The following is a 57,671-nucleotide window of genomic DNA, read 5'->3' as shown; positions in this document are numbered from 1 at the left end:
GCGCGCTGAAACGCCATCCTCCAAGATGTACAATCCTGGAAAACCTGCCCAACTGTATCACGCCCGCATTACAGACATCTTTCACCATGCAAATCAGCCATGAACGCCCCGGTCGGCGTTTTGCATTCGAGACACCGTCGCAGCAGATGATGCAAGTGGCGGTCAAGCAGGGTCAAGTCGCCTTGTGATATGTGAGCCAGGTCACTTTAAGCCTTGGGCCGCATCATCAGGCGAAACTCCCGCGGTGTTTTGCCGGAACGATCCTTGAATATCTGATAAAATCGGGCACTTGAGCCAAAACCGCAATCAAGCGCGATGTCGAGAACGCCATCTTCGGTTTCGGCAAGACGCTGCATGGCGCGCGCTAAGCGGTAGCGGGTCAGATATTCCATCACGGAAATGCCAAGCACGTCACGAAAGGCACGATTGGCCGTGGTTGGATGCACACCGGCAAATCCGGCAAGCGTTGCCAGTGTCAGTGTCTCGGTAAAATGTTGATTGATGGCCTCGGTCAGAAGCTGCGTGTGCCTGATGCTCTGGTTATGCGGTAACCCTGATGTATTGCTGGTCACTCGCTTGTCGGTCTGGGCAAGGATCAGGCGCCGCACGGCCAGTTTGACCTCATCGCAGACCAGTTGCCGACGCACCTCGCCGCCAGTTGTCCACTCGTCTTTCCATCTTGCCGCCACCAGTGCCGTTTCAGGGCGCAGCTCCGGTTCCGTGACAAATGCCCCTTGCATGATTTCCTGTCGCATACCCTGGTCGATGGCCAGAGAAAGGAAGTCCGAAAGCGGCAGGTAGATGCAGATCAGTGGCGCAGGCGGCGAAACCGCAATCGCCTGATGGGGAATGGCGGCCCAGAACAGCACCAGCCGTCCCGCTTCAACCTCAACCTGACGCCCGTTGAACAGGTATGTCATGCTGCCATCCAGCAGCAGATTAAGTTCGACATGGTCGTGCCAGTGCGCAGCCGCCATGGTGTTGGCGATATGGCTCTCCACAAAGAAGTTGTGTGAGGGCGCTGACCATTCGAGGATGTCAGAAAATTCTTCTTTCATGGGCCGCTATGCTTCGATCCGGGAATAAATAGATAAATAGCAGGAAGAATTCTGGAATTGAAAGATGCAATCTCGCTCCAATCAAATGAAGCGGGAGCTTGTCATGCCAAAAATATGTCTCGTCGGTGCAGGCAGCACCGTGTTTGCACAGAACATTCTCGGTGATGTTCTGTCCACACCCTCCGGGCAGGACTATGTCATCAGCCTGTTCGATATCGATGCAGAGCGCCTGAAAACCTCGGAGATTGTCGCCCGTCGTATCTGCGATGCGCTGAACCTCACCTCCATTCGGATTGAAGCGACACTCAACCGGCGTGACGCGCTGAAAGGGTCGGACTTCGTTATTCTGATGATGCAGGTCGGTGGCTACAAACCTGCGACGGTGACGGATTTCGAAGTGCCGAAAAAATATGGTTTGCGTCAGACCATTGCCGATACGTTGGGTATCGGCGGCATTTTCCGTGGCTTGCGCACCATCCCGGTGCTTGAGGCAATTTGCCGGGACATGGAAGAGGTCTGCCCCAACGCGCTTTTGATGCAATATGTGAACCCGATGGCCATCAATTGCTGGGCCATCAAGGAACTGGCACCCTCAATCCAGACGGTCGGTCTTTGCCACAGTGTGCAGCACACAGCGGGTCATCTGGCCACCTGCCTTGGCGAAGATATTGCCAACATCAATTACGTTTCGGCCGGCATCAACCATGTCGCCTTTTTTCTCAAATATGAAAAGCTGCACGCCGATGGCAGCCGGGAGGACCTTTATCCGCGCCTCAAGGCGCTGGCTGAACAGGGGCGCGTGCCTGAAGATGACCGAGTGCGTTTCGATGTGTTGAAGCGGCTTGGCCATTTTGTCACCGAATCCAGTGAGCACTTCTCGGAATACACCTCCTGGTACATCAAGGAGCGGCAGCCTGATCTGATAGGGCAACTGAACATTCCCCTCGATGAATATATTCGTCGCTGTGAGGTGCAGATTGCCGAATGGCATGCCCTGCGAAGCGAACTGGAGGGGGGCCGGCCGATCGACGTGTGCCGCAGCAATGAATATGCCGCCGGTATCATCCATGCGGCGACAACGGGACAATCGGCCCTCATCTACGGCAATGTTCCCAATAATGGCCTGATTGAAAACCTGCCACCGGACTGCATCGTCGAGGTGCCGTGCCATGTGGACAGGAACGGCATCCAGCCGACCCGCATTGGTCGCATTCCCTCACAGCTTGCCGCCGTGATGAAACTCAGCATCTCGGTTCAGGAACTGACCGTCGAGGCCGCTTTGACCGGCAAGCGTGATCGCATTTATCAGGCGGCACTGCTTGATCCGCACACATCGGCAGAATTATCCCCCGATCAGATCTGGAACCTGGTGGACGACCTCATCGAGGCCCATGGCAACCTGCTGCCGCATTATCACTGACACGGCCAGAGACATTTAAAATCAGGCGGTTGCCCCAATTGAGCACCGCCTTTTTTCTTACCTTGATCGAAAAACGTCAAAAACGATCAGAATCTTGATTGACATTGATCTATTTTTCGGGAAATTTTGAAACATAGAGATCGGCAGGGAGAATTGCAGTGAGCCAAAACGGTGGGGTCAAGACTGATCGACTGGATGAAATCCGTAGCCATCTCTACGCGAATGGTTTTTCAACCATTCAGGATCTGGCCGACGCAGTTGGCGCTTCGCTGGCCACTGTCCGGCGTGATCTTCAGGTGCTGGAACAGAACGGCGTCATCGATCGCGTACACGGCGGTGCACGGATCGCTGAAGGTTCATCGGTCGAAATGGCCTTTCAGGAGCGTGAAAAACGCCAGCTCGCTGCCAAGCGCGCCATTGCCAATGCGGCTTATGAACTACTGTCGCCACGCACTGCAATTTTCCTTGATGCTGGCACCACGGTTCTGCAGCTGGCCAAGCTCATCCGGCTCAATCCAATGCCGCTTCGCATTTTTACCAATGGCCTGATTGTCGCGCAGGAATTCCTCAACATCCCGCATCTTGAGGTCACGTTGCTTGGTGGCCAGTTGCGCAGTGAAAATGCCTCCATGGTCGGCCCGCAGGCCGAGGCAATGCTTGAAACCCTGTGGTTTGATCAGCTGTTTCTCGGTGCAAGCGCCATCAGCCCGGATGGCGCCATCTACAGCGTCGATAGTGCCGAAGCGAGCCTCAACCGCCGCATGCTGACCCGCTCTGCCGATCGTTACGTTCTGGCCGACTCGTCGAAATTCGGCACAACCGCAACCTACAAGGTCGCGCCGTTGACCGATGCCAAACTCATTACCGACGCTGCAATACATGCGGAGTGGCGGAGCAAACTTGCCGAAACAAATGTGCTGACCAGCTTTGCGCCGATCGGAGCCTGATCATGTCTGGCGATCTGATCCTTGGCATTGATGGTGGCGGCAGCAAGGTTCTTGTCGCGCTTGCCGATAGAAGCGGCAAGATTCTGCGCAGCGCTCTCGGTGGCGGCGTCAATCCGATGGACAATCCGGATTGGCGCACAGAACTCGAAAAGACCATTGCGCCGTTTCGAGACCAGGCAAATCTGGTTGCGGTCACCGCCGCCCTGCCCGCTTATGGTGAGGTTGCCGAGCTCTCCCGGCATCAGGAAGAGGCGATCCGCCAGCAATTCCCAACCATTGAAACCACCGTCCTGAATGATGTTGACGCTGCCCATCTCGGCGCCTTTGCCGGAAAACCCGGCATTCTGATCCTGTCTGGCACGGGGTCGATGGCCTGGGCACGGGACGCAGACGGAAACCCGAGCCGTTCGGGCGGTTGGGGTGATGTCATCGGCGACGAAGGCAGCAGTTACTGGATCGGCCGTCTGGCGCTCAACCTTGTCAGTCAGAGTATTGACGGGCGCTGCCCGCCGACCGGTCTGACGGATATCCTGTTTGATCATTTGCAGATCGAACGGGCCGACGCGATGAATGGTCTGGCCGGTTGGGTCAGCACCCTTAAAAGACCGCGTGCCGGCATTGCTGCTCTCTCGCGTCTGGTTGATCTCGCCGCTCAAAACAATGATCGCGCCTCGTTAGACCTGCTCGAGCAGGCGGCTGAAGAGCTGGCAAAACTTCACCGCTCCATTGCCCCACTCTGCGGCAATCAGGCGGAGTGGACTTATGCTGGCGGCACATTTGCCAGCGCCTTCCTGCTGGCTGCTGTCGAGCGCCGTATCGGCAAGGCGGCAACCGCACCAAAACTTCCACCAATCGGCGGACCGCTTCTGGCGGCCGCCCAATCTCTCGGCTGGGCGCTGGATGACGCCTGGCTCGGGCACACCGCCGCATCGGCAAGAGCGGCGATCACGCAGACAATAAATTCAATGCCTCAATAACAACGAAGGATGGGAACATGCGTAGAATTATCTTGTCACTGCTCGCCTCCGGCGCTCTGACAACTGCAGCACCAGCATTTGCACAGGATTCCAAACCACTCGCCGGTCAATCAATCACCGTCTTGATGCCCTCACCACAGGGGCCAAACATTGCCGCAGATTTCGAGGCCGAAACCGGCATTCACGTCGATCTGCAAACTTTGTCCTGGGATGACATCAGACCCAAGCTGGTAACGGCACTGGTGGCCGGCACCTCGCCTGCCGATGTTACCGAATTTGACTGGTCCTGGACCGGACAGTTTGCAGCGGCAGACTGGTACCTGCCGCTGAACGACGTCATTGATGCCGAAACGATCGAAGATATCGGCGTTGCCAAGATTTTCACCGTCGATGGAAAACTGCTCGGCATTCCTTATACCAATGACTTCCGCGTCATGCTGGTCAACAAAAAGCATTTTGCGGATGCAGGCATCACCGAGATGCCCAAAACCCTTGATGCACTGGTAGCGGCAGCAAAACAGCTCAAGGAAAAAGGCATTTCCAACTATCCGGTCGGACTGCCACTTTCGGCCACCGAAGGCGCTTCGACCAGCTGGTATCTGCTGACCAAGGCATTTGGCGGCGAACTGTTCGACAAGGATTTCAATCCGCTTTTCACCAAACCTGACTCGGCCGGTTACAAGGCACTGGCCTTTGAACTGATGTTGCTGAAGGAAGGTCTTGTTGATCCCGCCTCGACGGGCCTCAAAGACAGCCAGATCAATGAAAGCATGTTCTCCCAAGGTCTCACCAGCATCATGATCTCGGGCGAGCCGGGCCGTCTGGGACAGATGAACGACCCGAAACAGTCGAAGGTGGCTGGACAGGTTGAAGCAATTCTGGTGCCGACCGAAAGCGGTGAAACCCGCAGCTTCGGCCTGCCGGAAGCGCTGGCCATTCCCAAGGTCTCCGCCAATCAGGAAGCGGCCATTGCTTTCGTGAAGTGGTTCACCAGCCGTGAATTCCAGAAAGAGAATGTCGAAAACGGCTTTTTGCCCACCCGCACATCCGCCCTTGCCGAGCTGAACAGCGAAGGCAAGCTGAACAGCGGTGATGCGCTGGTGGCACAGTCGAAAACAGTCGAAGCCTTGTTCCCGCAGGGTACACCGCCTTGGTATCCGCAGTTTTCGAGCGGCGTGAACACGGCCATCAACAGTGCGGCCAAGGGTCAGATGACCGTCGACCAGGCCGTTGAAGCCATTGCTGAAGCCGCAAAGCAGGCGATGGCACAATGACAACGATGGTCTCGAGCCAGACTGTCGGGAAAAAGGGTGTCGGCTTTAGCGCCGACACCACCCTCGGCATCCTTCTCGTCTCTCCCATTCTGATTACCATGACGGCGCTCGTGTTTTATCCGATGGGACGAACGCTGTGGGACAGCCTGCACAGGGTCAATCCCATGCAGGCGGGGACGCCCTTTGTGGGACTGGACAATTACGCCAGGATGTTTTCAGACGGGCAGCTTGCGTCCACCTGGGGCAACACGCTGATTTACGTGGTGCTTGCGGTTGTTGCCGAAACGGTGCTCGGCGTGCTTGCCGCCGCCTTGATCAATCAGGTCAAGGTTGGCCGACAATGGATCCTTGCCGCCGTCATTCTTCCCTGGGCACTGCCTGGTGTCGTCAATTCGGTGATCTGGTTATGGATTTACCAACCGGGTGCTGGCCTGCTGAACGGCATTTTGACAGCCATGGGTTTGCCGTTTGAAAACCACGTGTGGTTCAACGACAAAACCAGCGCCATCATTGCAGTAACGGTTGTGCATGTCTGGCGCATGATGCCGCTGACGATTGTCATCGTTCTCGCTGCCATGCAGAGCATACCAAGCCATCTCTACGAGGCTGCCCGCATCGATGGTGCGTCACGCCCGCAGATGTTTACCCTGGTAACGCTACCGCTGGTGCGCAGTGCCATTGCCGTGTCGATGACCAATGCGACGGTCAACGCCTTCAACCTTTTTGACGAAGCCTGGGTGCTTGCCGGCGCCAGTCTCGAAACCCGGCCGATCCTCGTGCAGATCTATCTCGAGACATTCCAGAACCTTCGCTTCTCCTATGGCATGGCGTTGTCGGTAACGATCACCTTCGTTTCACTGCTCGTCTCGCTCATCTACGTCCTTCGCGTCTATCGAAACACAAGGTTCGACTGATGAAACCCTCAATCCTTTATCGCCTGTTGACCTGGTCTGGTGTCGCGGTGCTGCTGGTCTGGTCGCTTGGTCCAATTTACTGGACAATCGCCAGTTCGGTCACCCCGACGGAAGATTTCTCCGCAAGGCCAATCAACTTCTTCCCGCAGAACTTCACACTGGATCACTATGCGCGGCTTCTCGGCATCAATATTTCCCGCATTGGCGGGGTGGAGGTCTGGAAACAGTTCCGTGCCGCCCTGTTCAACAGCGTCATCACGTCGGTGGCTGCCACACTGCTTTGTGTCGCGATTTCCGCTCTTGGTGCCTATGCCTTCACACGCATGAAGTTTCCCGGCCGGCAGGTGCTGTTTGGTGCCGTGGTCGCAACCCTTGCCATCCCGGCTTATGCCGTGCTGATCCCGCTTTATCAGATCATGATCACGATGCGGCTGGTCGATACCTATGTCGGCGTGGCGCTGATCTATGTCTCGGCCTACCTGCCCTTATCTCTCTGGCTGTTGCGCAGCGTGTTTGATGCCCTGCCAATCGCGCTTGAAGAAGCAGCCCAGCTTGATGGTGCCGGTCGTCTGTTCATCTTCTTCAATATCGTTTTGCCACTGGCAGGACCGGGGCTGACGGCTGCGGCCATCCTCACCTTCCTTGGCGCCTGGGGCCAGTATCTGGTGCCGCTGATCTTCTCGCCACAGGCCACCAAACCCCTGACGGTTCTGATCCCTGAATTCGTCACCAAGAACTTCATCGACTACGGGCTGATTACCGCCAGCGGTTCCATCGCAATCATTATCCCTGCCCTCGTCGTCATCTTCCTCAATCGATACCTCGTCAGCGGTTTGCTGGCTGGTTCGGTCAAATAACTGGAGCCATCATGAATACGACAGAAACCGTGATTTTCGAGCAATTCCCCTATTGGGAAAAGGCCATCGGCTCGAATGGCGCGACCGAGAAGCAGGAGCTGCTCGTCTTTGTCGGCTGCGGAACGTCCTATTATCTCGCTCAGACATTGGCGTCTTATGCCAATGGTGCCGGCCGCAAGGCCATTGCCGTGCCTGGTGCCGAATGGCTGAACCGCCCGGCATTTTTCTGGCCAGACTGGACCAAGACCCATGTGGTCGCCATTTCGCGCAGTGGTGAAACGACGGAAACGGTTGCCGCAGCCAAGAACAGCCGCGCCAATGGCGCTTTCGTCACCGGCCTGACGGTTGAGACGGAAAGCTCGCTTGCGAAAAACTGCGACCAGATCGTTGCATCGAAAACCCACCCGTCCGAGGGCATCGTGATGACCGCGTCGGCAAGCCTGATGCTGTTGCTTGGCCTGCAGATGATCGGTCAGACCATACCGGCATCCGTGCCGGCAGTGGCACAACAATTGGCGCAGGCGCTTGACGCATCGCTGTCCACGCATCTGCACAAGCGGTCCCATGTGGTGTTTCTGGGCGGCGGCCCGCTTTACGGCATCGCCTCGGAAGGCGCACTCAAGCTGATGGAAATGAGCCAGGTCATGACCCAGGCGTTCCATCCGCTGGAATATCGCCATGGCCCGATCAGCCTTGTTGATGAAAAAACCGCAGTGGTGATGCTCTACAGCGCCGATCAGAAGGACGCCGAAAGCAAGCTGGTCAAGGAACTGCAGGACAAGGGTGCATTTGTTATCGGTCTGGGTGGACCGGGCGATCTGGCACTTGGCATCGATGTTGGTCTTGAGCTTACCGGTCTGGTGGTCCTGCCTGCCCTGCAGATTCTGGGTGAGCGTGTCGCGCAGTCTCATCAGCTTGACACGGTATCGCCACGCCACCTGACAAAAGTCGTGATGCTGGCATGAGCACCCTACTCGATCAAAACCGGCAGGTTGCGCTTGGAAAACTGTTTGCACCGCGAACGGTTTCCCTGCCGCGCGGCATCACCTCCGTCTGCTCTGCCCATCCGCTGGTCATTGAAGCTGCACTGCTGCGCGCTGCAAGAGAAGATCAGGCCGTCCTGCTTGAGGCAACCTGCAACCAGGTCAATCAGGAGGGTGGATACACCGGCATGACGCCCAAGGATTTCCGCCAGTTCGTGGAAAAGATTGCGGCTTCTGTCGGCTTCCCCGTCGATCGCATCATCCTTGGTGGTGACCATCTTGGCCCCAATCCCTGGCGCAAGCTGCCGGCGGACGAGGCGATGGCACGTGCCGAAGCCATGATCACGGCCTATGTCGATGCCGGTTTTGAAAAACTGCATCTCGACACATCAATGGGCTGCGCAGGTGAACCTGTCGCCTTGGCCGATGATCTGACGGCTGCACGTGCCGCCCGTCTGGCAAAGGCGGCGGAAGAAACCGCAAGCCGGATTGGTGGCAAATCGCCGGTCTATATCATCGGCACGGAAGTGCCGCCGCCAGGCGGTGCCACCCATGCGCTGGATGACATTGAACTGACCCGGCCGGAGGCGGCACTAAGAACGCTTGCGGTCCATCAAGCCGCCTTTGCCGCGGTCGGTGTCGAGGCGGCGCTGGAGCGGGTCATCGGCATCGTTGTTCAGCCCGGTGTCGAATTCGGCAATGAAAATGTGGTGCTCTATCGCCCTGACCGGGCGCAGGGTCTGATTGCTGCACTCGGCAAAATGCCCGGATTGCTGTTTGAGGCCCATTCCACCGATTATCAGCAGACGGCGCAGCTGTCGGAATTGGTGGATGGCGGTTTCGGCATCTTGAAGGTCGGTCCGGGCCTGACCTTTGCCTTGCGCGAAGCGCTTTATGGTCTTGATGCCATTCGCCGGGTGCTGGCACCATCGGTGCAAGGGTCAAGCCTGCCTGAGGTGATGGAAACCGTCATGCTGGACACGCCAGAACACTGGACCGGCCACTATGGGGGGCCCGCCGCAGACCAGAAATTGCAGCGTCACTACAGCTACAGTGATCGCATCCGCTATTACTGGCCTGACACTCGGGTGTCTGCCGCCGTCGAAGAGCTGTTTGCGCAATTGCCGGCGACCATTCCCGAAACGCTGATCAGTCAGCATCTTGGCCGCATCTATCCGGATGTCGTTGCAGGGCGGGTCAAACCGTCAGCGCGTGCGCTATGTCTTGCAGCGATCGATGCAGCTCTATCCCCCTATTCACACGCAACGGCTCATCGATAGGCCGGCCTGACGCCGCCACGATAACGTTCAGATCAAATCCCATTTGCCGGAGGCCAGGATGGCGTCAGTAACTGTCAAGAATGTTCGCAAGAACTATGGGCACTTCGAAGTGCTGCATGGCGTTGATATCGATATTGAGGATGGCGAGTTCGTCATTCTCGTCGGCCCCTCCGGCTGCGGCAAGTCAACCTTGTTGCGCATGATTGCCGGTCTGGAGGAAATCTCCAGCGGCGATATCGCCATCGACAACAAGGTGGTCAACAATGTCGAGCCGAAGGAGCGCGACATTGCCATGGTCTTCCAGTCCTACGCGCTTTATCCGCATTTGACGGTTGAGGCGAATATGGGTTTTTCGCTGCGTCTCGCAAAGGCACCCAAGCAGGAAATCCGCGAACGTGTGCGCCAGGCTGCACAAATTCTGGGCCTTGAACATTTGCTGGACCGTTATCCACGCAACCTGTCGGGTGGCCAGCGCCAGCGTGTTGCCATGGGCAGAGCCATCGTGCGCCAACCGCAGGTCTTTCTGTTTGACGAACCTTTGTCCAATCTCGATGCAAAGCTGCGCGTGCAGATGCGGTCTGAAATCAAACAGCTGCATCAACGCCTGAAAACCACGACCATCTATGTCACGCATGACCAGATCGAAGCGATGACGATGGCGGACCGGATTGTTGTGATGCGTGACGGTTATGTCGAACAGATCGGCTCACCGCTTGAGCTTTACGACCGGCCTGCCAATCTCTTTGTTGCGGGTTTCATTGGTTCTCCGGGCATGAACTTCATTCCCGGCAGCATCTCTGCGAATGATGCATCGGTGTTCGTGACAAAAAACGGCGTCAAGCTGCCCCTGCCCGCCGGCTATTCTCCCGCCTCCGGCCAGAACCTTGTCTACGGCATTCGCCCGGAAGATCTGGTGATCCGCGATGGTGGCGTGAACGCTGAAGTCTCGTTGATTGAGCCAACCGGTGCAGAAACCCAGATCACCGCCTTGCTCGGCGAAACCCCGGTCATTGCCTCGATCCGTGACCGTTTCGATATCGATCCTGGTGACACGATCTCACTTGGTATCAACCTCGCCAAGGTCCATCTGTTTGATGCGGCAACCGGTCAACGGATCATGCAATAACCTGAAAAGGGCTGGCAGCTGATAACAAGGGCGGAATGTCAAACCGCCTTTGTCCAAAATCTCCACCCAATTGAAACCGTGGCACGGTCTGACATCGTTGATGCAAGAATATCACGCCTCAATAAGAAGAGTAAAATTGTCAGATTAATACAACCTGAGACACTGGATCACATATCAGCGCTGTTCTACGACGTATCCATTACGGCATTCGATCCACTGAAACGCAGGCCACATGACAATCGATTTCGTCAGATTGCTGGATTCCTTTGTGCGATTACGGCCCCAGCTGATCTCATTTTCGCGCAAGCGGCGCATGGACCACAGCCTGGCAGAGGATCTTGTCCAGGACACATGGATAAAAATCCAGACCGCCCCATCTCAAGGTGCGATCAACAATCCAGCGGCTTTTATCCGGACAACCGCCAATAACACCACGACCGATTACGTTCGAAAGGTGCGGCGCAGAAAGGACATTGACGCCGAGATCGAGGACATTCTTGGCGACAGCAGTGACGATATTACGCCTGAGCGGACGGTCATGGGGCGCCAGACCTTGCGCGCAGTGACTGACACGCTGAACCAGATGCCCGAACGGACGCGCCGGATCTTTCTCATGAGCCGGGTCGAAGGCTACACACACAAAAGCATTGCCGAAATGGAAGCGATCACCGAAGAAGCCGTCTATTATCATATCAGGCGCGCACTGGAGCGGTTGGCGGTGTTGCGGGATACTCTTGACTATTAAGCTTTTGACTTGTGATCAAACGGTAGCGCACTCTGATCGGTTGTGTGATATGGGCCTGTTCATGCATGCTTCGTTTGTCGCGACAATGGTGGTTTCTATTTGAATGGTCGATTACGACAGGGACACATCTGAACGTCATCGCGCTGAACTCGACGCACGAGACTGGCTCGTGCGACTGACGTCCGGTACGCTGAGCGAGCCGGAACTGGAACGGTTCAAGGCGTGGCGAGACTGTCGCCCCGAGAACAAGGCTGCGTTCGAACGCGAGCGGCGGTTCTGGAACCAGATGCAGAACCTCGAGGGCGCACCGGCGCGACACTCCGCTCGACAAGCGGCTCGCCCATCCACATCAATGACACGCCGCGCCATCCTGGGTGGCGGCGCTGCGACCCTTGCTGCCTCTCTTGCGCTCGTCACCGCTCCAAGGGCTAAACTCTGGTGGAGTTCAGACTACATTGTGCCAACCGGTGGCCTGACAGAAATACCGCTGCCAGACGGAACGATGGCGGCCTTGAATTCCGGCAGTGCGTTGAAAATCGATTTCCGCGATGATCTCAGGCTCGTTCATCTCCTGCAAGGCGACGCGGAGTTCAGCATTGCGTCCTCATCCAACGCCATCCCGTTTCGCGTAGCATCGAACGGCGGCATCATTGACAGCCTTGATGCGCGGCTGTTGATCAGCAGTCTGGATGACACAACGACCGTATCTGTTGTGACAGGGGAAGCCAGCGTTGCCAGCCCCGCTGTTCCCGAAGTCAGGGATGTGGCAGGGCTGACACTGGTGGACCTCGCTGACGCGCAACAGACCAGCTACCTCTCAGGCATGTTTCCAGGCACCGTGTCGAGCGCCGATATCGAGATGGTTCTGGCCTGGCGGCAGGGAAAAATCATCTTTGAGGGGAAACCCTTTGCGGCTGCCATCAACGAGCTTGCTCGATATGTTTCAGAGCCTGTCCTGCTGCGGCCGGGGATCAACCATTCGATACAGGTCAGCGGCGTATTTTTGACACGCGAACCCCTTGCCGCGCTGCAGGCGGTTGCACGGACACAAGCTCTCACAGTGCGCCGTATTCCCGGCGTGGCTATCGTGATTGCCTGATCACAGAAAAAATTCTGAAAACCTGTTTAGGTAAAACCTTCGCTCAGCCGTCAACAATCCGAGAATGCCAGAAATCTGGCGCTCTGATGCGAATGATAAGCAGGGGCAGAACATGAGCGGGACTGACAGCGCAAGACACAAAAACAGCCGGAGTAAACTTCTCCGCGTTCTGATGACGGGAGCGGCACTCGGATTGTCGGGCACCGGCCTGATTTGGCCCACGGCATCGGCATTTGCACAATCAACGCAAGTCGTTGAGTTCAATATCCCCTCAACGGCCATGAATATTGCGCTTCGTCGTTTTTCCGAACAATCGGGCGTGCAGCTTGCGTATCAGACATCGGTCGCATCCAATGCCATCGCGCCGGCAATCAAGGGTCGCTTGACGGCAGAAGAGGCGCTGTCGGCACTGCTTGCGCGTTCAGGACTGCGATACACATTCACCGGCAGTCGGGCCGTTACGATCATCGGTGCTGGCTCCAACGCCGCCACGGTGGACGCGGCCGGATCGACTGTCCTGTCTCAGATTGTCGTAGATGGCGTGGGTGACGCCTTTGGTCCTGTAGACGGTTACCGCGCCGACACGTCTTCTTCGGCGACCAAAAGCGATACGCCTGTCATCGAGACACCTCAATCGATCAGCGTGGTCACGGCAGACCAGATTGCCAACCAGCGGGCGACGTCGCTGGCGGATACGTTGAGCTATACCCCTGGCATAACGACGCAATCCGGCGGCTTCAGCCGCATGGTCGATGACTTCATGATCCGTGGTTTCAACACGGCCAGCGGCAATACCGGCAATCTTCGCGACGGGCTCAAATTCCAGTCCAACGTTTATGATGGCGGCCAGGAACCTTACGGGCTTGAACGTGTCGAGGTCATGCGCGGCGCATCCTCTGTTCTTTACGGGCAGGTCGCACCCGGTGGCATTGTCAACGCAATTTCGAAGCGACCGACAAAAGACGCCCTTCGCGAGGTCAATATCGAATATGGCAGTTACAACAAGAAACAGATTTCGGCAGACTTCGGCGGCCCGGTCGATGATGAAGGAATTTGGAGCTACCGCCTGACCGGGCTTTTGCGCAAGGCGGACAACTGGGTCGACAAAACGCCTGACGACAAGGTCTACATCGCCCCTGCCCTGACCGTGCAGCCGGATGATGCCACGGCATTGACGCTCCTTGCGAGCTATCAGCAGGTCAAGACCCGCTTTGCACCACCGTATTTGCTCTCGGACATCACATCGGGTTGGCTCGACCGCGATACGTTCACGGGCATTGACAACTTCGACACCTACAAATCGGACATCTACACGATTGGCGGCCAGTTTGAACACGAGTTCGACAACGGTCTGCAGCTGCGCAGCTCTGCACGCTATTTCCAGGCAGATGTTCAGTGGGACTACATGATGCCAAACGTCAAGGCAATCAGCGCAGGCGGTGTCATGGAGCGTCTGGCCTCGGCGCGCGTCGAAACGTCTTATGGTATCACCTCGGACAACTCTCTCGAATATGAGTTTGATGCCTTGGGTGCCCAGCACACCGTGCTGGCAGGATTTGACTATTATCGCAGATCCTACGACAGCCATCGTTACCGTGGCGCGAGCTACAGCACACTTGATTTGGCAACGGGTGTCAGCACCGGGCTGCCCAATGTCAGTTACGCAGTCGACCGAGGCTCCGATAGTGTCGGCGATCAATATGGCATCTATCTGCAAGACCAGATCAAATTTGACGATCACTGGGTGCTCTTGCTGGGTGGACGCCATGACTGGGCAGACTCATCGACCCGCAGCTACCAGAACGGTTCGATCGTGGAACAACGCGATACTGCCTTTACTGGAAGAGCTGGCCTCGTTTATCTTTTCGACAACGGCCTGGCCCCCTATGTCAGCATCAGCCAGTCGTTTCTTCCTCAGGTTGGGTCCGACTACATCACCGGCAATGCTCTGAAGCCCAACGAAGGTCTCCAGTATGAGGCCGGCGTTCGATATCAACCGCTCGGCACCAACCTCCAGTTCAGCGCAGCGGTCTATGATCTGACGCAGGAGAATGTTGTCTCCTACACCTCCACCGGTCTGGCCTATCAGCAAGGCGAGATACATTCGCGCGGACTTGAACTGGAAGCACGCGGAGACATCGGGCACTGGGGTGTTGTCGCCGCTTATACATTCACCGATGCCGAGATCACGCAAAGTGCCAAGCCGGCAGAGATCGGACAGCAGGTTGCGCTGGTTCCCAGACACACTGTCTCCCTTTGGGCAGACTATGGACTGGACGATTTCGGTCTTGAGGGAATTCGCGTGGGCGGTGGCATGCGCTATGTCGGTGAAACCAATCTGACCGACAATACCGCAAATGTGCCGGGTTACGTGATGTTTGATGCGATGGCGAGTTTTGACCTCGGCAAGTTCAATGAGGAGCTCGATGGACTTGATCTGAAACTCAACGCGCGCAACCTCTTCGACAAGAAATATTACACCTGCGTTGCAAGTGACGGGTGCCGGTTCGGGGAACCGCTGACGGTATCAGCGACGTTATCCTACAAGTGGTAGACCCCATTTTAGTCAAAAGACGAACCCTCCTGCGGGCAGCACTGTCTGCCCCGGGAGCCGTTGTTTTTCCCGGATTTTCCCTGGCGCAGCCCTCATTGGAGCGGCTGGTCAGCATGGACTTGCTGATAACCGAATTGCTGCTGACAATAGGCGCTGTCCCAGTCGCAACGTCAAACATTCCTCTTTACCGCCGCCTCGTTGCCAGCCCCGAGATGCCGGACAGCGTCTCTGACCTTGGCCCGCTCAACGAACCCAATCTCGAATTCCTGCAGCGCTTATCCCCAAGCCGCATTCTGGTGGCGGACTGGCAGGCACCCAATCTCGAGACGGCCTCGCGCATCGCTCCACTGACAGCGATCCCCGTTTTCGCAGGTAAGACGCCAGCGATCACGCATTGCGAAACGCTGATCAGAAATCTCGGTGATTTGACCGGGCGCAGGGTTGAAGCAAACAAGGCCGTTGAGGCGATGCGAGACAGGATTGAAGAAACGCGCAACACATTGACGTCGTTTGATCGACCGGTCTACGTGTGCCGCTTCAACCGTGACGGACGCAATCTTGCGATCTTCGGTGGCAACGGCCTCCTGGGAGACATGCTGAACCGCGTGGGGCTTCGAAATGCATTCACGGGTCGGGTGAATGCTGCAGGGGTAACAAATGCGCCGCTCGCGCGTCTGGCGGAGGAGCCGGATGCCGTCATCATACATTTCGACCGTGGCCAGGAAACGGATGTTGCCCTGCAACGGCTGGAAAATGGCGCGCTGTGGCATGTGCTTCCCGCCGTCAAAAATAACCGCGTTATCCGAATGCCCGTGATTTATCCCAATGGTGGCATACGTTCAGCCGAACGTTTTGCCACCCAACTGGGGCTGCAACTGATGTCAGTCACCAATGGCTGAAATCATGGCTCGACAAGCGGAAAGGCCACGCTTCCTGCTGCTACCTGTGCTCATGGCGGTTGGCATTGCACTGTTTGTCTTTAATCTTCACCGTGCTGGCTGGCAATTTGGCGTGCCATCATCGCGCATTCCGCCAAACGAGTTCGAGGCGGTACAAATTCTTTACGGCATCCTGCCACGGTTCGTGGTTGCACTGATCGCAGGCGGTCTTCTTGGCCTTTCAACCGCGCTGATGCAGCAAGGGCTTCGCAATCCACTTGCCGAACCGGGCACGATTGGCCTGCTGTCGGCGGCTCGGTTTGCCCTGGCCATTTGCCTCATTTGGTTTCCTGCCCTTGCGACAAACTTCATGTCACCCGTCCTGATCGGCTCCGGGCTGGCTTTGACAATTGTGCTCGGTCTCTCGTTGCGCCGCGGTTTCTCGCCATTGTTTCTGATCATGAACGGTCTGGTTCTCGGGCTGCTGTTTGAGGCTTGTACATCAATCCTCATTCTCACCCATTATGATGATCTGGGTGACCTTCTTCTCTGGCAGGCCGGATCTCTGGTGCAGGACAACTGGAATGTTGCAATCATTCTGGCGCTGTCTCTTGGCGCCATTGCCGCAATCGTCATGGTCCTGCAGAGGCCAATATCGTTGCTCGACCTTGATGATGCGTCTGCAGCCAGTCTTGGCCTGTCGCCGATGACAGCCCGGCTGGCAGCTGTGTTTCTGTCAGCAATTGCCGCTGCAATCGTGACCTCTCAACTTGGCATTCTCGCTTTTGTTGGCCTGGCGGGCACGACGATAGCAAGTGTCTCCGGCGCTCGCCGTTTCCCGCAACGAGTGCTTTACGCGGCGTTGATGTCCGCCGCGATATTGCTGCTGACAGATCAGACAATGCAATTGCTCGAGGCCCTGATCGCCATTCCATCCGGAACGGTAACTGCCCTGTTTGCCGCCCCGCTCCTCTTGCTGTTGCTCTATAGAAGTCGTGCGCCCATTGCGGTTCGTGAGACATTCGGCGTGAACACCCCGACCTGGTCCGCATCACCGCAACAGTTGGCGTTATTGACCATCATTGCTCTCGCCCTGGCTGTGCTTGTTGCATTGGCGCTTGGCCGCACACCTCAAGGGTTTGTCGTGGCAATGGGTGACGAGTGGTTGCAACTTTTGCCCTGGCGATGGCCACGGGTCATGGGCGCACTGACCGCCGGTGGAATGATTGCGGTGGCCGGATGTTTGATGCAACGCATGACGGGGAATGGCCTGGCCAGCCCGGAGCTTTTAGGCGTGTCATCCGGCGCTGCCCTGATCATGTTGCCGGTGATATTCCTGCTGCCGCCGCTGACACGGTTGGAGACCATGGCGACCGCTGGCCTCGGTTCGCTGGTCTTCCTGATCCTGGCTTTACGGCTGGCAAAACGTTCGCAATATGCGCCGGAAAAGCTTTTGTTGTCGGGTCTCGCGGTCACGGCACTCAGTGGCTCGGTCTTGTCGACGGTCGCTTATTTCGGAGATATCAGGCTGACGAGACTGGTCGGTTGGCTTTCAGGGTCTACCTATGCCGTGACACCGTCCGATGCCGTGGCTGCCCTGGTGGTGTTGCTGATCGCCCTCTTGATCATGCCATTTCTGCGGCGTTGGCTAACGCTTCTGCCACTCGGCGAGGTCACCGCGACGTCACTCGGTGTCCCGGTTGGCATCGCACGCCTCGTGCTTGTTGTGCTGACGGCTTTGCTCACGGGCGCAGCCACCGTCATCATCGGCCCCATCAGCTTTGTTGGTCTTGTCGTACCACATCTCGTCAGGCTCATCGGGATCCGTACGCCGCTGTCCCATGTCTACGGCTGCGCAATCATCGGCGCTCTCCTGATGGTGATCGCCGATTGGATCGGCCGTGTCGCTGCTTTCCCCTGGGACATACCGGCAGGACTGGTGGCAAGCGTGGCGGGCGCGCTCGCCTATGCGCTGACCATCCGGGGTCGCGGATGATCAATGAGGTTTCGCACCTGTTTGTCGGACCTCTGGCGGAGCTTCGCGACGCGCTTCACATCAATTCCTGCCCCACAACTCCGCTTCTGGAATTTTTGGCTTCAGATCAATTTGAGATGTTGCTGGCGCGTTTTTCCAGACGTTGGCCAGACAGTGATCCGAAGGCGACGGCGACCCAGTGGTCAAAGACATATTTCTCAACCTTGATCCCGGCCACGCTGGTCCCCACGATCCTGATGGGTTGGCGTTTCCCCCTCGATCCCGGCTTGATCGGCTTACGTCTCAGCGAAGACGGGGCGGTGACGGGGTTTGAACTGCCTCACGCCGGACATCAGGTGCCAGACGGCATCAATCCCTCGCCCAGATATGATCTTCTGGTGGATGGCCACCTTCGACCGGTTATCGACGCGATTTCATCTGCGACACAGCTCCCTAAAAAAGTGCTTTGGAGCAATGCAGGAAATGTGCTGGAAAACACCGTCCAGAGAGCAATCGCTTTTGCGGGACCTGCACACCCCGCCATAGACGAAGCGATGTCACTCATGCGCGAGCGACGCAACCCCGACGGCCGCACAAATCCGCTGTTTGAACCCGTGCGTTATGAAGGGGTTGGCCAGGAGATGAAACGCATGCGCAGGGTCTGTTGCTTGCGGTATTTCACGCCAAGCCTTGGATACTGCAAATCATGCCCGCTTGCGGATTGACTTCAAGATCCTGAGCCACAATGAGCCGCCAAAATCCGGTGGCGCACCTTTACCTTAACAGCGGCCCTTCTCCCAATTGACGTTCCATGAGAAAGTGCGACATCACCGCCACCATCGCCCTGCCCCTCACCTAAATCTGCTGTCGGTGCAAATGGATTGGATGGAAATTCCTTATGTGGCTCATTGAAATATCTTTTGTTGGTTGTTACCTGATCGCAAAAATAAAGGATGTCAGATGGCAGCGCGCGACAGATATTCCCGAAAGCTTGAATGTTCAAACTGTGGTCACCACGGCTTTGCAGAAGTCTCGGAAGCCGATGACAAGCGTTCTGCAAATGTAGATTTTCGCATTGACGAAATGCCGCGCGGATTTCGCGCCGAGCGTCCATCTGCCATTCCTTCGGAATTCATGATTCGCTGCTCGCATTGCGGCAACCAGTTCCGATTTGTGGAAAAGACCGTCTATGCTCAAGGCGGTGAGCCGCGCAAGCTCGGGCGTTAGATTTACAGTTTCATTCGCCCAGACTGGAGGTTGGCTCCGGTTCCGCTTGGCTCATTGCGACATCGTGGAAAAGGGAAACGAGCGCTGTCGGTCAAAAACCGTTCCCACAGGCAATGCCGAAAATCCACATCGCCCTGAATGACATACCCCCTGCAGACGCTCTCCCCCGGCCAGCCTTACGTTGGCCGGGGGGATTGTCTGCAGGGGGTCAGTATTTCTCGCTGATTGCCATTAAAGGCACACAGCGCTGCTTGAACCCGATCTAAGTGTAAATCTTAGAAGTGGTAGTTCACGCCAGCCTTAAGGGTGTGATCGCTTACGGTCGTTTCGCTCAGCGGGCCACCGGTGCTGCTGCGCACGTCGCCTGTGCGCGCGTAGTTGTATTCTACCTTGCCGGAGATCTGCTGGTTGAACTTGTGTTCAACGCCAGCGCCGACCAGCCAGCCGGGCTTCCAGCCGTCCGGGCCCTGGGCCGTGCCGTCGCGCATGCTGGTCATCGTGGCACCTGCCGTGCCGTAGACCAGTGTATCGCCCAGTGGCATACCGGCCTTGGCCTTGGCAGAGACGCGGTAACGCTCGTTCAGATTGCCGCCCGGTACGAGCACCTTGGTGTCGCCCAAATGGGACAGTTCCGCTTCGCCACCAACAACGAAACCGTTGGTTTCCATGTTGTAGCCGCCCTGAACGCCACCCATGAATTCATGGTCGCCAGAGAAAGGGTTGCCGTGGCGCGAAGCCGTGCCGGCATGAAGACCGACATAACCACCGGTCCAGCCGGATGACTGTGATACCGGCTCGTTATATGACGGTGCTTCATAGGAATTGGTGAGGTCGGCTGCGAAAGCCGGGCCGGAAATGACAGCGGCTGCAAGCACTGATGCGAAGTACTTCTTGATCATGACTTTACTCCATACACAGCCCGCAGATGGTGAATGCGCAGGCGAAACATCGGCTTTCGCCACGGGTGAGTTCAAATCGAAACAGCTCTGTCGCTGAACGTAGGCACACCCGCACCGGTATGCCTTTCATTTTCATTAAAACATTAACAGCCTGTTAACCGAGAGAGCTGAAGCGCCGAGATGAAATGTCCAATTGCCCTGCTTACACGGTGGTTTGCACCGCAAGAACGAAGGCGACAAAACGCGAGAGACAACGGAATCAAATGCTTGCAGTTAATCCTGCGATCGCCACGTTTCGTTTTTCAAGCAGAGAACATTTTTTCGTGAACGGCGCGCTACATTGACGCGATCTCGACGTCGCGAAAAGCGATCCGGAAACTTTCGTTTTCGACATTATGACAATTGCCTTTCCTGCAGCGTAGTCGGCGGCTTTTCCATCACCATCCTCCATTGCTGATACTGCTACGCTCTGACCAGTTTCATCGCACGGTGATCGAACGACCTGGCATGACCAAGGCCGAGATCGCCTGCCGATACCATCCCTTGAAAAACCCTGGCTGAAACTTATCCTTCGATCGGATTGCTTTCCCGACTGTCTTTCATCGGCAACTTGATTGGGTATGACGCTGCGGCAGTCACTTAAAACGTCACACACGTGGGTGGGCTGCTCACGTCGAAGAACATCTCTATCCTCTTTCGTCCCTGCAACAGATAGACGAAAGGCATGCTTTAGGGTTACCTGCAGCCATGATCGATCTCCGTAACATCGAAACATTCTTCTGGGCTGCCGCGCTGGGCAGCCTTCGTGCCGCTGCAGAAAAGCTCGGGACAACCCAACCTGCAGTCTCACAACGTATTGCCGCACTCGAGCTTGCGCTCGGCGTTAAATTATTTGATCGGGCTGCTCGGGGAGTAAGACTGACCGCGAAGGGGCAGGAGCTTCTCGCCCATGCCGAGCAACTGATACAGGCCCGCAACGGGATGATCGAAGCTGCGCGCGACAGCACTGCCATGACCGGACGCCTCAATCTGGGCGTGGCGGAAACGATCGTGCAGACATGGTTGCCGCAGCTTATTGCTGAAATTCATAATGCCTATCCCGACCTGACACTCGAGATCGAGGTCGACACCAGTGAAATGCTGCAATCGCACCTGATGAGCCGCCGTATCGATCTTGCCTTTCTGATGGGGCCGGTTCTGGAACCGCGTGTCGCCAACCGGCCACTCTGCACCTATCCGCTGGCATGGATAGCCAGGCCCGGTCTTTATTCCACGCAAGAGAGTGTTTCAGTGGAAACGATCTCTGCCCTGCCGGTCATCACCTACGGTTCCAACAGCACACCCTACCGGCAGGTGCGCGACATACTGCAACGCTATCGTTTTCCTACGCCGCGCATGTATGGCAGTGCGTCACTATCGATGATTGTCAAAATGGCTCTGGACGGCATAGGCACAGCCGTCATCACCCCCGTTTTTCTCGGCGCCGAAATTGAGCGCGGTGAGCTGGAAATCCTGAACGTGGATGTGGAGCCGCTCAACGATCTGCATTTTACCGCAAGCTGGATCGACGGACCAGATAGCCATGCCGCGCGCGTCATTACCCACATGGCGCAGCAGATCGCCAGAAACAGTGCCGGAAATGTTCTTCCGACGGCACCTGCGATCGACGAGATATAAAAAATTCTTATGTCTTGCTTCCAAACATACGATTGGACAAGCGGGCATTATCGACATTTAATCACAAAAAACAAAAGCGATATAAATCGCACGCATGGGAACAGGCAGTCATAGTATCAGCCACGAGGCATAAGGGACGTCACTTCGTCCCGGACTCTCGCTCGCCTTTTCTCGTGCTCTTCAAGATCGAACCAGAGAAAAGGGAACCACATGAAATTACTCTCCTTTGCCACCGCACTCCTCGTTTCCGGCGCCGCCGTTGCCCAGGAACTGCCCAAAACCCAATTGCAGATCATCGGCGGTCTCAGCAATCTTACTGCTTACCAGCAGTTCGAGCAGCCGTTCTGGTCCAAGACCATTCCGGAAAAATCCGGTGGCCAGGTCACCGCGACCATCAAGGGTTTCAACGAAATGGGTCTCAAAGGCCCTGAACTGATGCGTCTCATGTCGCAGGGTGTGGTGCCTTTCGGCACAGCAACACTTTCCTATTTCGCCAGCGACAACCCGATCAATGAAGCCATCGACCTTCCGGGCCTGGCGCCTGATGTCGAGACTGCTCGCAAGGTTACACAGGCTTTCCAGCCGGTCTATGAGAAGTTTTATGGCGAAGGCGCCAAGGTCAAGCTTCTCGGCATCTCGACCTATCCAGCCCAGGTGGTTTTCTGCAATGCCGAGATCAAGGGCCTTGCCGACCTCAAAGGCAAGAAGGTTCGTACCTCCGGACGTACGCAGGCCGAATTCGTCGAAGCCTTCGGTGGCACCAGCGTGACCATGGCCTTTGGTGAAGTGGTGCCTGCATTGCAGAACAATGTCGTCGATTGCGCCATCACCGGCTCGCTCTCCGGCTACTCCGCCAAATGGTATGAAGTCTCGACCCATCTTCTGGCTCTACCGATCAACTGGAATCAGCAGATCCATGCCGTCAACCAGGAAGTATGGGACAAGCTCGACCCGAAGGTTCAGGCGTTCCTTGAGGAAAATATCGCAACCCTGATGGACGACATCTGGAAGGCTGCCGGCACGCAGACGCAGAAAGGCTATGATTGCAACACCGGCGCTGACGCTTGCACTCAGGCCGTCAAGGGCAAGATGACACTGGTCGTGCCGACCGATGAGGACAAGGCGCTTCTGAACACCACGCTGAAGGACAAGATCCTTCCGACCTGGGCGGCGCGTTGCTCTGCCGATTGTGTAAAGGACTTCAACGACACGATCGGTGCAACCTTTGGACTGACGGCTTCCAAATAATCCAGCCTCGGACACGGCTGCATCAATCTGCAGCCGTGTCGTCTCCCCTCCAGCCGGATCGAAGACCATGACAGGATCAATCCCTTTATTTACCGCGCTGTTCGGCTTTGCCGAAAAGGCAGCCCGTTGGGCCGTACTTGCCAGCGGCACACTGACCATCGCCAGCGTTCTGCTGATTACAGTTGACGTGCTGCTGCGCAAACTGTTCGGCTGGACGGTGGGCGGCTCGGATGAATTGTCGAGTTATGCCTTTGCGATCAGCACCACATGGTCACTTGCCTTTGCAACACTGCAGCGCGCCAATGTGCGTGTTGACGTTATCTACCAATATTTGCCCGTGCGTGTTTCGGCAGTGCTCGATTGGCTATCGCTGGTCTGCCTTGGCATCTTCATCGCCTTTGTAACCTATTACGGTTACGGCGTTGTCGCTGAATCGATCAGCAACAATTCACAGGCCAACACACCACTGGGCACGCCACTCGCTATTCCGCAAGGTCTGTGGTTCGCCGGACTTGTCTTCATGTGCCTGATCCTCGCCCTCATGCTGATCCGCGCCTCAGTCGCGCTGGTCACTGGCGATCTTGAGACCGTCAAGGCCATCGCAGGCGTTCGTTCCGTGCAGGAAGAGGCAGAAGAGGAAGCGCTGGCCGGCGAGCGTTTGATCGAAGGAGAACGCAAATGATCGCCACCACACTTATTCTCCTTCTGGTTCTGATTGGCCTGTCCATTCCTGTTGCAGCCGCGCTTGGTGTGCTTGGTCTGGTCCTTGATCCCACATTCTCCATGCTGCCGCTTACACGCGCCATCGGAGAGCTTGCCTGGAGCACCAATAACGAGTTCCTGCTCGTTGCCATTCCACTTTTCATTCTGCTTGGAGAAATCCTGCTGCGCGCCGGGTTTGCCGAACGCATGTATAGTGCCATGAGCCTTTGGCTTTCCTGGCTTCCCGGTGGTCTTATGCATGCCAATATCGGCGCGTCAGCCCTGTTTGCCGCAACATCCGGTTCCAGCGTTGCAACCGCCGCGACAGTTGGTACAGTGGCTATCCCGCAAATCAAGAAGCACGGCTATAACGAGCCTCTCTTCCTGGGCAGTCTTGCCGCCGGTGGCACACTCGGCATCCTGATCCCGCCATCAATCAACATGGTTCTCTACGGCGTGTTGACCAACACCTCGGTCCCGAAACTCTATCTTGCCGGTATCATTCCCGGCCTGTTGCTGACAGCGCTGTTCATGCTGACCATCATTGCCGGCTGCATGATGGTGCCTGCCTGGGGTGGTGCACGCGTCAATGGCACATGGAGCAAACGTTTCGCCAGCCTTGTCCATCTCGCGCCACCGCTTGGCATCTTCCTTCTCGTGGTCGGTTCGATCTATGCCGGTATCGCCACGCCAACCGAAGCTGCGGCACTTGGTGTCAGCGGCGCAATGATCCTCGCTGCCTGCTTTGGCCGCCTCACTTTCGCAATGTTGGCGGAAGCGATTGAAGGCACCATGAAATCGTCGGCCATGATCCTTCTGATCATCATCGCCTCCGGTTTTCTCAATTTCGTCATGTCGGCCACCGGCATCACCGATGTCATCACCAGTTCGATTTCCGGCCTTGGCCTGCACCCTGTGGCAATGATCCTCGTGGTGGTGATCTTCTACCTTATGCTTGGCTGCTTCATGGAATCCCTGTCCATGATGATCACCACGATCCCGATTGTCGCGCCAATCATGCTGGCGCTTGGCTTCGATCCGATCTGGACAGGTATTCTCATCATCGTGCTGGTGGAAGCCGCTCTCATCACGCCGCCCGTAGGCCTGAACCTTTTCGTTGTTCACAGCCTTCGCAAAAGCGGCTCGATGACACCCGTCATCATCGGTTCGCTTCCTTTTGTGAGCGCCATGGCCGTGCTGATCGTGCTGCTTTCGATTTTCCCATCAATCGCGCTCTATCTTCCGAGCCTCGCTGACTAAACTCATCGACTGAACACTGGAATATATCTCATGAAACTGCATTTCACGATCGAAACCACATCGTCCCGCAATGACCTCGACATCGAGATCGATCAACTCGTCGTCGCAGGCTGGGCCGGTCGTGACCGGGCTGCCATTGATCACCATATCGAGGAACTGGCGGCTATCGGCGTGCCGCGCCCAAGCACCGTGCCGCTCTATTACCGCGTTTCCGAAAACAGCGCGGTCCAGACCGACGCGATACAATCGGTCGGCACCGAAAGCTCCGGCGAGGTTGAAACCTTCATCTTCCGCTCAGGCAGTGATCTCTATGTTTCGATTGCCTCCGACCACACCGACCGCAAACTCGAAGCCCATAGCGTTGCTCTGTCAAAGCAGATCTGCCCCAAGCCGATTGCCAGCACTGCATGGCCTTTTGCCGAAGTTGCTGATCATTGGGATCAGTTGATCATCCGGTCCTGGATTGACGAGAACGACGGCCAAACGCTGTATCAGGAGGGACCGCTTTCCAGCCTGCGCACGCCGCAAGACCTGATCCTCGGGCTGACTGGCGGTGCACAACAACTGCCGGAAAAAACCGGCATGATCTGTGGTACGGTCGGCGCCATCGGCGGGATTCGCCCGTCGTCCCGCTTCACAATGGAACTGTTTGACCCGATCCTGAACCGCAGCATCCGCCACGGCTATACGATCGAAACACTGCCAGAGGTTCAATAAAATGACCCGTTATCCGACGATTGCAGACGTATCCGCATCACTTGCGTCAAAGCAAACCACCAGCCGGAAGCTTGTCGATGCCGCAATCGCCGCAATCGACGATCCGGCAGGTCAGGGTTCAAAAGCCTTCATCCGTCGCAATGATGCCCGTGCGCGCGCCATGGCGGATGCGTCCGATGTCTTGCGCGGCGCCGGACAGGTTCGCTCCCCGCTGGAAGGCATCGCCATCTCCGTGAAGGATCTGTTCGATTTTGCCGGTGAAGTGACGACGGCTGGCAGTGTTGCGAACAACCAGTCAGCGCCCGCGACGGCCGATGCTCCCGTGGTGCAGGCACTGGTTCGCGCAGGTGCGGTCATTACCGGCACGACCAATATGAGCGAATTCGCCTTTTCCGGTCTCGGCCTCAATCCCCATTACGGCACGCCGCTCAATGTTTACGACCGTTCCACCGGGCGCATTCCAGGTGGTTCATCCTCCGGTGCTGCAGTTTCCGTTACGGACGGCATGGCAGTTGCCGCCATCGGCACGGATACCGGTGGGTCGATCCGTATTCCGGCCGCGTTCTGCGGCCTTGCCGGTTTCAAGCCGACCGCCAGCCGTGTCAGCCGCGAGCACGTTCTGCCGCTCTCGACCTCGCTCGATTCCATTGGCCCAATTTCGGCAAGCGTTGCCTGCTGCGCCGTGATCGACGCCATCATTTCCGGCGAAACGGACCGTTCGATCCGGCCGATACCACTGGCCGGACTGAGATTGGCCGTGCCACAGACCGTGGTTCTCAATGATATGGACGATCATGTTGCCGCATCCTTTGCCGCAACCTTGAGCCTTCTGTCGGCAGCGGGCGCACACATTGTCGAGATCGACGTGCCGGAATTTGCCCAGCTTGCCACCATCAATGCCAAGGGCGGGCTGATTGCCGCCGAAGCCTGGCACTGGCATCGCAACCTGCTTGAAAGCCGCGGCGACACCTATGACCACCGCGTCCGCAGCCGCATCCTGCGTGGTCGGGACATGAGCGCCGCAGATTATATCGATGTGCTTGAGGCCCGCACCGCATGGCAACTGGGTGTCAATGACAAGCTTGCATCCTTTGACGCCATCCTGCTGCCGACCGTGCCGACCATCGCCCCGACAGTCGCATCGCTCGAAGCCGATGACGCAACCTTCTTTGCCGCCAACGGCTTGACGTTGCGCAACCCGTCGATCATCAACTTCCTTGACGGATGCGCACTTTCGGTGCCCTGCCACACGGCGGGTTCTGCACCTGTCGGCCTGATGATCGCTGGCGGTCCGATGACCGATGCAAAAGTCCTGTCAGTCGGCCTCGCCATCGAACATGCACTGAACGCAAAGGCTGCGTGATATGACCTTCGCACCGGGCTCCGCTGCCCATCACGCCCGATTGAAGGCGCGCTCCGGCGCGCTTTCCGGACCGACGGCCAATCTGGCGCCCGGTTTCGTCCAGGCCAATCTGGCAATCCTGCCGCGCGACCTCGCCTATGATTTTCTGCTGTTTTGCCAGAGGAACCCAAAACCCTGCCCGCTGGTCGGCGTGTCGGACGTTGGTGTGCCGTTGATCGAGGCGCTGGGCCACGATCTGGACATCCGCACCGACGTGCCGCGTTACCGGGTCTGGGAAAACGGCCAACTCATATCCGAACCGCAGGACATAAGCGACATCTGGCGCGACGATCTCGTTACCTTCGCGATCGGTTGTTCCTTTTCCTTTGAGGAGGCGCTTCTCGCCTCCAACGTGCCGGTCCGACATATCCAGGACGACACGAATGTGCCCATGTATCGCACGTCGATGCAAACCGTACCGGCCGGCGTCTTCTCGGGCCCACTGGTCGTTTCAATGCGCCCGATGAAACCGCAGGAGGCCATCAAGGCGGTGCAGATCACCGGCAGATTCCCGTCCGTTCACGGTGCCCCTGTGCATATTGGCGATCCTGCCGAAATCGGCATCGCGGATATTGCCCGACCGGACTATGGCGATGCGGTGAGGATAGAGCCGGACGAAATTCCGGTGTTCTGGGCCTGTGGCGTGACCCCGCAGGCAGCAATCGCCAAAGCCTCGCCAGCATTTTCGATCACTCATGCGCCGGGGCACATGCTGGTCACGGACCTCGTGAATGCCGATCTTTCGATCTGAAACGGTTCGACATCAAGGCAATGGGACAAGGCAGAGATATGTCGGATAATCTTGAAGTAAAGCCAACCGTTGAACCCCTGTCGGAGGACGCATTTTCCTGCTTTGGCGTCATGCTCGGAAAACCCTATCCGGCTGAGGGTGGTCCGGCGGCGTTCTCCAACACTGCTACCGATTTCTGGCAGGAGCATCTGTTCGATGCTGGACAGGATGGTGAGGTTGAAATCCTTTGGGTGAATTACCGCAACAACGAGCCATCGATTGCCGTTTTTGAAAAACATATGCTGACCGAACAGGCCGTCGTGCCGCTAACAGGCTCGATCGTTCAGGTCGTTGCCATGTCCGGGCGGGACGGTACTCCTGATCTTTCCACCATGCGTGCCTTTCACATTGAACCAGGCCAAGGCGTATGCATGAATTCTGGCATCTGGCATGCGACGCGCAGCAGCGGTTCGACTTGCCTGATGCTGACGCGTCGTTCGACCACCTTGGCTCTTGTGGCGCAACTCAACGCGTTGCCACATGCGGATGAAACCATCCTGCATGAGTTTGGAAAACGCCCGGTCTGCATCAATATATAACGTTCGAGAGCCAATACTGGACAGCCTGTCCGGAGACACTGTCACCCATGACGTGCTTTGTCTCTCCAGGCCTGTCTCAGGCTGAGCACTTCTCAGCAAGACAGCCTGTGCGAGCAAACAGGCTGACTCAAATATTTTTTGAGATAACATATTGGTTAACCATTATAAAATATAACAGTCTCAGATTTCGTATAGCTGAGATGAACACAGGAAAATCTGCCCGTGTCAGCTGTCGGATTGTGGACCTTGTCTAAGGCAGATTTTTGTAAATTGCCCCCGGCCAACCACTACGGCCGGAAGCCCGGCGAATGACTTGCTCGTGGCTCCTTTCAATGAACGCCCGGTTCTTGCAGGAGTGCAACGTGAAAAACGTATCGATTATCGGAAAATTTCTCATCATCATGGCCTGCTTTGGCCTTTTCTCTCTGAGTATGGCCTTTTATTCCGGGCATAAGATCTCGGACATAGATGATGCCTACAGTGGTCTTTTGAAGGAAGAAGATACCGCCGCTCTTTATATTGCCCGCTCTAGCAGTGCCCTTCAGGCGCTGCGCGCATCCATGGGCGAACTTTTGATGTCACGCTCAGCTGAACTCAATGCGCGCAGCGAGAACGACATCAAGGCCGCAGAAGCCAGCTTCGTTGAATATATGGACAAGGTGACCGCAGCCATCCCTCATCGCACGGACATCGCTCAACTCAAGGCAGAAGGCCTTCAGGTGATGAAGGGAACATGCGGCCCGACAGTCGCGGCTGCACGAAGCGCAACCTCCGAGGAAGATGTGGCAGCGTCCCAACAGCTGTTCCTGAGCCAATGTCAGCCGGCTTTTGCCGCCATGGCTCCGAAGTTCATAGCGATAACGACCGAAATGGTTGATGCTGCCGCCAAGGAAAATGCAGAATTGACGGTACAGACGAATACGACCGTGACCACGACGCTGGCCGCAGTCATCCTCGGCCTGATCACCGTGCTGATCGCCGGTTTTGTCGCGATCCGTTCATGGCTGGTTCGCCCGATCCAGCAGATGTCTGGGACCATGGCTGTACTTGCCAATGGCGACCTCAGCGCACATGTCGACGGCACCGAGCGACGTGACGAATTGGGAGCGATGGCCAAGGCCGTGCAGGTGTTCAAGGACAATGGCCTGCGAACACGCGCGCTTGAAGAGGAAGCGGCGGCAGCACGGTCTGCCAGCGAGACCGAGCGCCTGCAGGTCGCCGAACTGGAACGGCAGCGCGCCAAGGAGATGGCCCAAGCGACGTCCGGACTGGCAACAGGCCTGAAGCATCTCTCCAGTGGCGATCTCACGTTCCGTTTGCAGGAACCCTTTGCCAGCGATTTCGAAGCATTGCGTTCCGACTTCAATGCAGCCGTCGGACAGTTGGCAAACAGCCTGCGCTCCGTTGCGGACGCCACGGGCTCAATCGACAGCGGTGCACGCGAAATCAGCGCGAGTGCCGAAGACCTGTCCAAGCGAACCGAACAGCAGGCAGCGTCGCTTGAGGAAACCGCAGCGGCTCTGGATCAGATCACGACGAATGTCGCGAACTCCTCCCAGCGCACGGAAGAAGCACGCCATGTCGCAATCGAAGCCAACAAGTCGGCGCGGCGCTCCGGCGAGGTTGTCTCAAATGCAGTCGATGCCATGCAGCGCATCGAGGAATCCTCAAACCAGATTTCCAGCATCATCGGTGTCATTGACGAGATCGCATTCCAGACAAACCTTCTGGCGTTGAATGCAGGCGTCGAAGCGGCGCGTGCTGGCGAAGCAGGCAAAGGCTTCGCAGTTGTTGCGCAGGAAGTTCGCGAGCTTGCGCAACGCTCTGCCCAGGCTGCCAAGGAGATCAAGGATCTGATCCGCAACTCCTCGGATGAAGTCAGCACCGGTGTCAAACTGGTACAGGAAACCGGTCAGGCCCTGAAGATCATTGAAGAACAGGTCATCACGATCAACACGCAGCTGGATGCGATTGCCACCTCTGCCAAGGAGCAGTCCGTTGGACTTGCCGAAGTCAACACGGCCGTCAACCAGATGGATCAGGTGACGCAGCAGAACGCGGCCATGGTCGAAGAATCCACGGCTGCCAGTGCCTCTCTGGCCGGCGAAGTGCAACGTTTGCGCAACATCATCGCGGAATTCCGAATTGGTTCGGAAGCCGGATTTGAACGGGCCAAGCCAGTGGCAGCAAAGTCTGAACACAAGCCTGTGTCTTCACCTGCACGGCGCATGCTTGCCAAGGTTGCCGGTGCTGTCGGGCTGGCTGGTGGTGCTGCGGCAGCGGCGGAAAGCTGGGAAGAGTTCTGATAAAAACCCTTCAACAGGCATGCTGGAGACCGAGTTGAATATCCTGACCGGGGCGCATGCCGTCCCGGTCAGTCTGACACTGCAAAGATTATTGGCGTCTTGCCAAGCACAGCTGCCGTCTGGCGGATTTTGTCGAGATCTTCATCGATCATTGCTGTTGCTGCGGCTCGTGTAACGGCGAGTTTAGAATGCCGGCCGGCAACGGTCTTGAATTCAGGGTCGCCAAAGCCAGAAAGCGTGATGAAGGCCTTTTGCAGTCGCATCCCGACCTCAAGGATGGATGCACCGTCTCGCGCAATCGGCAAGAACAGGTCATCGAACAAATCCTCAAGTTTGATGGCGGTGACATATAAACGAGGATATTGCATCTCGACGGCGTCACGCTGTTCGTCCCAAACTGCCAGCACACGTATCGATCTGGAAATGACATCAATGGCCGTGCCGGGATCATTGACCGCCGGCGACAATGCCCTGGAGGCAATTTCGGCCAGCACCGCAGCGCCAAAGCGCGGATCCTGATCGAACGATCTGACATCGCCGATGGTGAAGGCCGAGGCGATGCTTTCATGGAGTTTTTCATGCGCCTCCGCTGTAATCCATGCCAGGGGCACATTGGGGGCAACCAGCTTGCCTGCAATCGCAACCACTGCGATGTCAATGTCGAACTCTTCCGCGATCTGTGACAGCAAACCGGCGTCGACATGCTGCACATAACCGATCTCACTGCGGCAAACCGGAACATTTGGTTGGGTCGCTCTCGGGTCGTCGTCGCGCAACTCCTGGCCGCCGAGAAAAGGTGCTGTTCGTGCTGCTCTCAGCGCGTCGATTGCCGCCCGTTCGACCCGTTCCGTCGTCTCTGTGACACGTCCAAGGCGGGACAGATGATCAATCCAGCGCAGCAATGTGGCGACGATGAGTATAATGACGCCGATGGTCACGACGAACAGAATGACCCGTCCCTGATCGCCATAGGCACCTGTCGTGAGTGCGATAATCCCGACAAGGCTGAACAGGAACGAGCCAACAAAGGTCGCCAGCACATTTTGGGTCGTGCTGTCTTCCATCACCAGCTTGGTCGCTCGTGGAGTGACATTGGTGGTTGCAGCAGAATATGCTGATACCATCGTGCTCAACGAAAATGTTGTCACCGTCAACATGCTGGAGGCGATGATGCCAAGTATTTTGTCGACGGCATCGGCGCCGATCTTGGTTTGAATGTCATCAGGAATATAGGGCGACAACACAACGGCGAGCAGTGCCGTGACGACGCCAGCGACCGAAAACAGAGTGGCCCTGAACCAAATTCGCCGCACCACCTGGTTCAGCCACCACCGCCATTTTGATTTCATGTCTGCACAAACTCCTCGTGATAAACTAGACCCGAGCAGACGTCGTCAAGCGCCTGCCGGGAATAATGTCCAACGATTGTTCAGCGATCATGCCGTATGCTCGGGAGCACCATGCACAAGCTGAAACTCCGGTGAGTTGACGAGATGCAGATAGCGTTCGAACTGTATGAGAACATCACTGATGATCTGATCCTGTGACATGCCCATGAGATCGTAACCGCTGTTACCGCTTGAGAAGAAAGTTCTCGCTTCATAGCGGAACTCCGCTTCGCCGGCGCGAATGGTGGTAAAACTTGCGACACGGTGTTTCTGAACGGATACACCGTAAATGAAGTCTCGCACATCGCTTGCTGGAGAGCGAAGCGTGACCATGCCAGCCTCCTCGCGATCCACCTCGGTTGGCCTTCCGCGCGATTGCAACTCGGCGGCGACCTTGTCGAGCGCGGGTGAAACCTTTTCGTTGATGAAGCGCAGAACTTCCTTTTCCGTCGTCGTGCTGAGCATCAGGGCAAGTCGCCGCTGCCAGGTCTGACCGGACGCCGGCTCGGCAGGCACTGCGTTGCGGGCACTGTGAACCTCAAGCTGCGCCAGATCCTGCCGCATGCCGAGATAAAGCGAAACGACCAGAGCTAGCATGACAATGGTAAAGGGCAAGGCACTGGCGACGGTGGCCGATTGCAGGGCCGTAAGACCGCCTGCCAGCAACAGGCATGCCGCCACGATACCTTCCAGCGAGCACCAGAAAATTCGCTGACCGGTCGTTGTTTCGGTTTCACCGCCTGCAGCAATGGAATCCACCACAAGAGCGCCAGAATCCGCCGAGGTGATGAAGAAGATTGAAACCAGCAGAACCGCAAGCGTCGAGGTCACGCCCGAAAGAGGCAAATATTCGAAAAACCGGAACAGACCGACGGAAACGTCATCTGCGATCGCTGTTCCCAGCGCGCCGGCCGCTACGCCCGTATCGATGAACATGGCCGTGTTGCCGAACACCGTCATCCAGAAGAAGGTAAAACCTGCCGGGATGAACAGGACGGCGGCCACGAATTCACGAACCGTTCTGCCCCGTGAAATTCGCGCGATGAACATGCCAACAAACGGCGACCAGGAAATCCACCATGCCCAATAAAACAGCGTCCATGAATCGATCCACGGCGTAGGTTCATAGGCGTAGATGTTGAATGTGCGCAGAACAAGCGTGTCGAGATAGAGGCCCAGATTTTGCACAAAATCCCGGAAAAGCTGCGCCGTTGGCCCGGTGACAAGCACAAACAGCATTAACAGCACAGCAACGATGAGATTGGTTTCCGACAGAATGCGCACACCCTTGTCCAATCCCGTAACCACTGAAATCGTAGCCATGCCGGTGACAATGGCAATCAGGACAAGTTGCACGCTGGTGCTGATGGGCAGACCAACAAGGTGGTTGAGACCCGCATTGATTTGCGCCACGCCAACGCCAAGCGATGTGGCTATGCCAAACATGGTGCCCACAATGGCAAATATGTCCACCGCATGGCCTATTGGCCCGTTGATGCGGCCTTTGAGCAGAGGGTAGAGACCGGACCGGACCGTAAGTGGCAGATTGTAGCGGTAACCGAAATAGGCCAGGGACAGACCCACCACCGCATAGATGGCCCAGGCATGAATGCCCCAATGGAAAAATGTGACGGTCATGGCTTCGCGCATCGCGGCCACGCTTCTTGGTTCAGCGGTCGGCGGCGCCATGTAATGTGTCATGGGCTCACCAACAGCATAGAACATCAGCCCGATGCCCATCCCTGCCGCAAACAGCATCGCGATCCACGACACAAATCGGAAATCAGGCACGGAGTCGTCCGGACCGAGCTTCAGCTGACCGAACCTGCCAAAACAAAGCAGAAGCACGGCAGCAAGAAATATCCCGACAGACAGCAGATAAAACCAGCCGAATGCGCCGAGAATGGCTGCTTGGATGGTTGAAAACAGCTCCTGTGCCTGCCCCGGAAGCACTATGCCAATCGCAACGAACAGCGTGATGATAATCACCGATCCGTAGAATACCGGTGGATTGATGATGAACGATTTCATATGCACATACGCCTTCCCTGACACGCAACACACTAAGTGATATCTAATATGACCATATGTTGCGACCCCGATTTCGACAAAACATCGCCATGAATTGGCCATGTTTAACCTGGGGAAATGCATGAATGGCGATTTTGCTCCATCATTCTGTTGAACAAATTGAATAATTCAAATCGGAACCACCCGAGCTTTACAGCTGAGATTGACGCGATGTCACAGCACTTCTATTCGTTAGCAATGGTATCCCGCACACGACCGAGACGATCGCTACCCCTACGCCTTGAAATCCTGCAGATGAAACTGCGTCGGATTGAACGAGGACGAGACAAATGGGCGCTTCGCTGGCAAGCCGTGCTGGCCGTAGTCGATCTCAGCATTATCGCCTTTTTTGTGTTCGGTCCGTTCTTGAGGAGCGGTCCGTCCTATCTGATCATTGATTACATGATTGCCGTGTGGATCCTGGCCGAACTGCTTGCCAGAGCGTTTGCGGCGGGTTCCATCAGATCAATGTTCAGGCGGCCAATGACCTGGATTGATCTCGTTATCCTGGCCACCTTGCTGTTTCCGAATGCCTTGTTCAACTTTGCTTTTTTGCGAGCGATGCGCCTGTGGGCTATAGGCGAAAGCGCATTATTTAGCGTTATTTTAAGACGGCTGGGCTGCAATCACTACCGGGATGTGGTGCGTGCTTCCCTGAACTTCCTTGTCTTCCTGTTCATGGTAACCGGCTTTGTCTACACGACCTTTTTTTATCACCTAAGCGGCCTTGTCGGCTTCATTGACGCCCTGTACTTCACAGTCGCAACGATGACCACAACGGGGTTTGGCGACATAACTCTCCCCGGACCTCTCGGAAAGCTAACATCTGTTATCACGATGATCGTGGGCATATCTCTATTTGTCAGGCTTGCTCAGTCCATTGTGCGGCCCAACAAGGTTCCATACCCATGCACACAATGCGGCTTGCAGAGGCACGAGGCGGATGCTGTCCATTGCAAGGCGTGTGGACACCTGCTGAATATTCCAAACGACAATGATTAAGGCGGCATTCGGTTTCATTGCCTGCTACAGGGGCAAACCACGCTGATTTTTATCAAATCCATTTTTCAAGGAGAAATACTGAAATGAGTGTCAGTTGGACCGATGCGGCAATTCTCGGTGTACTTCAGGGGCTGACGGAGTTCCTTCCGGTCTCGTCGAGCGCCCATCTGCGGATCGCGGGTGAACTTCTTCCCTCTGGCGCGGATCCCGGCGCAGCATTTACGGCGATAACCCAGATCGGTACGGAGTTAGCGGTACTGCTCTATTTCTGGTCCGATATCATGAGCATTGCCCAAGCATGGTTGCGGCAGGTGTTCCGGCGTGGTGACTATGACAAGGAGCGCGCCAGAATGGGCTGGCTGATCATCATCGGCTCTTTGCCAATCGTGGTGCTCGGCCTGTTGTTCAAGGATCAGATCGAGCATGGACTTCGAAACCTCTACATCACCGTCGCCATGTTGATCGGTTTTGCTGTCGTGCTTGGCGTTGCAGACAAGATCGGGCGAAAGACAACAACACTTCAACACCTGACATGGCGAGACGGTGTGCTGTTTGGTTTTGCCCAGGCCATGGCGCTCATCCCGGGCGTTTCGCGGTCCGGCGGCACCATCACGGCAGGTCTTCTCATGGGATATACCCGTGAAGCGGCGGCTCGGTATTCCTTCCTTCTTGCCGTTCCAGCGGTTTTCGGATCCGGTTTCTATCAGCTGTTCAAGACAATGGGTGAAGAGACGGCGGTTGCAGCTGGCCCAACGGCATTGGCAACGCTTTTGGCATTTGCCGTTGGCTACGGGGTCATCGTTCTGTTCCTCAAGCTGGTTTCGACGCGCAGCTACATGCCATTCGTCATTTATCGCATCGCTCTTGGAGTGTTCATTGGCGGACTGCTGCTCGCCGGATGGTTAAGCCCGTTATGAGTTCCGGCGTATCATTGCCGTGACCCCAATGATGTTCTGCCGCTTTACTGAGAAGATCAGCGTTCGTTAAAGCGGCAGAAACAGGTCCTCAACAGACCTATCGGAAACAGGGCATGTTGTGTGGCCAGATGTCTATTGTGCCTCGCCAGACAACTCCATCACATGGTCGAGCACTGCTGCGGCATCGTCATGATCCGGGTCAAGCATGTCAGCAACGCGCTCGAGCGCTGCAACAAGCGTCATTTGCTCCCAGTCTTTCAGACGGGAAAAATGTTGCTGGAACTCAGCGTGGACGGCATTTGGTGCTTTTGCCAGGATTTTCTGGCCATCGTCTGTGATCGACAAAAGGGCCTGTCTGCGATCTTTCTCGCCGCGACGACGGTGGATCATGCCGATGGCTTCCAGCTTTTTTAAGAGAGCGGTGGCTGTTGCCTGGGTAATTCCCATGTGAGCCGCAACATAACCCGCCGTCTGCTCACCATGCCCGTCCAGGACCTGCATGAAGATAAGTTGCGACGGCGTCAGGCCGGTTTCTCGCATGAGCTGTTTCGAGTTCAGCTCCGAAGCGCGCAAAATTTTTCGAATTGCTGTGAGTGCCAGCTTGCTACGATCTTCCATCGTGTTTCCCTGTCGATTTACCGCGCTGTAAACTTAGAGGCAATCAAAGGCAAGTGCGATAAGGTCTGCGATTTTAATATGATTAGAATGATGAAATACTATTGGGCGTTGATTTTATAAAACATATTTCATGCAAAGTTTTTATTCTGAAAATAGCTATACTTAACAGCACTTTATTCTCTTATCTTCGGTCAATCCTAGCAATTTGAGGCTTTTTTGTGGTTGATATTTAGTTTGATTAATCTAAATAAATGGCGTGTGATTTACACCAGATATCTAATTTTAGCCATCACACACCCAAACGGCCTGTCGATTACGGGCGCGCGGCACACCGCGCAGAATGGAGCACGCGGCGATGAAATCAGCTGCATGCCGTATCCATTCGACCAAGAAATCAGGAGACGTGTATGACCAAATTTTCCCATAAAGCTGTGACCTTGCTTACGCTGACCGCAACGGCAGCCATGGCGTCCAGTGCGGTGAATGCCGCCACACTTGAAGAGATCAAGAAAAGTGGAACCGTGCGCATCGCAGTCGCCAACGAAATTCCTTACGGTTATGTGGACCCGTCGGGTGAGGCGAAGGGAGCCGGACCGGACGTGGCCAAGGCGATTATGAAGACGCTGGGTGTTGAAAAGATCGAGTGGGTTGCCACCAATTTTTCATCGCTCATTCCTGGCTTGCAGGCCGATCGCTTTGATATGGTAGCAGCAGAAATGGCAATCCTGCCCGACCGTTGCAATCAGGTGCTCTTTTCCGAGCCGAACACCTCTTATGGTGAAGGCCTCCTGGTCGCCACGGGAAATCCCAAGAACATTCATGCTTTCGAAGATTTCGCCAAAAAGGATGGCCTGAAAGTGGCCATCATGGCGGGTGCCGACCAGCTTGAGATGATGCAGAAACTTGGCGTGGATGAAGCAAACCTTGTGACCATCTCGGCCAATGCAGATGCTATCTCGACCGTTTCCACAGGACGTGCAGATGCTTACGCGGCAACAAGCCTGACAGTCGGCAACCTTGCGGAGCAAAGTGATGGCGTCGAGCTGGCAGACAAGTTCACCGACCCGGTCGTTGACGGAGAGGCCGTGCGCAGTTGGGGCGGCTTTACCTTTGCAAAGGGCAATGAGACCCTGCGCGACGCCGTCAACCAGGCACTTGCTGATGTCAAGAAAACGGACGACTGGTCAAAGATGGTCACATCATATGGCTTTACCCAGTCAGATCTGGACGGTTCGCTCAATCGCAGCACGCAGGAACTCTGCTCTCCTTCGAACTAATTCCGTCAATCCTGTGACAACGCCTCGGAAGCTCGGCCTCCGAGGCGAAACAATTCTTTATCGAAGGATCATTCGATGCATTGGACCGAGTATTTCGGACCGCTTCTCGAGGGAGCCTGGGTTACCATTCAGCTGACCGTATATTCAACGGTGCTCGGTGCCATGCTGGCATTTCTGGCCGGGATCGGGAAACTGAGCAACCTTGTCAGTGTTCGATACCTGTCTGTCGCCTATATCGAGATATTTCGCGGCACCTCGCTTCTGGTACAGCTGTTCTGGCTGTATTTCGCCTTGCCACTTGCAGGCATGGCGATAGGGATTGACCTCCGCCTGCCTCCCATCCTTGCCGGTGTTTTGGCCCTTGGCCTGAACATTGGCGCTTACGGCGCGGAAGTTGTGCGAGGCGCTATCGTGGCGGTCCACAAGGACCAGCGTGAGGCTGCGCGAGCACTGAATTTCACACCGCGCCAAACCTTGTGGACGATTGTCATACCGCAAGCCCTGCCTGAGATGATGCCTTCTTTCGGCAATCTTGCGGTGCAGAATCTGAAGGACACAGCGCTGGTATCGCTTATCAGCCTCGGTGACCTGGCGTTTCGCGCGGAACAGATCCGCAATTTTACGCAGGACAGTACGACAATCTACACGATGCTGCTGTTTGCCTATTTCGGCATGGCTCTCGTTCTGACGGCTGTCATGCGCAGCGTGGAACTTTATGTGAGCCGTTGGCGCGCAGGAAGGAGCTGATCCATGCTTTTCGGTTACGAATGGGACCTTTCCAGTCCATCTGCCTTCGCAGCATCCATCCTGCCGATCCTGCTCAATGGCCTCGTCGTCACGATACAGGCGGCTGTGCTCGGTTTCGCCGTTGCGCTGGTGCTTGGACTTGTGTGGGCAATTCTCAAAAATGCACCGTCGCGGTTTATCTCATGGCCGGCCAAGGCCATGACCGAGTTTATCCGCGACACACCTTTGCTGGTGCAGTTGTTTTTTCTCTATTACGTGCTTCCCGAACACGGCATCGTCCTGCCGGCATTCCTGACGGGTGCGCTTGCTTTGGGCATTCAGTACAGTGCTTATACGGCTGAAGTGTATCGCGCTGGCCTGGAAGCCGTCGGACGTGACCAGCGGGAAGCTGCCCGTGCACTTAATCTCAGTTCCAGTCGCACGTTCAGCCACATCGTGTTGCCGCAGGCAGTGCCACGCATCATTCCGGCCATGGGCAACTATCTCGTTTCGATCATGAAGGACGTTCCGGTTCTCTCGGTGGTGACCGTGCTGGAAATGTTGAACGTCGCAAAAATAGTCGGCGACCGCACGTTCGATTACCTCATTCCATTGTCCATGGTCGGCGTCATCTATCTCATCATGACAATCATTGCGTCTGCAGGCGTTCGCCTTGTCGACGCTTCATTACCCACACGAGGAATTCCCCTGAAATGACTGACCCGATCGTGAAGTTCGACAAGGTGGTAAAGCGCTTCGGTGACCTTACTGTTCTCAACAAGCTGGATTTTGAAGTTCGCAGGGGCGAGAAGGTGTCCATTATCGGACCTTCTGGCTCAGGCAAATCAACTGTCCTTCGTATACTCATGACATTGGAAGGCATTGATGAGGGCAGCGTCACCGTGGATGGTGACCCCTTGTGGCATGAACCCAATGCCAGCGGTGAATTGGTACCGGCTGGTGAAGCGCATCTTCGCAAGATGCGAAGCAAACTTGGCATGGTGTTTCAGCATTTTAATCTCTTCCCCCACATGACGGTCCTGCGAAATATTACCGAGGCGCCGGTGCAGGTCCTTGGCTTGTCAAAAGCCGATGCCCGGTTGCGCGGCGAGGAATTGCTGGAACTTGTGGGCCTGTCTGATCAGGCCAACAAATATCCGAGCCAGCTTTCAGGCGGCCAAAAACAGCGGGTGGGTATAGCACGCGCGCTTGCAATGCGGCCCAGCATATTGCTGTTTGACGAGCCCACCTCTGCGCTTGATCCCGAACTGGTCGGCGAGGTTCTGAACGTGATTGGCAAACTTGCCGATGAGCATGATCTCACCATGCTCCTGGTCACGCATGAAATGCGGTTTGCCAGGGAAATTTCCGATCGCGTGTGCTTTTTCGATCGTGGCAGAATACGCGAGGAAGGCGCACCTGAAGATATTTTCACGGACCCCAACGAGGACCGCACCAGAGAATTTCTTCAAGCTGTACTGAACTAGATGTCTCCTCTGTTCAGTCTGCTGTTGGTGAGGCTGTTTTCCCCGTGAGGGGGATGCGCCGTCTGCAAATCGTTCCGTAAATTTTTGAGCAATAATCTGTGAAGCCCAACATGCCTTTGCGTTACATCGCTGCCATTTTCGTTCTTTTTCTCTCTCTGACGCTGCCAGTTGCTCCTTCAGCGGCCCAGGACAGCGGGGCTACCGCGTCAAAACCTGCCAGCAGCGTTGATGATCTGATCCGCATTCTGGAGAATGAAGAAGCGCGCAACGCACTGCTCAGCCGGCTCAAAAGTGAAGTTGCAGCCCAGGCGCAGACTAAGGCTCCGCCGAATGCAAGTGAACCAACGATAGCCCGCCAGATTGCTGAACAGACAAAGGCGACGGCAGAGCATATTGTTGCCGGTGGAGAGGCCGTCTGGGAGGGCGTTGTCGGCATAGCGACGGTTCTGTCCGAACCCGATAGTGTGAATTATCAGGCTCTCAAGGCCTTTTTGTTCAACTTCTTTCTGGTTGGGGCAGCGTTGTTTGCATCGTTCCTCCTGTTGCGTCTGATTTCCCATTTTCTACAACACCGTTTCGCCAATCGCGCCGCCGGTCGGCACTGGTCTTTGCGTGTCCTTCTCATGGCAAGCTCGACGCTCGCCGATGTCATGACTGTCGCGCTGGCGTGGGGTGCGGGTTACATCATAGCGCTGCAGGTGGTTGGACGCGGCGTCGGACGGATGGATATCAACCAGACCCTTCTTCTGAACGCGTTTTTAATGGTGGAATTGCTGAAGGTCGGGATGCGTATGGTGTTGCAGCCTCGTTTCCCTGCCCTTCGCCTGCCACCTGTGTGCGACACGACAGCTGCCTACTGGTATTTCTGGCTGGCGCGGGTCATTTCCCTGGTTGGCTACACGTTTTTATTCGTGGCACCGGTTGTTGCTTCACTTTCCTCTGACACGGCCGCTCAGGTGGTTCGCGTTGTGGTGATGCTGACTGTCCTCCTCATCGCACTGCTTGTCATATTGCAGAACCGCGACCGGGTACGCCAGGCCTTGTCTGCGAGGGCAGCAAGCGGCCGTACCGATTTTCTCGGCCGCAGCGGCGTCTTTCTAGCCGGAATCTGGCATATGCTGGCAATCGTCTATGTCGTATCGGCATTTGTCGTGTGGCTCGTCAATCCGGCCATTGCTTTGCCTTTCATGGTCTCGGCGACACTAAAATCGATCATCGCCTTCATTTTTGGTGGGCTGGTGATCACTTTTGTTGGCCGTTTCGCAAATGCTGGCCTTCGGTTGCCAGATGACGTGCGGCTTCGGCTGCCGATGCTTGAAGGACGACTTCAGGCTTTCGTTCCGCTGATGATGCAGATCGTGCGCACGCTGGTATCGACTGGCGTTGTCATTGCCGTCGCGCAAGCCTGGGGGCTGATTGATTTTATCGGCTGGCTGGCATCGGACACCGGTCAACGCATCACAACTTCGACAATTGCCGCACTGATTATCCTGCTGCTTGGCTTTCTTGCCTATCTGGCCATGTCGTCATGGGTGGAATATCGCCTTAATCCGGAATTTGGCTCCATACCGACAAGCCGTGAAAAGACATTGCTATCGCTGTTCCGCAACGCATTCAGCATTGCGCTTGTCATCCTGGTGGCAATGCTGGCCTTGGCGCAAATTGGCGTGAACATCGCCCCGCTGCTTGCAGGAGCCGGCGTGCTTGGTCTTGCGATTGGTTTTGGTGCTCAGAAACTGGTGCAGGACATCATCACCGGCGTGTTCATTCAACTTGAGAATGTGATGAATGAAGGCGACATCGTCAGCCTTGGCAACGTCACTGGCGCTGTGGAGAAGCTGACAATTCGCTCCGTTTCCATACGCTCACTGGATGGCACACTTCATCTCATTCCATTTTCATCGGTGGATACTGTTTCCAATCTGATGAAGGATTTTGGCTATCACGTTGCGGAAATCCGTGTGGGGCTCAGGGAAGACATTGATGCTGTCAAGAATGCCATGCAGGAGGCCTTTGAGTTGCTGATGCAGACCGAATGGAAAGACAAGGTAATTGACGATCTGGAGATGCACGGCATCACCGCTTTCGGTGACAGTTTCATCACTGTACGTGCCCGCATCAAGACGATTGCAGGCAGTCATTGGGGAACCGGACGTGCCTATAACGAAATGATCAAGCAGGTTTTCGACCGACGCGACATCAAGATCCCCTTCCCCCATCTCGCGATTGCCGGCGATATCACGCGAAAACAGATGTCTTTACCGGATGCGAGCGGCACCTGATAAGGCAAGAACTTGCGTCTCTGGAGGCCAATGCGATTGCGCGCCATGGCGCGCAACGCCAAGCTCGGCCCAAAGGGCGAGGTCGCCGCGAAAGAGGGTGGGCAACCACACTGAAAACAGTCGTGCCGCATCGAGTGCGACTGTTCCTTATGGCGCTCTACGTTGTCCTTTCTGAATGCCGGGAATGCTATCGACGGCAAAAATCGCATCAAAGAAATCTTTAAGCCGCATCAACGGCAATCACTTCGTTCATTCGGAAACGCCCCTTGCCCTCGCGTTTTGCAGCATAGAGTGCGTTGTCAGCTGAAGAAAATATGTCCTTTGGTGCAGCCGCTACGACAATCGGAGCTCCACCAACGGAGGCGCCGACCTCCACCGAGGTCCCCGACAACGCGATGGTAATTTGCATTCGTTCCACGATATTTTTTCCGATCACCTGCAGATCGAGAGTGGATTCATAGGGCACGATGATTGCAAACTCATCGCCGCCAAGACGGGCAACGATCGATGCGGCGGGCACTGTCGATACAAGACGTTCACCAGCCTCTCGCAGACAGCTGTCACCGGCCTGATGCCCAAGTGTGTCGTTGACGGCTTTGAAACCATCGAGATCGACAAGGATCAATCCTTGTAGAGAGGTAGACTGAACACGACAGGCGCTTTCGAGCGCAGCTTCGAACTTTGAGCGCGATGCAAGGCCAGTCAAAGAGTCGAGTTCTGACATGCGGCGTATCTGATCGAACATAATCTTCTCGGCAGTGATGTCCTGTTTCATGCCGAAAATTCGGACCGGCTCACCACGGGTATCCCGTTCGACAATCGCCGTAATCCTGATCCAACGATGGTTGCCCTTTGCGGTAACGATCTCAGCGTCCAGTGTAAATCCATCACCGTTCTTGATCGCGGCACTTCGCACCTCGGTCAGCTTGGCGCGCGATTCTGGACAGTAAAGTGGGACGATCTCGTCACGGTTGAGCGCAGACTGGGGCTCGAGATCGAAGATTTCGTAGACTGTGTCGGTCCACGTCAAGGTTTGATCCGGCAAACTGCATTCCCAAATCCCGACACGCGCGGCCTTGAACGACTTGTCGAACAACTCTTGGAGCCGATTGAATTGTTCCGAAGTCCTGGGTTCCCTTGAAGCCGAGCGTCCAGTCTCTGCACTGGCTGGAGCGGGTCCGCCAACGGACGATGACTGGAACTTTTTATACACCATACAGACCTTCCGGTTGCCAAGCCTCTACCGGCATTCACAGCACATATTAATGTTCGAATGTTGATTTTCGGTTTCCGGGATCGATAGCATGATATCCACCTGAAGCAATCGAGTTACCTCATCGGGCCATGAAGACAGTTCCTGTTGGTCTTGCGATGATGGAGTCTGTTGTACCACCGAGTATCCGCTCCAGCATCTTCGAATGGCTATAGGCGCCCATCACAACAAGATCGACCTGAGCAACCTCGACATATGTGTCCATGGCCTCAACAACGGTCCGCCCGTTGCTTGGGATACACTCCACCTTCTTTACGCTGATACCATGTCTGGAAAGATAGCTCGTCAGTCGGGACATCTGCATATCGAAGTCGCTCGGTGGATCTACCGATACCAACACAACTTCTTTGGCCAACTGCAAGAGCGGAATGCTGCTTCTGACCGCCGCGGTTGTTTCCGGCGCGCTCGACCACGCGATTGCTGCGCGCTCGATTGGGTGAATCCGCCTTCCAGCGGGAATAAGCAAAACTGGCGCATGCGCATGGAAAAGGGCACCGTCCAGCACGGCATTGAGCGTTTTCCTATCGTCGATAATATCGGAACCCACGACAATCAAATCCGTAAAGCGGGCACGATCGCCAACTGAGTTGTCGACACGGAAAGCTTCCGCGAAAACAGTTTCAACGTCACACGAGAGGCGGACCTCTTCGTGCCAGCGCCGAAGGATCTCTTCTTTGCCCAAAAGCTGAGTTCTTTGTCTCTCCCTATCGTCAAGCCACGGTTTCGAAACAGCTTCGACATGGGTGCCGACTGGCGGGAATGCGGCCTCACCGATCAACAGAACATCAAGATGAGCTCCCATAGCCACAATATCCGTAGCCAGTGTCTTTGCCCCATCTTCCGAGATATCGGCGGCACATACCTGCAATACAGATGGAAACATCATAGATCATACTCCTCCAAGACCACGTGAGAGCATCAAGTGGAAAAAGTCTCTGTTCCTTGATCCCTGTCAAATCATTCCAGTCTTGCAAGATAGAAATAGGCGGAAAGGATTTTGGAAGGTGATAGTCTCAGCGACAAAATTCGAAATCACGGGCAGGTGGCGAACAATCTCGTTCGTCGAAGTACATCGTAGCACTGGCAGCACAAGGGATGGGAACATTGCGCCATTACATTAGCAAAACCCATATTGTCCGGTTACTTCCATCGTTGCTACTGGCGTCACCGATCATCGGGCTGACTGCCGCAGCCGCCTTCTATTTTACCGGGCTTGAGAAGCTATACGCGCCAGCGCTTCTTGCAGCAACGTTGCCTGTCTTGTTCACGCTTTTTGTGCAGATAGTGCGAAGTCTTCACAGAGGTGAAATCGGCCTGGACGTGATCGCGCTTTTATCGATGGCGGCCGCTGTCACCTTCGGAGAATATCTTGCCGCATGTGTTGTTGCGCTCATGTATGCAGGCGGTCAGTTTCTGGAGAAGGCAGCGGAAGGCCGGGCAAACAGGGAAATGACAGCTCTGTTGTCACGAGTGCCGCAGCGAGTGACCCGGCGGATTGCTGGTCGGTTGGAAGATGTACCTGCTGAAAGCATCGAGGTGGGCGACACACTCATCGTCCGAAGAGGCGATTTGATACCCGCAGATGGTGTCGTCCTCGAGGGAATGGCATTTATCGACGTCTCCGCGCTGACAGGAGAGCCTCTGCCGGTTACTCGAAACCAGGGGGAAACCGTTCTCAGCGGAGCGAGCAATTCAGGCGACTTGTTCGCCATGACCGCAACCGCAAGAGCCAGTGACAGTACCTATGCTGGGATCGTGCGTCTCGTCGAGGTGGCTCAACGCAGCAAGGCGCCGATGTCTCGCATGGCTGATCGCTATGCACTCGTGTTCCTTGCCGTTACAATCTGTCTCGCCTCCTTTGCCTGGTGGCTTTCGGGCGATGCGATTAGAGCTGTCGCAGTCCTCGTCATCGCCACACCCTGCCCTATGATTCTTGCTGTCCCCATCGCATGGACCGCCGGGCTGTCGCGAGCTGCAAGGACCGGCCTTCTCGTAAAAGGAGCACGCGTTCTCGAGAGCTTCTGCAAGATAAGAACACTCGTAATCGACAAAACCGGAACGATTACCGACGGGACACCGACGCTTCAGACGATCGAGAGTTCTGTCTCAGAGCAACAACTGTTGCAGCTGGCAGCTTCCCTCGACCAAGCCTCAAGCCACGTCGCGGCGAAGGCACTTGTCGACGCGGCACGACGCCGGAACATTGATCTGCTACCGCCCAGCAATGTCTCGGAGCGGCCGGGTGAAGGGATATCCGGCGATGTTGACGGTCGACATGTCGCCATCGGAGGCACAGCCTATATTGGCGACAAGTTGGGCATCATCATTAACGCTGCAGAACGACCCGGAGCAATTGCAGCTGCCGTCGCCGTTGATCGGTCATTCTGGGGCATACTTTATTTTTCCGACAGGTTGAGGGACGGAATTGGTTCCGTCTTGAATGGAATCAAGGCCGCAGGCGTCACCCGCATCATCCTGGCCACCGGAGACAGGGCGGACGTTGCAAACGCCATCGCGGTTGACCTGCCATTTGATGTGGTAGAGGCAGAATTGTCTCCCGCCGATAAAATCGAAATCGTGAACAGGGAAAAGCGCCGACAGCCGGTGCTGATGATCGGTGACGGTGTGAACGACGCTCCGGCACTTGCCGCGGCAGACATTGGTCTGGCAATGGGGGTGCATGGATCCGCGGCGGCGGCCGAAGCTGCGGATGCCGTTTTGCTGGTCGAGAGGCTCGATCGGGTCTTGCAAGGTATCGAGATCGCATATCGCTGCCGTCAGATTGCACTCCAGAGCATTTTTATCGGTAGCGGACTTTCAATCTGCGGCATGGTCGCGGCCGCAGCTGGATACCTGACACCGCTTCAGGGCGCTATCCTCCAGGAAGCAATCGATGTTTTCGCAATCCTGAATGCACTGAGAGCGCTTAGAATTCGGATTTAACAGAGGCCATCTCGAGCAAATGCTGGGTGAACGAAGCGCACCCCTATGATCTTTAGGAGCTGTCCATAATTTGCATCCTGACAAAAGAAGCGATGTCGCGTATTCGTCACCATCAAACCTATTTTAAACATCCCGCTGATTGAGATATCCAAATGACGATCGCCATCCGTCCTGCAACACGCGCTGACGCGGCAACCCTGCTAAGTTTCATCCGTGAACTGGCCATTTATGAAAAAGCCGAACATGAGGTGGCAGCAACGGTCGAGACGATTGCTGAATCGATCTTCGGTCCGGAATCTGTAACGCGTGCCCTGATCTGTGAAAACGACGGGAAAGCGATTGGCATGGCGATATGGTTCTTCAACTATTCCACATGGCAGGCCAGAAACGGGCTTTACCTCGAAGACCTCTACGTCACACCAAACGCACGCGGACTTGGTGCGGGCAAGGCTCTGCTGAAACATTTGGCAAAGATAGCGATTGAGAACGGCTGCGGCCGCTTTGAATGGAGCGTGCTTGACTGGAACGAGCCGGCAATCAACGTCTATAATGCCATCAGCGCCGAACCGCAAAGTGAATGGCTGCGGTATCGGCTGGCTGGTGACGCGCTGAAGGATTTCGCCGCGGCGTAATGGTTGACCCGTGGCAGAAGCACATCGTGAAAGGTGTGTTTTAGGGCTCCACCCGGGTTTGCAAGACGGCCTCTCAACAGAAATTCACAGAGGACACAAATCGCGACCTCCAAATCCTGTCTATCCCAGTTGCAAGGGCTTCGGGCGGCGTAATCTTTGCTGCAGGAAACTGGCCGTTCTGTATTTCACGCCTGCAGGGCGTTCAGGATCTGCAAAATCAGATTCTGCGAAGACTTCATCAGCCACTGTCAGCTCTCGAACAGGCACCTTCATCAGACCTCTTCCAATTGACCGGCTGAATGTGTCGACTGTTCTCAGCAAGGAACCGGTCGTCTTGACGGCGTCCGTTATCTGTTCCACTGCACAACCAAGATGCTCGGCGAGCAGTGTGTCCCTTACTCTAGATATCTTGCCTCGCGTCGATTGGTCATGTGCCTCGATGGTGATGTCACATTCGGTGTCGAAACCCATCGAACGATTGTTGAGATTGGCCGATCCCAGTTTCAAAACATCGTCATCTGCGACCATGATCTTTGCGTGCACATAAATGGGGGAACGACTTTCGTTGACCGGATACAATATTCGGAAACGATCAAATCGATCAGCGTCCTCGACCAGCCTGATCAATCGCACGCGTGCGGAGTCCATGGTTTTTGCTTCGAGCCAACCGCCAGCCCCTTCAGGGTTGATGACCAGAACTTCCGGACCATCGACTTCTTTGAGACGCGCGGCAATCGCCTCTGCTATGCGTCTGGAAGCAAAATATTGGCTTTCAATATACAGGTATTTTCGGGCTGACCCGATCATTGCAAGCTTGATCGTCTCGATTTCGCTAACCTGTTGCCGATCTTCATATTGAGGAGCCGTCCTAGCAATGCCGATAGCCACATTCTCAAATTCCACATCTAGGCCATCCGGCCAGATCTGATCGTCGCGTTCTGTCTTGCGAATGGTCTGGCCGGTTGCATAGCGCCACCGCGTGCGCGCCAGCTCGCCCAGGGCCACGGCCGCAGGTCCTGAAATACAGGTTGTGGCATCGTGCCATGGACCTTGCGCAAACCCCATTGGCGATCGGCGCCTTGGCTCATTTTCCCGGTGATCACTGGTGTCCCAACGGCCGACCGTCATGTCGATACCACCACAGAATGCAAGCTGGTCATCAATGACAAGGAGTTTCATGTGATGTGCAGACATTGCTGGATGGGCGCCGTCCAGCTTCAAATGGATCTGTTTTGAGAACATCCATTTCAACACGTAGAAAGGTGTTTCACCACGCGCCAACGAATTGACGACGCCAAGGTCCCACTTCAATATCCTGATTTGAAGGTCAGGATTTCGTGCTGCCAGCCAATCGAGCAAAGGACCGACCCTGACAGGCGCATCATCGTTCTGATCGTCATGGACAAGCCCGATCCTCGTATCGAAATCCCAGCCTATCAACATGATACTGTGCTTTGCCTTGAGCATGGCACTGCGCGCATGTCTGAAAAACTTGTCTGCGTCGATAATCACCGAAGCATTGTCTGCCTTGTGTGTCTGCCAACATGTTTGTCCGGCAACCAAAATCGACACGTTTCAATCTCCCCTCAACCCGAAATACATGCTCATCAGTGCAGTCGAGGAATGCCTTGACACAATGTACCACTTGAGTGGTTCTCAGGTGTTATTCCCTACGCGCGCGATGTGAACGTTGCGATGACCGATTGGTTCCAGCCGCCAACAGGCTGGATGTGTTTCGTCTTTCCTCTCCAAGGTCGCATCAACATTTGGTGGAACGAAACCTTTCTTGGGTCGTTGCCCTTGGTACCAAGGAGGCCACAATGAAAAAAATCATCATCCCAGTTCTGGCAGTATTATCGCTTAGTGCTTGTTCGAACACCGAACGCGGAGCAACAATTGGTGCTGCAGGTGGCGCTGTTATTGGCGGCGCGGCGACTGGCAACCTGAGAGGCGCTGCGGTTGGCGCCGCAGTTGGCGGCGTATCTGGTGCCCTGATCGGCAACGTCGCGGATCGACCCGGCCAGTGCTACTATCGTGACCGATACGGCAACCGGTATATCGACCGCTGCTAACCATTGCTTCAGATGAAATTCCCGCAACGACCCAGAATAATCTGGGTCGTTGCGGCGATCTTTTCAGCCACCAGCCCATACGCTGCAATTGAGAGTGCACGAGAAATCTTGGTGATTATTTTGCCGAACTTCGCATAAGCTTGCCGAGTGATGCGGGAACATGATCTGTGTACGCTCTTGCGCAATCTGCGAACATTCAAAAAAACAGGCTGAAGCACATCCTCCGAAATATACAATGCTATCGTCCGCACAGAGCTTTCTCTGGCGCGTATCAGCGAATGCCAGCCTGCAACGAAATCAATAGTCGCACAGCAAAGCGGCCATTATTCTAGAGAACACCCCACGCCCGAAACCTCCCCCTGCCGGTCATCTCGCGCAGGCCAAGCTCGGAAACAATCCGTCGAGCCGCCTGCGGTGTGACGTCGAGAGTGTTGGCAATCATGCCGGCAGACACCAGTGGCTTTGCCATGACCAGTTCAATCAGCTCTGGCAGTTTGGATGAGGTACGGCGCCCCAACAATTTGCGTTCCATCATCTGACGCGCCAGCGCCAGCCGGTCATGTTCCTTCAAACCAATCTCGGCTGTCGCGACAAATGCCTCAGTTATTGCCAGCAGCCGGACTTCGCGGCTGCGATGGCGACGACGATCAACGGGGATGGTTTTCAGGCCGGTATTGATGGCGGCGAGGTGATTTTGCGTGGTGATACCGGCCTGGCGCAGCAGCGATGCGGACAGCAACCGACCCAACCACGGAGCATGCTGCAACACATCAAGGCTGTTCCAGGCATCGAGGACAACAATTGCCTGGAACATCGGGGGCAAGTCTCTTGCCTGCCTCAGCACTACGCGCCATTCATCCAACCGGGCATCTTCATCCCAGTCAAGATCGTAGACCAGCGGATCCCTGTCCTGCTTGTTTTTGACAGCGCCGGGTCGCATGGCGTTCTCGATGGCTGCCTCGGAGCGCGCAAGCAGGGCATCGATCTCCGCGAATTCCTGTGAGGGCTGATCTGCATCACTGTCATCAAATGCCCCCTGCCCTGCTGCCATCCAATCATCAAGTGCAGTGTCGTTGGTTGCAGCAGGACCCGCATCGCCCAAAGATGTTGCTGGTGACGCCTGTCCGGACCACACGCCATCTTGCCGCAGGCTTCGGATGCCTTCAACAGACAGCGCCCAGTCGGGCGGTTGAACAACAATGCGTCGACGGGTTTTCATTACATCGCGGGCAATGGTCAGTTCATGGGTTGGCGCACGGACGTCGCGGGTGGCATCGTGCAACACAAGATCTTCAAGGTGCACCAGTTCACCGTCGATCCACAGAGATGCGCAGGCATCGGAAAAATTCTGGCGCTCACACCAGCCTTCACCGACGGTTGAGCGGGCAATACGCTCATCGAGACGGACAAGCGCTGCTGTAGCGTCGCTGATTGGCCGTAGCAGGGTGGAGACTGGTAATTTGGTGAGATCGTAAGCCATTGAATTTATGGTAAATGATTTATTAAACGAATGCTATCTTCATTTTATCATTCGTCAGTTCCTATCATCGAGAGTCGGGATTTTTACCATCGATAACTACTATTTATCGTTAATTATCGATTTGAAGCAGAAAATTAGTCATTTCGTCCAATGGGATAGCCATTTGAGGCACATGGAGAACCCATAACCGTGATTGAGCAGGGTGCTGGAAACGCTGAGACGGACTTCAGTACGCGCTGGCCTGCTACAATCATTTTTACATCCGTGTTTGCCGGAACATCATACGGCAAAGATAGAACATCGATGAAACGATTTCTTCTGATGTGGCGGACACCACGAAATGGGTCACCGCTTCATCTCACATGAACACGTGCAAGTTACGACAATCCATTGGAAATGGAAGTGGCACCTTATTGGTATCGACCAACAACAAAAACCGCGACTGGGCCCTAGTTCTTGTCATCGGCGCCTTTTGCGCCACGGTACGATTTTCTGCCAATCACCGGCCATGATGGGACCGTAAGGGACCAACTTATCAACCCCTTCGACCAAACGATAGCGGTCAGCCTGTGCCCGGGCGCTCGCGGCCGATTTGTAGGCATTCAGCAATTCGGACATATCCGTGAAGCCCGAGAAGAGCCGCATGTCCAGCCCTGCCGTTTTCGTTGCCATGATATCGGTGATGTTGTTGGGGCGAAGGCGTCAACTGTCAGCACCGGCCAAATGTCGGGTTTCACCAACAGCCAGGTTTCTTCATGGCCCGTGTTGAACTGATCCACAACACCCATTCTGATTGACTGGCCGAGGGCGCATAAAGAATGTCGAGACCATCTCTCCCGCAACGGCGGTGCGCCAGCACATCTTCAATCTGCGTGACCCCATGGATTTTTCCGAGGTCTATACCAGCCTCAGAGATTTCGTCCCGCCACTATAATTTCGATCCGGATAGCAACGATCATCTGGTCAACCTCACCGCAGGCATCCATGTTGCCCAGATTTTCTAGGTCCTGCTGACGGAAGCCCGGACGATGACCAGACCGCTGCTTCAGCTTTCACCATCGCAAGACCCGGAACTTGGAAAGAACGTTCCCTTCACTCACCGCATCATTGATTTCGATCTTTCCCGATACGACGGGAAAAACACCAAACGCTTCGCGTGAGAACGACATAAGGCGGCATCTTTCCTCAAATCCGGCGGCTCGACCCGGAACCCCGCCTTCAACCGAATGATCGATGAAATTGGCCGTGCAGCTTCCGGCCTCCCCACAGCTTTGCCACACCCACACCATAGTCACGGCTATCGGGCAGGCGCTATTCGCCAATTCGCGGTTGAAGAAAGAAGCAGTAACGACGCAGATCGAATTGCCAAATACCTGGCTCGCTTTGGTCTGAGATTCGAGGACGTGCGATGAGCAAACCAGGCAAAGACGAAACAGCTGTTGAGCGGCGTGCCGATGAGCTGAACCGATCCCAATTGTCCTACCCATTAAACGTCGTGACGAACTCGCCGAGCTGTTGACGGATCAGGATGTCGAAATGCTTCGCCATCTCGTCAATGAAGGCATGGGTGAAAATACACTGCGCGCCCTCGCCTCAGACCTCAGTTATCTCCAGGCATGGTCACTGGCCGCAACCGGTGACTCACTTATCTGGCCAGCGCCCCAAGCGCTGTTGTTGATGTTCGTAGCCCATCCTCTGTGGGATCCGACGCGCAGAGAAACCGACCCCACTCACCGCATGCCGCACGCCGTGGAAGACAGCCTTCTCAATCAGGGTCTCCACCGCACGACTGGACTGAACGCGCCTGACACGGTTCCTCGCCGACTGGCGAGTTGGTCAAGCCTCACCAAGTGGTGAACCCAAAACGGAGCGTCCTTCTCCCCTGCCCTCGAGTCAACCATCTGGTTGGCCGTCGCCGTTACCTCAAGATGGCGCAAACGCAAGAGCGCCGAAAGCCGTAACAGTTGATATCTTTACGCAGATGATTGCCACCTGCTGTGCAAGCGGTTTTCGTGATATCCAAGATCAGGCCGTTCTGATGTTGGCATTTGCCTCGGACGGTCGGCGCCACAGCGAAGTCGCAAGCTTGCGCGTGGAACACTTGACCGTAGAACAACCCATTGATGTTGCGGCTGGCCCTGCCCTCTCTTGCGATCCATCTCGGGCGCACCAAAACATCATGCAGCGATCATGACAGATCGTTTATCTGTGCGGAAACCGGTTGACGCGCTGAATGCGTAGAAGGCGATAACAGGCATTTCTGCCGGCAGCATATTTCGGAAAATCGACCGTTGGGGCAATGTTTCCAAATGGCCGATCGACCCGAAATCGATCAATGATATCGTCAAACAGCGGGCCAAACTTGCAGGCTTGGATCCGGCAGAGTTTTCTGCCCATAGATCACGCTCCGGTTATCTCACCGAAGCCGCCAATCCCGGCATAGCCCTGCCCGAGGCCTTGCAACAATCGCGCCATCAGCCCGTGCAGTCGCCATCCAATTAATACAACAATTCGGTCCGCCGTAGCGGTCGGGCCGCGTACATAGTCGACGAACAGAAACGGCAGGCATTGCTGCCTGCCGTTTTCATTTACCGTGTACCAGCGGGCAATATTTCCCACTTCCACACATGGCTTGGTTGGTAATAGGTTTTGGCAAATTGCTGGACCTGCTCAGCAGTTACCTTGCCAAAAGCCTCCAAGCTGTAACGGAGAAAATCCAGCTGTTTTGGTTCCGTTTGTGCGTTCTGCAACCCCCGCACCCAGAAATCATTGCTCTGCTGCTGGTGTTTAAGCGCCTCGATTGCCGGCTCACGCGCGCGAGAAAGCTCATCTGCAGATACCGGATTTGCCCTTAAATCCTCAGTTACCTTGTCAAAAAGCGTATAAAACCGCCCGACTTTTTCTGGCATTGTTTCCAGATAAAAATATGCAAACCCGTATCCGGGCAGATTGCGGGACAGTTCAGCGTCGCCCTGCAGACCATAGGTCGCGCCCTCAGCTATTCTGAACTGATCAATCAACCGGTTTTGGAGGATTTGTGCGGAAATGCTTGCGATGAAATTGCGCGGAATGTCTGAAAACAGATCACCAATCGGCATGCCGACAACAATCGCGGCGGTGTCATCCCTGCCCGTGTGTGTTGAGATTACCGGCTTTTCCGTCGGTTTTGGAAACTGAACGACATCCTGGTCCTGCTTTGGCGCAACGTCTGGCCGCTGTGGAAGTGCACCAAAAGTACCGGCCACCAGGCGAACGACATCGTCCACCTCCACGTCACCTGCGACAACCAGCTCAATCGGACCCTTGGAAATCAGTGATCCGAACAGGTTCGAAAAATCATCTGGTGTCGTTGCTACCAATTGTTCCCGGTTTGGGAAGCTCCAACGCGTATCACCGGAATGCACCAAACCGGCAAAATCACGCCCCAGCACGCCACCAGCTGTCGCGCTATATTGGTCGAAACCACTGAGATAAGCTTGCTGAACGCGCTTGAACACTTCGGGACGGTAGGCAGGGTCCGATGTATAGGCAGCCATCAACTGTAACTGCGTTTCGAGATCTTCGGTCCGCGTGCGACCATCAAATCTCACCGAGCTATCACCAACCGAGAAATCGATACCGTAGATTTTCGCGGCGAGCGCCTTTTGAATCTCCTCGAAATTCATCGCCTTTGTTCCTGACAGCACGACAGCTGGAGATGACCAAAGCGGCAGATAGGTGTCTTTCGGCATATCCAGCCTGCCGTGACCGATGTGCTCACGCACAAGAACTTCGTTGGCGCGAAGCTTGGTAGGTTTCACGGTAAGGCGAACGCCATTGGCGAAACGAACCATCGTCAGCCCCAGATCATCAACAGCACTGCGTTCCACCACGGCACCCGGCTCGCCAAACGACGTGTATGGCCAGACAACGTCTTTGGCGCTGGCAAGTGCGGAAACACCAACTGCCCGTGATGTCTCGTAGGCCTCACGAACAGCCTGATCACCACCCTCAGGTGCCTGAGCGGTTTGCAACAAGACCTGCGGACCATTGCCGGAAAATGCCTCGCGAAGTGCCGCGTTGACCCCGTCCACTGTCACTTTGCTGACAATTGTTTCAAACAAAGCCAGGTCATCCTGAGGCGAGGTGAAAACCTCATCACTGTCAACGCTGCCAGCCAGCATGGACGCCAGAGCCGTTGAGGTTCTCGTTGCAGATCCAGCCGCTTCCGCTTGCAAGGAAGAGCGATATTCAACAATTTCGCGCTGGATTTCCGCGTCTGTCGCACCGAATTCTGCGATACGGCGTTGCTCCTGATCAATCGCAGAAAGTGCTGCTTGCCATTTATCCGGTTCGGAGCTGGCAGCAACCATGGAAAGGCGGGCCGATTTCAGGAGATCCTGAGTACCGGCACTGGCGCTGATAAAAGGTGCATCGGCCTTGGTGGCAATCGAACTGAGGCGACGTTGAAGAACCATGAAACCAAGCCCCTCAATCAGTCCCTTGCGGCGCGTTTCAATTGTGTCGTGGGAATCGTCAAACGGACGTGTCCAGGCAATCTGCACCCGGGTCATGTTTCCAGGCACTGCAATCACACCGAAAGTTTCGTCCTTGGACTTCAGATTGCCAGGGTTGGGCGAGGGCGGATTTGGACCATCGGCTTTCCAATCGCCAAAACGCTGACGGATTTCAGCCTCCAAAGTGGCCGGATCGACATCGCCCACCACGATCAGCGTTGCGCGGTCCGGGCGATAATTGGCCCTGTAATAATCGCGCAGAAGATCAACCGGCGCATTGCTGATCACCTCCGGCTTGCCGATCGGGGTGCGTTTGGTCACGCGCTGTCCTTCAAGCAGCGAGCTGAGGACTTCTGTTCCGGCCCGATATTGCGGCGTGTCACGCAAACGCTCTTCTGCGAGAATAACGCCACGCTCGCGGTCGAATGCTTCTGCATCCAGCGTAAGTTCACTTGCCGTTTCGCGCATCAATTTCAAGCCGGTGGAAATCGTATCTGCATCGACCTGTGGAAGATCAAGCGAGTATACGGTTTCGGTATAGGACGTATGGGCATTGGTATCCGGTCCAAAAGCCAGGCCCTTGCGTTGCAGCATCCGCACCATCTCGTCTTCCGGAACGTTGGTCGATCCCTTGAACGCCATGTGCTCAAGAAAATGGGCGAGGCCCTGCTGGTTGTCCGCCTCCTCGAGCGAACCGGACCCAATGCGGAAACGGATCGCGGCCTGATTTGGCGGCGTCGAATTGCGCTTGATGGCAAATCGCATTCCGTTTTCCAGCACACCAAAATGGACATCCGGGTCGGCGGAGAGATCGCTTTGGTTTTGCGGCCATGATGTCCTCACGGTCTCTGCCACAGCAGCATGTGTCAGCCCCAGGCAGACAATCATTGCAGCAAGGGAGGAAAGGGCTTTACGGGCTGAATACTCTATATATTTGAAAAACATCAGTGTTCCGGATGCGTTGTGTCAACTGGAAGGGGAATATCTCAAAGGGTTGATGCCACTTCAAGGCACATATCTACAAATGACCAAGCCGTGAAGAGTGTGTGTAAAACAGGTCTAGCGCAAATGGTGGCTATAAAACGGCGCTCAAAGCACGTGTGAATTTTGCCTTCTGCCACACCGCTCCAAGCTGATGCCTCCGGAAAAAAACATCAAAAGCCATATCACCGGCATCCGTCAAACAGATGGGTTTGTGACGCCAAGCCCAAATCCCATATCGATCAAGCGGAACGCGGCAGCCGGCCAAAATGGCGACTGCCGCTATTGTCCATCACTCAGCGATTATAAACGGCCGTGATCTTGGCGCTTCCGATGGCGTTTGCATTGATCATGAAGCCGGTCAGCGCATTGCTTGGATTTTCTGGCAGGTCGAGCTTTTCGACGGCAAGCGCATGAACCGTGAAGACGTAACGATGAACCTCGCCAGCGGGCGGGCAGGCGCCGCCGAAACCTACAACCCCGTAGTCGTTGGCAATTTCAACAGAACCTTCTGGCATCTTTTTTTCGCCACTGGCATTCAGTTGAAGTGAGGTGACGGAGGAGGGAACATTGACGACATTCCAATGCCACCAGCCTGAACCGGTCGGCGCATCCGGGTCATAGGCGGTAATCGCAAAACTCTTTGTGCCGGCTGGCGCATTGGACCAGGACAATGCAGGTGACTGGTTATCGCCGTCGCAGCCAAAACCTTTGAAGACAAATGTAGGGGCAAGCTGGGCACCTTCAGCAATTGATGTGCTGGAGAGTTTGAAATCCTCGGCATGGGCTGACATCGCCACGACTGCGGTGAAGAACAGAGAGGTGAGGGTGGTCTTCATCAACATGAGTTTTGGTCCTTTCTGGGCGGTTGATCATGTTGTGGTGATAGACCCTGGTTTGATGTTCCGCTTCCGGATGCCAATCATATTGTATCGGGAAACGATCATTCCTCGACAGAGCGGATCAGCTTGGGTGGTATTCCAAACCGTTTTCTAAAAGCATCCGAAAAATGAGACGGCGTTTTGAAACCGCAATCAAGCGCAATCCGGGATATGGGGACATCTGTCGTCTGCAGCATGGTCAAACCTCTTTCCAATCGCGTGCTCGACAATATCTGCGAGAAGCCGGCGCCTGACTTGGTGAGCCACCGACGGAAGGTCGCTTCGCTCATCG

At 55.6% G+C, this 57,671-nt stretch carries 49 protein-coding genes and 2 pseudogenes (1 of these 51 cut by a window edge); 39 read left to right on the top strand and 12 right to left on the bottom strand.

What is annotated here, in order from left to right; all coding sequences use genetic code 11:
- On the top strand, positions 1–9 hold the 3' end of the coding sequence (locus RT613_RS06015) for an ATP-binding cassette domain-containing protein (protein ID WP_313613754.1). Its footprint begins 786 nt before the window's first position; the window shows 9 of its 795 coding nt (coding positions 787–795); its start codon lies beyond the left edge, outside the window; its stop codon occupies positions 7–9.
- A 197-nt stretch (positions 10–206) separates the two neighbouring features.
- Here the strand turns inward: RT613_RS06015 and RT613_RS06010 are convergent, their stop codons facing one another.
- Complete coding sequence (locus RT613_RS06010; RefSeq protein ID WP_313613752.1) at positions 207–1,058, bottom strand: helix-turn-helix domain-containing protein; 852 nt, start codon at positions 1,056–1,058, stop codon at positions 207–209.
- Positions 1,059–1,161: 103 nt separating this feature from the next.
- Between RT613_RS06010 and RT613_RS06005 the strand changes: the two genes are divergently transcribed.
- The 16 genes from RT613_RS06005 to RT613_RS05930 all read left to right on the top strand — a co-directional run bounded on the left by RT613_RS06005 (position 1,162) and on the right by RT613_RS05930 (position 19,314).
- Entirely contained in the window at positions 1,162–2,478 is a 1,317-nt protein-coding gene (locus tag RT613_RS06005) for an alpha-glucosidase/alpha-galactosidase (RefSeq protein ID WP_313613751.1), read from the top strand.
- Between the two features lie 158 nt (positions 2,479–2,636).
- Positions 2,637–3,425: a DeoR/GlpR family DNA-binding transcription regulator gene (locus RT613_RS06000; protein WP_313613749.1), complete on the top strand. Its 789-nt coding sequence runs from the start codon at positions 2,637–2,639 to the stop codon at positions 3,423–3,425.
- Positions 3,426–3,427: 2 nt separating this feature from the next.
- Positions 3,428–4,402 carry an N-acetylglucosamine kinase gene (locus RT613_RS05995; RefSeq protein WP_313613748.1) on the top strand — a complete coding sequence of 325 codons (975 nt, stop codon included), beginning with the start codon at positions 3,428–3,430 and terminating at the stop codon, positions 4,400–4,402.
- A gap of 17 nt (positions 4,403–4,419) precedes the next feature.
- Positions 4,420–5,676, top strand: a complete 1,257-nt coding sequence (locus RT613_RS05990) for a sugar ABC transporter substrate-binding protein (protein ID WP_313613747.1) — start codon at positions 4,420–4,422, stop codon at positions 5,674–5,676.
- The gene (locus tag RT613_RS05985) at positions 5,673–6,590 is read left to right on the top strand and encodes a sugar ABC transporter permease (protein ID WP_313613745.1); all 918 of its coding nucleotides are present in this window, start codon (positions 5,673–5,675) and stop codon (positions 6,588–6,590) included. The genes RT613_RS05990 and RT613_RS05985 overlap by 4 nt, the downstream gene beginning before the upstream one ends.
- Complete coding sequence (locus tag RT613_RS05980) at positions 6,590–7,447, top strand: carbohydrate ABC transporter permease (protein ID WP_313613744.1); 858 nt, start codon at positions 6,590–6,592, stop codon at positions 7,445–7,447. Before RT613_RS05985 ends, RT613_RS05980 begins: the two co-directional genes overlap by 1 nt.
- 11 nt (positions 7,448–7,458) lie before the next feature.
- The gene (locus RT613_RS05975) at positions 7,459–8,412 is read left to right on the top strand and encodes an SIS domain-containing protein (RefSeq protein WP_313613743.1); all 954 of its coding nucleotides are present in this window, start codon (positions 7,459–7,461) and stop codon (positions 8,410–8,412) included.
- Positions 8,409–9,710, top strand: a complete 1,302-nt coding sequence (locus tag RT613_RS05970) for a D-tagatose-bisphosphate aldolase, class II, non-catalytic subunit (RefSeq protein WP_313613741.1) — start codon at positions 8,409–8,411, stop codon at positions 9,708–9,710. The genes RT613_RS05975 and RT613_RS05970 overlap by 4 nt, the downstream gene beginning before the upstream one ends.
- 58 nt (positions 9,711–9,768) lie before the next feature.
- A complete protein-coding gene (locus RT613_RS05965) occupies positions 9,769–10,836 on the top strand; it encodes a sn-glycerol-3-phosphate ABC transporter ATP-binding protein UgpC (protein ID WP_313613740.1) in 1,068 nt (355 codons plus the stop codon).
- 232 nt (positions 10,837–11,068) lie between these two features.
- A complete protein-coding gene (locus RT613_RS05960; RefSeq protein ID WP_313613739.1) occupies positions 11,069–11,581 on the top strand; it encodes an RNA polymerase sigma factor in 513 nt (170 codons plus the stop codon).
- Positions 11,582–11,684: 103 nt separating this feature from the next.
- The gene (locus RT613_RS05955) at positions 11,685–12,680 is read left to right on the top strand and encodes a FecR family protein (protein WP_313613737.1); all 996 of its coding nucleotides are present in this window, start codon (positions 11,685–11,687) and stop codon (positions 12,678–12,680) included.
- A gap of 112 nt (positions 12,681–12,792) precedes the next feature.
- The gene (locus tag RT613_RS05950; RefSeq protein WP_313613735.1) at positions 12,793–15,234 is read left to right on the top strand and encodes a TonB-dependent siderophore receptor; all 2,442 of its coding nucleotides are present in this window, start codon (positions 12,793–12,795) and stop codon (positions 15,232–15,234) included.
- Between the two features lie 113 nt (positions 15,235–15,347).
- Positions 15,348–16,133: an ABC transporter substrate-binding protein gene (locus tag RT613_RS05945; protein ID WP_313613733.1), complete on the top strand. Its 786-nt coding sequence runs from the start codon at positions 15,348–15,350 to the stop codon at positions 16,131–16,133.
- Positions 16,134–16,137: 4 nt separating this feature from the next.
- Positions 16,138–18,108 carry a Fe(3+)-hydroxamate ABC transporter permease FhuB gene (gene fhuB / locus RT613_RS05940; RefSeq protein WP_313613732.1) on the top strand — a complete coding sequence of 657 codons (1,971 nt, stop codon included), beginning with the start codon at positions 16,138–16,140 and terminating at the stop codon, positions 18,106–18,108.
- On the top strand, positions 18,105–18,812 hold the full coding sequence (gene fhuF / locus RT613_RS05935) for a siderophore-iron reductase FhuF (protein ID WP_313613730.1): 708 nt from the start codon (positions 18,105–18,107) through the stop codon (positions 18,810–18,812). Before fhuB ends, fhuF begins: the two co-directional genes overlap by 4 nt.
- A 235-nt stretch (positions 18,813–19,047) precedes the next feature.
- On the top strand, positions 19,048–19,314 hold the full coding sequence (locus RT613_RS05930; RefSeq protein ID WP_313613728.1) for a hypothetical protein: 267 nt from the start codon (positions 19,048–19,050) through the stop codon (positions 19,312–19,314).
- A 275-nt stretch (positions 19,315–19,589) separates the two neighbouring features.
- On the opposite strand, the gene RT613_RS05925 is transcribed toward RT613_RS05930, so the two are convergent.
- Entirely contained in the window at positions 19,590–20,213 is a 624-nt protein-coding gene (locus RT613_RS05925; protein ID WP_313613726.1) for a porin family protein, read from the bottom strand.
- A 747-nt stretch (positions 20,214–20,960) separates the two neighbouring features.
- Here RT613_RS05925 and RT613_RS05920 point away from each other — a divergent pair.
- From RT613_RS05920 to RT613_RS05880, 9 genes are all read left to right on the top strand, one after another.
- The gene (locus RT613_RS05920) at positions 20,961–21,890 is read left to right on the top strand and encodes a LysR family transcriptional regulator (protein WP_313613725.1); all 930 of its coding nucleotides are present in this window, start codon (positions 20,961–20,963) and stop codon (positions 21,888–21,890) included.
- A 210-nt stretch (positions 21,891–22,100) separates the two neighbouring features.
- Positions 22,101–23,138 (top strand): TRAP transporter substrate-binding protein, encoded by a 1,038-nt coding sequence (locus RT613_RS05915; protein ID WP_313613724.1) that lies wholly within the window; start codon positions 22,101–22,103, stop codon positions 23,136–23,138.
- 67 nt (positions 23,139–23,205) lie between these two features.
- Complete coding sequence (locus tag RT613_RS05910) at positions 23,206–23,820, top strand: TRAP transporter small permease (protein WP_313613723.1); 615 nt, start codon at positions 23,206–23,208, stop codon at positions 23,818–23,820.
- Positions 23,817–25,100 carry a TRAP transporter large permease gene (locus tag RT613_RS05905; RefSeq protein WP_313613721.1) on the top strand — a complete coding sequence of 428 codons (1,284 nt, stop codon included), beginning with the start codon at positions 23,817–23,819 and terminating at the stop codon, positions 25,098–25,100. The genes RT613_RS05910 and RT613_RS05905 overlap by 4 nt, the downstream gene beginning before the upstream one ends.
- Positions 25,101–25,130: 30 nt before the next feature.
- Positions 25,131–25,817, top strand: a complete 687-nt coding sequence (locus RT613_RS05900; RefSeq protein WP_313613719.1) for a DUF2848 domain-containing protein — start codon at positions 25,131–25,133, stop codon at positions 25,815–25,817.
- 1 nt (position 25,818) lies between these two features.
- Positions 25,819–27,180: an amidase gene (locus tag RT613_RS05895; protein ID WP_313613717.1), complete on the top strand. Its 1,362-nt coding sequence runs from the start codon at positions 25,819–25,821 to the stop codon at positions 27,178–27,180.
- A gap of 1 nt (position 27,181) precedes the next feature.
- Positions 27,182–27,970: a putative hydro-lyase gene (locus RT613_RS05890; RefSeq protein WP_313613715.1), complete on the top strand. Its 789-nt coding sequence runs from the start codon at positions 27,182–27,184 to the stop codon at positions 27,968–27,970.
- Between the two features lie 38 nt (positions 27,971–28,008).
- A complete protein-coding gene (locus RT613_RS05885) occupies positions 28,009–28,548 on the top strand; it encodes an ureidoglycolate lyase (protein ID WP_313613714.1) in 540 nt (179 codons plus the stop codon).
- 362 nt (positions 28,549–28,910) lie between these two features.
- Positions 28,911–30,854, top strand: a complete 1,944-nt coding sequence (locus RT613_RS05880) for a methyl-accepting chemotaxis protein (RefSeq protein ID WP_313613712.1) — start codon at positions 28,911–28,913, stop codon at positions 30,852–30,854.
- A 68-nt stretch (positions 30,855–30,922) separates the two neighbouring features.
- On the opposite strand, the gene RT613_RS05875 is transcribed toward RT613_RS05880, so the two are convergent.
- Both RT613_RS05875 and RT613_RS05870 read right to left on the bottom strand, forming a co-directional pair.
- On the bottom strand, positions 30,923–32,203 hold the full coding sequence (locus RT613_RS05875; RefSeq protein ID WP_313613711.1) for a DUF2254 domain-containing protein: 1,281 nt from the start codon (positions 32,201–32,203) through the stop codon (positions 30,923–30,925).
- 87 nt (positions 32,204–32,290) lie between these two features.
- The gene (locus tag RT613_RS05870) at positions 32,291–34,273 is read right to left on the bottom strand and encodes a BCCT family transporter (RefSeq protein WP_313613709.1); all 1,983 of its coding nucleotides are present in this window, start codon (positions 34,271–34,273) and stop codon (positions 32,291–32,293) included.
- Between the two features lie 294 nt (positions 34,274–34,567).
- On the opposite strand from RT613_RS05870, the gene RT613_RS05865 reads away from it, so the two are divergent.
- Positions 34,568–35,314 (top strand): potassium channel family protein, encoded by a 747-nt coding sequence (locus RT613_RS05865; protein ID WP_313613707.1) that lies wholly within the window; start codon positions 34,568–34,570, stop codon positions 35,312–35,314.
- 83 nt (positions 35,315–35,397) lie between these two features.
- Positions 35,398–36,231, top strand: a complete 834-nt coding sequence (locus tag RT613_RS05860; RefSeq protein ID WP_313613705.1) for an undecaprenyl-diphosphate phosphatase — start codon at positions 35,398–35,400, stop codon at positions 36,229–36,231.
- Positions 36,232–36,363: 132 nt separating this feature from the next.
- Here the strand turns inward: RT613_RS05860 and RT613_RS05855 are convergent, their stop codons facing one another.
- Positions 36,364–36,849: a MarR family transcriptional regulator gene (locus tag RT613_RS05855; RefSeq protein WP_313613703.1), complete on the bottom strand. Its 486-nt coding sequence runs from the start codon at positions 36,847–36,849 to the stop codon at positions 36,364–36,366.
- A gap of 407 nt (positions 36,850–37,256) precedes the next feature.
- Between RT613_RS05855 and ehuB the strand changes: the two genes are divergently transcribed.
- The 5 genes from ehuB (at position 37,257) to RT613_RS05830 (ending at position 42,621) form a co-directional block, all read left to right on the top strand.
- Complete coding sequence (gene ehuB, locus RT613_RS05850) at positions 37,257–38,126, top strand: ectoine/hydroxyectoine ABC transporter substrate-binding protein EhuB (protein ID WP_313613701.1); 870 nt, start codon at positions 37,257–37,259, stop codon at positions 38,124–38,126.
- A 75-nt stretch (positions 38,127–38,201) separates the two neighbouring features.
- Positions 38,202–38,873, top strand: coding sequence for an ectoine/hydroxyectoine ABC transporter permease subunit EhuC (gene ehuC, locus RT613_RS05845; RefSeq protein WP_313613699.1), 672 nt, complete (start codon positions 38,202–38,204; stop codon positions 38,871–38,873).
- Positions 38,874–38,876: 3 nt separating this feature from the next.
- Positions 38,877–39,569, top strand: a complete 693-nt coding sequence (gene ehuD / locus RT613_RS05840; protein WP_313613697.1) for an ectoine/hydroxyectoine ABC transporter permease subunit EhuD — start codon at positions 38,877–38,879, stop codon at positions 39,567–39,569.
- Positions 39,566–40,339 (top strand): ectoine/hydroxyectoine ABC transporter ATP-binding protein EhuA, encoded by a 774-nt coding sequence (gene ehuA, locus RT613_RS05835; protein WP_313613695.1) that lies wholly within the window; start codon positions 39,566–39,568, stop codon positions 40,337–40,339. Before ehuD ends, ehuA begins: the two co-directional genes overlap by 4 nt.
- A gap of 110 nt (positions 40,340–40,449) precedes the next feature.
- A complete protein-coding gene (locus RT613_RS05830) occupies positions 40,450–42,621 on the top strand; it encodes a mechanosensitive ion channel domain-containing protein (RefSeq protein WP_313613693.1) in 2,172 nt (723 codons plus the stop codon).
- 220 nt (positions 42,622–42,841) lie between these two features.
- Here RT613_RS05830 and RT613_RS05825 read toward each other — a convergent pair whose 3' ends face one another.
- Together RT613_RS05825 and RT613_RS05820 are read right to left on the bottom strand one after the other, a co-directional pair.
- A complete protein-coding gene (locus RT613_RS05825) occupies positions 42,842–43,651 on the bottom strand; it encodes a sensor domain-containing diguanylate cyclase (protein WP_313613691.1) in 810 nt (269 codons plus the stop codon).
- Between the two features lie 304 nt (positions 43,652–43,955).
- Positions 43,956–44,780, bottom strand: coding sequence for a universal stress protein (locus tag RT613_RS05820; protein WP_313613690.1), 825 nt, complete (start codon positions 44,778–44,780; stop codon positions 43,956–43,958).
- Positions 44,781–44,989: 209 nt separating this feature from the next.
- Here RT613_RS05820 and RT613_RS05815 point away from each other — a divergent pair, with 209 nt between their 5' ends.
- Together RT613_RS05815 and RT613_RS05810 are read left to right on the top strand one after the other, a co-directional pair.
- Positions 44,990–46,837 (top strand): heavy metal translocating P-type ATPase, encoded by a 1,848-nt coding sequence (locus RT613_RS05815; RefSeq protein ID WP_313613688.1) that lies wholly within the window; start codon positions 44,990–44,992, stop codon positions 46,835–46,837.
- A 152-nt stretch (positions 46,838–46,989) separates the two neighbouring features.
- A complete protein-coding gene (locus RT613_RS05810; protein WP_313613686.1) occupies positions 46,990–47,469 on the top strand; it encodes a GNAT family N-acetyltransferase in 480 nt (159 codons plus the stop codon).
- A 120-nt stretch (positions 47,470–47,589) separates the two neighbouring features.
- On the opposite strand, the gene RT613_RS05805 is transcribed toward RT613_RS05810, so the two are convergent.
- Positions 47,590–49,041 (bottom strand): phospholipase D-like domain-containing protein, encoded by a 1,452-nt coding sequence (locus RT613_RS05805; RefSeq protein WP_313613685.1) that lies wholly within the window; start codon positions 49,039–49,041, stop codon positions 47,590–47,592.
- A 248-nt stretch (positions 49,042–49,289) separates the two neighbouring features.
- Here RT613_RS05805 and RT613_RS05800 point away from each other — a divergent pair, with 248 nt between their 5' ends.
- Positions 49,290–49,541: a glycine zipper domain-containing protein gene (locus tag RT613_RS05800; RefSeq protein ID WP_313613684.1), complete on the top strand. Its 252-nt coding sequence runs from the start codon at positions 49,290–49,292 to the stop codon at positions 49,539–49,541.
- A 328-nt stretch (positions 49,542–49,869) separates the two neighbouring features.
- Here RT613_RS05800 and RT613_RS05795 read toward each other — a convergent pair whose 3' ends face one another.
- Entirely contained in the window at positions 49,870–51,021 is a 1,152-nt protein-coding gene (locus RT613_RS05795) for an RHE_PE00001 family protein (RefSeq protein ID WP_313613683.1), read from the bottom strand.
- An 847-nt stretch (positions 51,022–51,868) separates the two neighbouring features.
- On the opposite strand from RT613_RS05795, the gene RT613_RS05790 reads away from it, so the two are divergent.
- The 3 genes and pseudogenes from RT613_RS05790 to RT613_RS05780 all read left to right on the top strand — a co-directional run bounded on the left by RT613_RS05790 (position 51,869) and on the right by RT613_RS05780 (position 53,523).
- On the top strand, positions 51,869–51,955 hold the full coding sequence (locus RT613_RS05790) for a hypothetical protein (protein ID WP_313613810.1): 87 nt from the start codon (positions 51,869–51,871) through the stop codon (positions 51,953–51,955).
- Positions 51,921–52,181: pseudogene (locus RT613_RS05785) on the top strand (RNA repair transcriptional activator RtcR family protein). Before RT613_RS05790 ends, RT613_RS05785 begins: the two are co-directional and overlap by 35 nt.
- 248 nt (positions 52,182–52,429) lie before the next feature.
- A pseudogene (locus tag RT613_RS05780) lies at positions 52,430–53,523 on the top strand (integrase).
- An 86-nt stretch (positions 53,524–53,609) separates the two neighbouring features.
- Here the strand turns inward: RT613_RS05780 and RT613_RS05775 are convergent.
- The 3 genes from RT613_RS05775 to RT613_RS05765 all read right to left on the bottom strand — a co-directional run.
- A complete protein-coding gene (locus RT613_RS05775) occupies positions 53,610–56,462 on the bottom strand; it encodes a M16 family metallopeptidase (protein WP_409558775.1) in 2,853 nt (950 codons plus the stop codon).
- Between the two features lie 332 nt (positions 56,463–56,794).
- A complete protein-coding gene (locus RT613_RS05770) occupies positions 56,795–57,343 on the bottom strand; it encodes a YbhB/YbcL family Raf kinase inhibitor-like protein (RefSeq protein ID WP_313613681.1) in 549 nt (182 codons plus the stop codon).
- A 98-nt stretch (positions 57,344–57,441) separates the two neighbouring features.
- Positions 57,442–57,671: helix-turn-helix transcriptional regulator (locus RT613_RS05765; RefSeq protein ID WP_313613679.1), on the bottom strand; the 230-nt coding region annotated here is incomplete at its 5' end.

Source organism: Agrobacterium sp., assembly GCF_032092815.1.
Classification (GTDB): domain Bacteria; phylum Pseudomonadota; class Alphaproteobacteria; order Rhizobiales; family Rhizobiaceae; genus Agrobacterium.
The sequence above is the reverse complement of the archived record's forward strand: the minus strand, read 5'-3'. Positions and strand labels throughout refer to the sequence as shown.

Bases quoted from the DNA above. Each gene is read 5' to 3' on its own strand.
- RT613_RS06010 (WP_313613752.1), bottom strand. From the start codon at position 1,058: ATGAAAGAAGAATTTTCTGACATCCTCGAATGGTCAGCGCCCTCACAC.
- RT613_RS06005 (WP_313613751.1), top strand. From the start codon at position 1,162: ATGCCAAAAATATGTCTCGTCGGTGCAGGCAGCACCGTGTTTGCACAG.
- RT613_RS05995 (WP_313613748.1), top strand. From the start codon at position 3,428: ATGTCTGGCGATCTGATCCTTGGCATTGATGGTGGCGGCAGCAAGGTT.
- RT613_RS05990 (WP_313613747.1), top strand. From the start codon at position 4,420: ATGCGTAGAATTATCTTGTCACTGCTCGCCTCCGGCGCTCTGACAACT.
- RT613_RS05985 (WP_313613745.1), top strand. From the start codon at position 5,673: ATGACAACGATGGTCTCGAGCCAGACTGTCGGGAAAAAGGGTGTCGGC.
- RT613_RS05980 (WP_313613744.1), top strand. From the start codon at position 6,590: ATGAAACCCTCAATCCTTTATCGCCTGTTGACCTGGTCTGGTGTCGCG.
- RT613_RS05975 (WP_313613743.1), top strand. From the start codon at position 7,459: ATGAATACGACAGAAACCGTGATTTTCGAGCAATTCCCCTATTGGGAA.
- RT613_RS05970 (WP_313613741.1), top strand. From the start codon at position 8,409: ATGAGCACCCTACTCGATCAAAACCGGCAGGTTGCGCTTGGAAAACTG.
- RT613_RS05965 (WP_313613740.1), top strand. From the start codon at position 9,769: ATGGCGTCAGTAACTGTCAAGAATGTTCGCAAGAACTATGGGCACTTC.
- RT613_RS05960 (WP_313613739.1), top strand. From the start codon at position 11,069: ATGACAATCGATTTCGTCAGATTGCTGGATTCCTTTGTGCGATTACGG.
- RT613_RS05955 (WP_313613737.1), top strand. From the start codon at position 11,685: ATGGTCGATTACGACAGGGACACATCTGAACGTCATCGCGCTGAACTC.
- RT613_RS05950 (WP_313613735.1), top strand. From the start codon at position 12,793: ATGAGCGGGACTGACAGCGCAAGACACAAAAACAGCCGGAGTAAACTT.
- RT613_RS05945 (WP_313613733.1), top strand. From the start codon at position 15,348: ATGGACTTGCTGATAACCGAATTGCTGCTGACAATAGGCGCTGTCCCA.
- fhuB (WP_313613732.1), top strand. From the start codon at position 16,138: ATGGCTCGACAAGCGGAAAGGCCACGCTTCCTGCTGCTACCTGTGCTC.
- fhuF (WP_313613730.1), top strand. From the start codon at position 18,105: ATGATCAATGAGGTTTCGCACCTGTTTGTCGGACCTCTGGCGGAGCTT.
- RT613_RS05930 (WP_313613728.1), top strand. From the start codon at position 19,048: ATGGCAGCGCGCGACAGATATTCCCGAAAGCTTGAATGTTCAAACTGT.
- RT613_RS05925 (WP_313613726.1), bottom strand. From the start codon at position 20,213: ATGATCAAGAAGTACTTCGCATCAGTGCTTGCAGCCGCTGTCATTTCC.
- RT613_RS05920 (WP_313613725.1), top strand. From the start codon at position 20,961: ATGATCGATCTCCGTAACATCGAAACATTCTTCTGGGCTGCCGCGCTG.
- RT613_RS05915 (WP_313613724.1), top strand. From the start codon at position 22,101: ATGAAATTACTCTCCTTTGCCACCGCACTCCTCGTTTCCGGCGCCGCC.
- RT613_RS05910 (WP_313613723.1), top strand. From the start codon at position 23,206: ATGACAGGATCAATCCCTTTATTTACCGCGCTGTTCGGCTTTGCCGAA.
- RT613_RS05905 (WP_313613721.1), top strand. From the start codon at position 23,817: ATGATCGCCACCACACTTATTCTCCTTCTGGTTCTGATTGGCCTGTCC.
- RT613_RS05900 (WP_313613719.1), top strand. From the start codon at position 25,131: ATGAAACTGCATTTCACGATCGAAACCACATCGTCCCGCAATGACCTC.
- RT613_RS05895 (WP_313613717.1), top strand. From the start codon at position 25,819: ATGACCCGTTATCCGACGATTGCAGACGTATCCGCATCACTTGCGTCA.
- RT613_RS05890 (WP_313613715.1), top strand. From the start codon at position 27,182: ATGACCTTCGCACCGGGCTCCGCTGCCCATCACGCCCGATTGAAGGCG.
- RT613_RS05885 (WP_313613714.1), top strand. From the start codon at position 28,009: ATGTCGGATAATCTTGAAGTAAAGCCAACCGTTGAACCCCTGTCGGAG.
- RT613_RS05875 (WP_313613711.1), bottom strand. From the start codon at position 32,203: ATGAAATCAAAATGGCGGTGGTGGCTGAACCAGGTGGTGCGGCGAATT.
- RT613_RS05870 (WP_313613709.1), bottom strand. From the start codon at position 34,273: ATGAAATCGTTCATCATCAATCCACCGGTATTCTACGGATCGGTGATT.
- RT613_RS05865 (WP_313613707.1), top strand. From the start codon at position 34,568: ATGAAACTGCGTCGGATTGAACGAGGACGAGACAAATGGGCGCTTCGC.
- RT613_RS05860 (WP_313613705.1), top strand. From the start codon at position 35,398: ATGAGTGTCAGTTGGACCGATGCGGCAATTCTCGGTGTACTTCAGGGG.
- RT613_RS05855 (WP_313613703.1), bottom strand. From the start codon at position 36,849: ATGGAAGATCGTAGCAAGCTGGCACTCACAGCAATTCGAAAAATTTTG.
- ehuB (WP_313613701.1), top strand. From the start codon at position 37,257: ATGACCAAATTTTCCCATAAAGCTGTGACCTTGCTTACGCTGACCGCA.
- ehuC (WP_313613699.1), top strand. From the start codon at position 38,202: ATGCATTGGACCGAGTATTTCGGACCGCTTCTCGAGGGAGCCTGGGTT.
- ehuD (WP_313613697.1), top strand. From the start codon at position 38,877: ATGCTTTTCGGTTACGAATGGGACCTTTCCAGTCCATCTGCCTTCGCA.
- ehuA (WP_313613695.1), top strand. From the start codon at position 39,566: ATGACTGACCCGATCGTGAAGTTCGACAAGGTGGTAAAGCGCTTCGGT.
- RT613_RS05830 (WP_313613693.1), top strand. From the start codon at position 40,450: ATGCCTTTGCGTTACATCGCTGCCATTTTCGTTCTTTTTCTCTCTCTG.
- RT613_RS05820 (WP_313613690.1), bottom strand. From the start codon at position 44,780: ATGATGTTTCCATCTGTATTGCAGGTATGTGCCGCCGATATCTCGGAA.
- RT613_RS05815 (WP_313613688.1), top strand. From the start codon at position 44,990: ATGGGAACATTGCGCCATTACATTAGCAAAACCCATATTGTCCGGTTA.
- RT613_RS05810 (WP_313613686.1), top strand. From the start codon at position 46,990: ATGACGATCGCCATCCGTCCTGCAACACGCGCTGACGCGGCAACCCTG.
- RT613_RS05800 (WP_313613684.1), top strand. From the start codon at position 49,290: ATGAAAAAAATCATCATCCCAGTTCTGGCAGTATTATCGCTTAGTGCT.
- RT613_RS05795 (WP_313613683.1), bottom strand. From the start codon at position 51,021: ATGGCTTACGATCTCACCAAATTACCAGTCTCCACCCTGCTACGGCCA.
- RT613_RS05775 (WP_409558775.1), bottom strand. From the start codon at position 56,462: ATGTTTTTCAAATATATAGAGTATTCAGCCCGTAAAGCCCTTTCCTCC.
- RT613_RS05770 (WP_313613681.1), bottom strand. From the start codon at position 57,343: ATGTTGATGAAGACCACCCTCACCTCTCTGTTCTTCACCGCAGTCGTG.